Genomic DNA, 56762 nt, shown 5'->3' with positions numbered 1-56762 from the left:
TTGGCCAGGCGCTGCATCAGCGGGATGACCTCGTCCGTCGAGATGCGGGTCATCCGGCCCTCCGGGCCGCTGATCGAGATCGCCGCGCCCGCCGGGGCTCCCGGCACCGCCACCGCGTAGCAGCGGACGCCGACCTCCTGCTCGCCGTCGTCCAGCGCGTAGCCCTGCTGGCGGACGCGGGCCAGCTCCTCGAGCATCGACTCGACGGTGACGATGGTGCGCTCCGTCTGCGGGTGCATCGTGGTGCGCGACAGCAGCTGGGTCACGGTGTCCGGCGGCATGGTGGCCATCACCGCCTTGCCGACCGCCGTGGCGTGCGCGTCAACGCGGCGACCGACCTCGGTGAACATCCGCATCGAATGCTGCGAGGGCACCTGCGCGACGTAGACGATCTGCTCGCCGTCGAGCACCGCCATGTTCGAGGTCTCGCCGGTCGCCTCGGTGAGCTCGGCGAGGTAGGGGCGGGCCCAGGAGCCGAGCGCGCGGCTGGCGGTCTCGCCGAGGCGGATCAGCCGGGGGCCGAGCGCGTAGCGGCGGGACGGCTGCTGCCGGGCGTAGCCGTTGCTCACCAGGGTGCGGATGATGCGGTGGATGGTCGGTAGCGGCAGGCCGGACTTCTCGGCGAGCTCGGACAGGGCCACCTCACCACCGGCGTCGGCCATGAGTTCCAGCAGCTCGAAGGTGCGTTCGACCGACTGCACCCCTCCGCCCTGGCTTGCCCGCTGCGGGCCAGTGGTCATCGCAGAACTCCCTCTTCACACCTCGGCCTGCGCCGAAGTCTAGTCCGTGATGGGTGCTACAGCTCATGTTGCTTCGAACGCTATACGGAAACTAACATCCACGATGCAGAAAAACATTACGGGCGTACCGCAAGCGGAACGGCCGTCGCGCAGCCTCGGGTGCGCGTCAGTCCGCCACGCGGCAAGGTGAGCCATCAGCCACCGTCTGGAACCCGGCAGCAGGAAGAGGTGGACTTCTCATGTCCGAAACGGCAGCAGGAGTGCAGGTCATCGGCGGCGCCGTCGAGCGCGGGGACGAGATCCTGACCAAGGAAGCGCTCGAGTTCGTGGCCGGTCTGCAGCGCGCCTTCGGCGCTCGTCGCGACGAGCTGCTCGAGCGCCGCAAGCAGCGCCGCGCGGAGGCCAGCGCCAAGGGGCGGCTGGACTTCCTGGAGGAGACCCGGCACATCCGCGAGGGCGACTGGCAGGTGGCCGCACCGCCCGCCGACATCGCCGACCGCCGCGTCGAGATCACCGGCCCGACCGACCGCAAGATGGCGATCAACGCGCTGAACTCCGGCGCCAAGGTCTGGCTGGCCGACCTCGAGGACGCCAACACGCCGCACTGGCGCAACGTCGTCTCCGGCCAGGTCAACCTCTACGACCTGGTGCGCAAGCAGATCGAGCTGGTCACCGAGAAGAAGACCTACAAGCTGCGCGACGACGTCCAGCACGCGGTGCCGCTGGTGCGCCCGCGCGGCTGGCACTTCGACGAGAAGCACGTCCTGGTCGACGGCAAGCCCGCGGTCGCCGCGCTGGTCGACTTCGGCCTGCACTTCTTCCACAACGCCAAGGAACTCCTCAGCCGCGGCAGCGGGCCGTACTTCTACCTGCCGAAGATGGAGAGCCACCTCGAAGCGCGGCTGTGGAACGACGTGTTCACCCACGCCCAGCAGGAGCTCGGCATCCCGCACGGTTCGGTGCGCGCCACCGTGCTGATCGAGACCTACCCGGCCGCGTTCGAGATGGAGGAGATCCTCTACGAGCTGCGCGACCACTCCGCGGGCCTCAACGCCGGTCGCTGGGACTACCTGTTCAGCGTCATCAAGACCTTCCGCGACTCCGACAAGTACATCCTGCCGGACCGCAACGCGGTGACCATGACCGCGCCGTTCATGCGCGCCTACACCGAGCTGCTGGTGCGCACCTGCCACAAGCGCGGCGCGTTCGCGATCGGCGGCATGGCCGCGTTCATCCCGACCAAGGACGACTCCAACGCCGCCGCGATGGAGAAGGTGCACGCGGACAAGAAGCGCGAGGCCGGTGACGGCTTCGACGGCTCCTGGGTCGCGCACCCGGGCCTGGTGCCGATCTGCTACGAGGAGTTCGACGCGGTGCTGGGCGAGAAGCCCAACCAGATCGACCGCACCCGCGACGAGGTCCAGGTGACCGCCGACCAGCTGCTCGCGGTGGCCGAGACGCCCGGTGAGAAGACCATCGAGGGCCTGCGCGCCGCGGTCGACGTGGGTGTCCGCTACATCGTGTCCTGGCTGGGCGGCAACGGTGCGGCCGCGATCCACAACCTGATGGAGGACGCGGCGACCGCGGAGATCTCGCGGTCGCAGATCTGGCAGTGGCTGCACAACGACGTGGTGCTGGCCGGCGGCGAGCGGGTCACCTCCGACCTGGTGCGCGAGACGCTGGCCGACACCGAGAAGCAGCTGCGCGCCGAGGAGGGCTTCCCGGTCGAGAACCTGGGCCGGGCGGTCGAGCTGTTCGAGCAGGTGGCGGTGGCCGACGAGTTCGTCGACTTCCTGACGCTGCCCGCCTACGAAGAGATCGACTGATCGAACTGCGGTGACTGCCGTGCGCGTTTTGGGGCGCTGTAGCACCCCAAAACGCGCACGGTTCTGTAACCGCAGCCGAGCTGGGCAGCCGGGGACGCCTCCCGGTTGCCGGACCGAAGGGAGCGCAAGTGGCCAGAACCTCGCTGGAAACCGCCGAGGTCAACCGCCGGCTCGCCCGGCTTTCCGCCGTGGACGAGCACATCGCCGCCACCTATCCGGGTGCGCGCGCGGCCCGGCAGCCGGTGCACACCTGCTACGTGCCGGCGAACAAGGTCGACGCCGACACGGTTCGGCTGTGGGAGCGGGAGGCGCTGGCCGCGCTCGACCGGGACGCGGCCCGGCCGGAGGACCTGGTCGACATCCTCGGCATGGACCCGGAGATCGCGCGCGCCGTGCACCCGCGGCTGCGCGCCAAGCTGCAGAACTCCCCGCTGGAGGACCTGCGCATCGACTTCGAGGACGGCTACGGCAATCCCGGTGACGAGGCCGAGGACGCCGAGGCCGAGCGCACCGCCGGAGTGGTCGCCGACTGGCTGCGCGAGGGCGCGGCACCGGCGAACTTCGGGCTGCGGGTCAAGTCCTTCGACACCCCGCAGCTGCGCGCCCGGTCGGTGCGCACGCTGGACGTCTTCCTCACCGCGCTGCTGCAGCAGCACGGCAGCCTGCCCGAAGGGTTCGTGCTGACCTTCCCGAAGGTGGTCGACGTCGCGCAGGTGGAGGTGTTCGTCGAGTTCCTCGGCCTCTTCGAGCAGCAGCTCGGCCTGCCGGCGCGCTCGCTGGGCTTCGAGATCCAGGTGGAGACCACCCAGTCCATCGTGGACTCCGAGGGTCGTCTCGCGCTGCCGCGCTTCCTGCGCGCGGGCGACGGCCGGGTCACCGGCCTGCACTTCGGCACCTACGACTACACCGCGGGCTGCGGCCTGACCGCCGCGCACCAGCACCTCGCGCACCGCGCCTGCGACTTCGCGCGCCACGTGATGCAGGTGTCGGCCGCGGGCACCGGCGTGTTCCTCTCCGACGGCTCGACGAACGTCCTGCCGGTCGGCGACCAGGTCCGCCACGGCTGGCGCACGCACTACGACCTCACCCGCCGCTCCCTGGAGCACGGCTTCTACCAGGGCTGGGACCTGCACCCGGCGCAGCTGGTGACCCGCTACGCGGCGGTGTTCGCGGCGTTCCGCGACTCGGCGCCCGCCGAGGCGGCCCGCCTGTCGGCGTACACCTCGGCCAGCGGCGGAGCGGTCCTGGACGAGCCGGCGACGGCCCGCGCGCTGGCGGCGTCCTTCGTCCGCGCCCTGGACAACGGCGGCATCGACGCGACCGAGGTCAAGGACCTGACCGGTCTCTCGGAACCGGAGATCCGCAAGCTCGGCCGACTCTGATCGACCGGTGAAGGGCGCCTCCGACCCCCGGGCTCGGAGGCGCCCTTCAACCCTTCAGGGCCTGGTCAGCCCTGGTAGGTGGCGGCGAAGGGCTGCCGCAACCCGTCGGCCCGCTCCGCCGAGCCGGTCACCAGCAGCTGCCCGTCGTCCAGCACTGCCGCGCCGTTCAGCCACGGGACGGTTCCCGTCGGCCCCGTGGGGACGGGCACCGGCCGCCAGGTCGTACCGTCGTTCTGCAGAACGCACGCCGAGTTCGCGGTGAAACCGACGGCGAACAGGGAACCCGCTCCCGATGCGATGTCGTCGAGCCTGCACTGCTCGTTCGGCATCTCCGCGGTGGACCACTCCGCGCCGTCCCAGTGCGCGGCGAGCGGGTACTCCTCGTTCTCCGACCAACGACTGCCGACCGCCCAGACGTCATCGGGTGCGACCGCGTGCACGTCGTAGAACTCCACGTTCCAGCCCGGCACGACCAGCGGCGGGTGCTCCTGCCACCGCTGGCCGTCCCAGTGCACCAGAGCGCCCGCGTTCCAGCTCTCCTCCGGCGTCCCGCCGCCTTTCGTGCCGACCACCCAGAGGTCGTTCGCCGCGATGCCGCCGATGCCCTGCACCATGCCGCCGATCGCCGGGAACGGAACCTCCGCCCACGACTCGCCGTTCCAGCGCTGGACCGTGTTCCGCCCGTCGGTCCAGTCCTTCCTCGGCATGATCCCGGCGGCCCAGACCTCGTCGGCACCGAACGAGACCACGCCGAACAGCTGGGGGTCGTACTCCGCTGGCGCGACCATCGGGATCGCCTGCCACTCGTGGCCGTCCCAGTGCATGGACTTGCCGTCGCCGACCACCCACGCGTCGTCGCGGTCGACCACGGTCGCCGCGCTCGTCCGGCCGATGTCGGGCGTCGGCACCTGCTCCCAGCCCTGCGCGCCGCGGCGGAACGCCAGACTCTGCAGGTCCGGCTTCTGCGGGTCGTTCAGGACGGCGAACGCCCACGTCGCACCGCCGCCCGATGCGGTGCTCTGCATCATGGCCGCGTGCGGTTGAGCGGGAAGTGGTTCCTCGGTCCAAACTCCGGCGGCCGACGCGGGCTGCGCCAGCAGCAGGGTCGCAGCCGCGGCGGTGCCCGCGATCTTCAGGTGTTTCACCGATGCCTCCTCGGTCGATCTCCACCCCGCTATTCGCGCCGAGACCGAAAACAGTTCACGGTGCTCGAAAAGATCGCTGCCGCAGCTCGATCAGTCGCCGTGGGTGGCGGCGTAGGGCCGGGCGCTCGTCGGGTCGTCGACGTCGGCTTCGACACCGACGATGAGCAGTCGGCCGTCCAGGACGGCCCCGGCGTAGGTGTACAGGTGCTTGCCCTCCGACGGCGCCGGGGCCGGTATCTTCTGCCAGCTCGTTCCGTCGTACCGCAGGACGTAGGGGCTCTTCTCCACCGAGTAGCCGACGGCCCGGAGCTCGTCCCCGATCTGGACCACGTCGTTGAGCTGGCCCAGTTCGTCGGGCACCGGCGCGAGCGACCACCGCGTCCCGTCCCAGTGCGCCGCGACCGGGCGTCGGGCGATGTTGCCAGGGTGCTGGTAGCCGACCGCCCAGACGTCGTCGGGTGCGAGCGCGTGCACGTCCTGCAGCTGAACGTGCATGCCCGGGATCTCGACCAGCGGTTGTTCCTCCCAGCGCTCGCCGTCCCAGTGCAGGAGCAGGCCGCCGAACTTGCCGTCCGGCCCGAGATCGGTCGGTTTGGCCCCAGCCGCCCACACGTCGTTCGGCGAGGTGCCGCCGATCCCGATCAGTTCCGAGCGGATGCCCAGATCCGGCAGCGCGATCTCGTGCCACGCCCGGCCGTCCCACCGCTGGACCGAGGATCTGGTCTGCCTGTTGTCGCTGCGCCAGCCGAATCCCGCGCTCCACACCTCATCGGGCGCGAAAGCGGTCACGTCGGACAGCGAGGTGCTGTGCTCCGGCTGGGAGACGATCGGAACTTCCCGCCACTCCGCGCCGTTCCAGTGCATCGAGGTGCCGTCGCCGACCGCCCAGACGTCGTCGCGGCTGACCACCGCGGCGGCGTTGATCCGCCCGATGTCGGGCGTCGGGACCTGCTCCCAGCCCTGCTGGCCTCGGCGGAACACCAGCGAGTGGTGCTGGTGGTCGGCGTCGTTGGTGATCCCGAACGCCCACGCGGCGCCGTCGCCGACCGCAGCGGTGTGCAGGACGCCGTCGTCCTGGAGCTGCGGGAAGTGTTCTTCCTGCCAGCTGTCGGCGGCCGACGCGGGATGTGCCAGCAGGAGGGCGGTGGTCGCGATCGCTCCCGCCATGGTCATGTGCTTCAACGAGTTCCTCCTCCAGAGGGTTTCACCGAGTTATTGGCGCGAGAGCGGAAAAGGGTTCAGCGCCGGCAATTCCCGCTGCCGACTCGAGGCGGATCATCGACCGCATGACCGTCATTCGAGTGGGGACGAACTGCGGGTGGGCGATGGCCGGACCGGCTAACGTCGAGGCAGCGGACTCGTGGGTGGAGGATGTTCATGGCCGACAACGACATCGTCGCCGCGCTCGCCGATCGGCTGGGCAAGAACCAGGTCTTCGGCGAGCCCGTGCAGCAGGGCGACACCACGCTGCTGCCGGTGGCGAGCATCGGTATCGGAGGCGGGCGCGGCGTGGTGGTGCGCCCGGCCGGGGCCTTCGCCGTCTCGGCGGACGGTTCGGTCGCCTGGCACCCTGCGGTGAGCGTGAACCGGATCGTCTGGGGCGGTCAGCTAGCGCTGGCCGCGGTGCTGGTCGCCGTCGCCATCGCCTTCCGCCGCAAGCGCTGAGCGCGCACGAACCGGGACGGCAGTCGAGGTGGCCGATCAGTCGCCGTAGGTCGCGGCGAAGGGCGTGGAGCGGGTTCCGCCTGCTTGGCCGGTGAAACCGCCCATCAGCAGTCGTCCGTCGTCCAGCATCGCGCCGCCGGTCAACGCGACCTGCTTCCCGCCCAGGCGGCTCGGGAGCGGTACCGGCTGCCAAGCATCGCCGTCGTACCGGAGAACGCAGTAGCTGCCGATCGCGAAGAGGCCGTCCACGGTCTGCACGAGGTCGGTGAGGTCGCAGTTCTCCTCCGGCGTCGGGACCGCAGACCACCCGGTGCCGTCCCAGTGCGCGGCGAAGGGCTTCTTGATGCGGTTCGCGGGTGATTCGCGGTAGCCGACGGCCCACACGTCGTCGGGGGCCACCGCCCGCACCCCGCGCAGCTGGACGTGCTGGTCGGGGAGCGTCAGCGGCGGGGCTTCGCGCCACTGCCGGCCGTCCCAGCGCACCGCGATGCCGACATCGGTGGAGTGCTGCTCGTCGCCGATGGTCTTGGTGCCGACGACCCAGACGTCGTCCGCCGACGTGCCGTCGATGCCGAAGGTCATGCCGGTCCGCGGCGCCGGAGCTTGCGCCCACGCCTCGCCGTTCCAGCGCTGGACCGTGTTGTGGCCCTCAGCCTCGCCCAGACCGGGCATGATCCCGACCGCCCACACGTCGTCCGGGCCGAACGAGGTCACGCCCAGCAGCTGGGTGTCGAGGTCCGGCGGTGCGACGATGGGGATCTGCCGCCACTCCGCGCCGTTCCAGTGCATGGAGGTGCCATCGCCGACGACCCAGGCGTCGTCCCGGCTGATCACCGCGGCGGCGTTGGTGCGGCCGATCGCGGGAGCCGGTACCTGCTCCCAACCCTGCTCGTCGCGCCGGAAGGCCAGGGTCTGGAGCCCGGGTTCCTGCGGAACGTCGGAGATCCCGAACGCCCATGCGGCGCCTTCGCCCGCGACGACGGTCTGCAAGACCGCGTCGTGCGGTTGGGCGGGCAACGGCACTTCCGCCCAGCGCTCCGCGGACAGCGCGGGTTGTCCCACCAGCAGTGCGGCCATCACCGCGGCCCACGTGATCCCCAGGTGCTGCAACTGGACGCCTCCTGTAGCCGGACGGTCATCCGGCTATACGCACCGGGGTCGAAAACGGTTGCCGGAGTTGACATCCGGCGGGGCTCCCGCGACGGAGGCGGTCGCACCGAGACCGGGATCAGCTGTCGATCGTCGCCGGGTTCATGCCGGACCAGGCGATCAGGGCTGTTGCCACTTCTTCCACCGATGGGCGGGATTCCGGCTTCGGAGCGAGGCAGGCGTCGATGGTGCGGGTCAGCGCCGCGGGCAGGCGGCGGTGGGTGCGCAGCGGCGCCGCGGTCCGGTCGCGCTGCGGGTAGTAGCGGGTGCCGTTCTCGCTGTGCTCGCGGTGCGAGACCTCCGCCCACGGCGTGGTTCCGGACAGCGCCTCGTAGAGCGTGATGCCCAGGCCCCACGTGTCGGCCGCCGGAGTCATCCGCTCGCCGGCGGCCTGCTCCGGCGAGAGGTAGTCGAACGTGCCCGCCGAGCTGCGCTCGCCGATGCGGCAGCTCAGGCTCAGGTCGAGCAGCACCGCCCGGCCGCCCACCGCCACGATGTTGGACGGCTTGACGTCCAGGTGCACCCAGCCCCGGCCGTGCAGGTAGGTCAGCACCGAGCACAGCTGGATGCCCAGCACCGCGGCGTCGATCGGCCGCAGCCTGCCGTGCTCGTCGATCAGGTAGGCCAGCGTGTGGCCGGGCAGGGTCTCGGTGATCACCGCAGGCCGCGCCGGCTCCTCGGTCTGCACGATCTCGTAGCCGCGCACCAGGTGCGGGTGCGTGAACTGGGTCAGCAGCACGCCCTCGTTGCGCAGCCAGCCCACCGCGCGCTGGTCCTCGGCGCGTTCCGGGCGGACCGTCTTGGCGACGCAGCGGCAGGAGCGCTCCTCGCTCCACACGTCGTAGACGTCGAGGCGGCTGCCCCGGCGCAGGTGGTCGACGACCCGGTACCCGGGCGCGAGGAGATCACCCGGTGCCAGCGGGGCCTCCGGGCTTCCCCACTCCTGGTCCGGTTCGCCGTAGTAGTACGAGCTCAATGAGTCGATCAACACCGCGCTGATCAGCTGTGGCTGCGACGCCGGTAGTGACCGCGGCTGCTGTCGTAACGGCGGCGGCGGTGGTCGTCGCTGCTGTCCCGGCGCCGGTAGTCGTCACTGCTGTCCCGGCGGCGACGCCGGTGATCGCTGCTGTCGTAACGGCGGCGGTGATCGTCGCTGGAGTCCCGGCGCCGGTGGCCGCTGCTGGAGTGGCTGCGGCTGTGGTGCTTGGCCGGGGACACCATCTTGAACAGCTTGGAGAGGTCCATCGGTCCCACGCTCCCGGATCGCTCTGCGGCCGCGCACCGATGCCCGGCCCTGTGATCATTGTTCCGGGATTCCGGCCCGCGGTCGAGGAATTTCGGCCGTTTCGTGGGTACGACCGGCTGAAGATCGCCAGTGGTAATAGCCAGTGCTGCGAACGGCCCGTTCTCGCCGGAGAACGGGCCGTTCGCCGGTCACATCGGCTGCTGGACGGCGGCCTGCGCGTCGACGATGCCGTAGCCGTAGAGCGGGGTGAACAATCCGCGAGCACCGACCAGCGGCGTGCGGGCCGAGCGCATCAGCGCCTGCTCGATGCCGTCGGCGTCCCGGCCCTGCGCGCCGAGCAGCGCCGCGACGCCCGCGACCTGCGGGGCGGCCATGGAGGTTCCGGCGAGCGAGTCGTAGTCGCTCTGCCCGCAGTCCGGCGAGCCCGCGCCGCGCGGAACCGGCGCCCAGACGTCGCCGTCGCAGCCCTGCAGCGAGGAACCACCGGGCGCGGCAACGGCTTTGGTGTCCAGCTTCAGGCCGAGGTTGGAGTACACCGAGTGCAGCTCGGCCGGGTCGGTGGCGGTGACGCACAACGCGCCCGCCTCCCACGCCGGGGTGCCGCACAGCGGCGCGGTCTCGTTGCCCGCGGAAGCCACCACGACCACGCCCTTCTCCCGCGCGTAGGCGATGGCGTCCTTGGTCTCGGGAGTCAGCCCGATCAGCGTCAGCAGCTGCGCGCCGGGTATGGCGCCGAGGCTCAGGTTGATGACGTTCGCGCCGTTGTCGGCCGCCCAGCGGACGCCCGCGCCGATCTCCGCGAAGCTGCCGGAACCGTCCTCCAGCGCCTTGACCGGCATGATCCGCGCATCCGGCGCGACCCCGGCGATGCCGACCCCGTTGCCCGTCGCCGCCGCCGCGATGCCCGCGACGTGCGTTCCGTGGACGTCGGCGGGCTGCCCGACGCCGTCCACGCCGAGCCAGTCGCCGTTGCCGCACGGCGCCGGGCGCTCACCGCAGCCCGCGAAGGTCGCGCCCGGCACGAGCTTGCCCGCCAGCTCGGGGTGCCCGAGGTCGACGCCGGTGTCCACCACGGCGATGACCTGGCCCGCGCCGGTGCTGGTCGCCCACGCCTCCGGCGCCCGCAGCTGCGCCAGCCCCCACTGCTTCTCGCTGAGCGGATCACCGGCCTGCTGCGCGGTGGCGGTCGTTTGGGCGGCCAGGACCGACAGTCCGACCAGCCCCGCGGTCAGCAGTGCCCGAATCCGCATCGCGTCTCCCAACTTCAGCGCATCATTCGCCGGATCAACGATCCCGACGCTTCCTCGATGCGCCCGAACTGGAAGAACGGCCGTTCGCCGCAACGGTTTCGGACGACCGGAGCACGCGGAGGGCGCCTCCCGCCGATTCGGCGAAAGGCGCCCTCCACTTCCGCACCGGTTCAGGGCGGGGTCAGTGCACGGACTCCGAGGAAGAGCCCTTGGGGGAGTTGCGGGGTTCCGGGACGGCGGTTTCGCCCGGGGTGGTGGCGATCACCGCGACCGTGTCGCCGCCGACCGTCTCCTCGGTGCTCGCCGACTTCTTGCGCCAGGCGTTGAACAGCATGTTCAGCAGCAGGGCCGCGATGCAGCCGGTGCTGATGCCCGAGTCGAGCACGGTGCGCAGCGCGGACGGGAAGTGCTCGTAGAAGTGCGGCGAGACGACCGGGATCAGACCGATGCCCAGCGCACCGGCCACGATCAGCGAGTTGAACGGGTCGCCCAGGTCGGACTTGCCCAGCGTGCGGATGCCGCTGGTGGCCACCGAACCGAACAGCACCAGCGCGGCACCGCCGAGCACCGGCTGCGGCACCAGCGAGACGATCGCGCCGACGATCGGGAACAGGCCCAGCAGCACCAGCACACCACCGGCGGTGGCGACCACGTACCGGCTGCGCACCCGGGTCAGCGCCACCAGGCCGATGTTCTGCGCGAAGGCGCTGCAGGTGAAACCGCCGAACACGGCGCTGAGCGCGCTGCCCGCACCGTCGGCGCGCAGGCCGGCCGCGATGGTCTCCTCGTCGGCGGGCCGGTCCACGATCTCGCCGAGCGCGACCATGTCCGCGGTGGTCTCCATCATCGCCACCAGCATCACGATGCAGATCGAGATGGTCGCCGTCAGGTCGAACATCGGCGCGCCCAGCGCGAACGGCGTGGGCAGGTTGAACACCGGCGCCGATTCGATGGTGGTGGTGTTGATCAGACCCATCGGCCAGGCGATCAGGGTGCCCACGACCAGGCCGATGAGCAGCGCGATGCGGTTCCAGAAGCCCTTCAGGAAGCGGTTGAACAGCAGCACCAGGACGAAGGTCGCGCCGCCGAGCGCGATCTTCTCGGGCGCGGCGTAGTCGGGGGCGCTGGAATCGGTGCCGGTGATCCACTTGATGCCCACCGGCATCAGGGCCAGCCCGATCAGCGTGATCACGGTGCCGTTGACCACCGGCGGGAAGAACCGGACCATGCGCGAGAAGTAGGGGGCGATCAGGAAGGCCAGCAGGCCCGCGATCAGCACCGACCCGTAGATCACCGACAGCGAGTGCTGCTGCCCCTGCTGCGCGACGATGGCCAGCATCGGCGCGACCGAACCGAACGTGACGCCGTTGACGAACGGCAGCCGGGCACCGATCTTCCAGATGCCCAGCGACTGCAGCATGGTGGCCAGGCCCGCGGTGAACAGGCTCGCCCCGATCAACAAGGTCATCTCGATCGGCGGCAGGCCCATCGCCTCGCCGACGATCAGCGGTGGCGCCACCACACCCGCGTACATCGCGGCGATGTGCTGGACGCCGTACGCCATCATGCGTACCGGGGGCATCACTTCGTCCACCGGGTGGACGTCGGTGGGTTTTCCGTTCCTGGTGCCGCGGTTGCGACGGATCTTGAAGAGGGCCATGGTGACTCCTGGGCCGCAGGGTCAGATCAGGTCACTATCAATGCCGGGAATTTTCTTCTTGTTGCCGGGAAATCACATTTTGTTCCACAGTGGACCTGTGGGTCTTCCGGGCTGCGCGCCCGAAGTCCGGGTAGCAGCAGGGGCCACCAGGAGATACCCCCGGTGGCCCCTAACAAGGCTGAGGATCGGCGGTGATCCTTCACGACCTCCGCTGCTGAGAGGCCGACGTGGTGCTGCGCGATTTCAATTGAAATCACGTGTGCGATTTCAATTGAAATCGCGTCGATCAGAACTGGGGGAGGCTGTACCAGGCCTGCGGGGCCTCCTCCACGTCGTCGCGCTTGACGACGCCCTCGATCAGACCGTAAGGACGGTCCGCGGCGAAGAACACCTCGTTGTTGTTCTCCAGGCCGCAGTACTCCAGGTCGACCAGGAAGTGGTGCTTGTTCGGCAGCGACAGCCGGACCTCGGCCACCTCCGGGTGCTTCTCCATCGCGGCCTTGCCCATCTCGTACAGGCTCTGCTGCAGCGCGAGGCTGTGCGTGGTGGCGAAGGCCTCCAGCATGGTGGCCCGGATCGACTCGAAGCTCTTGCCCCAGTCCACGTCGGTGTGGAGGTAGCGCCAGCGGGCGGTCACCGCGGTGGCCAGGATGCGGTCGTTGGTCTCCGACAGCGTCGTGTACTTGTCCTTGGGGTAGCCCCAGAACTCCGAGCCGGTGGACTTGAGCACGATCAGGTCCTTGAGCCCGGACACCACGTGCGCCTGGTCGCCGTCGATGGTGACCGCGGTGGTGCGCTTCTCGTCGGTGGAGCGGGCGAAGGAGTGGTCGTGGCCGGTGCCGCCGACGGGGATGCGCTCCCAGCTGTACTCGTCGATGAGGATGCGCGCCCCGGTGATCCCGTCCGCGGTGCCGACGAAGTGCCGGCCCAGCCGCAGCGCGAACTCCTCGATCTCGCCGATCGGCGCTTCCTTGGCGAAGGCGTAGACCGTGTTCTTCTGCGTGTCGGTCGGCAGCACGTTGCTGTTGTCGCCGGTCAGGTGCGCGCCGTCGAGGTCACCGCGGAGCGAGGAGCTGACGTTGAGGTCCTTGATGGTGTGCCGCGGGGTGTCCCGGTTGACCGAGACGATGCGGACCTCGGCCTTGCCGTACTGGTTGGGGCCCATGACGATGCCCATGAGGTGATCAGCTCCCTCGGTAGGTGGAAAAGGCGAACGGGCTCAGCAGAATCGGAACGTGGTAGTGCTGTTCGGGGTCGGCGATCCGGAAGGTGATCTGCACCTGCGGGTAGAACGACGCGGTGCCCTGGCCCTCGAAGTACGCGCCGGTGTCGAAGGTGAGCCGGTAGTCCCCGGCGGCCAGCCGCTCCGGCCCCAGGTCCTTGATCCGGCCGTCGTCGTCGGTGCGCCCGTCGGCGACGGCCGCCCACCCGTCGCCGTCGGCGGCCTCCAGCCGGATCGCGACGCCGACGGCGGGCTTGCCCCGCGCGGCGTCGAGCACGTGCGTGGTGACGGCACTCATCCTTCGATCACCTTTGCCAATCTCAGACGTGCGATCTTGCGGAGTTCGTCCTCGACGATCCGCAGCTCGGTTTCCGGCTCGTTGTCCAGGCGGGAGTGCAGGATCTCCAGCAGCTCCGCGCCGCTGCGACCGCTGGCGCAGACCAGGTAGACGTGCCCGAAGCGGCGCTCGTAGGCCTCGTTGCCCTCGCGCAGCGCGCGGGCCAGCTCCGCGTCGTCGCCGACGCCGGCCTGCTCGTTGCGGGAGAAGTTCGCCGAGGTGCCCGTGCCCTGCGGCCGGTCGCCGATGCGGGGGTGCGCGGCCAGCGCCTGGTCGAGCTCCTCGCGGGTCAGCGCCGGGGCGGCGGCGTCGGCGGCGCGGTAGACCGCGTCGGCGTCGGCGAACGGGCGCTGGTCGGCGATGTCGGCGGCCCAGCGCGGGATGTCCAGGCAGGCGAGCAGCTGCTCGACGAGTTCCGCGCGGGGCAGGCCGTTGAGCCGGTCCGGTCGGGTGGTTGTTGACATCGCAAACTCTCACAGGATGTGGGCGGCCCCGGAAGGTTTTCCGGGGGAGAGCCAGGCGGCGGACCTGACGTCCGAGCATGCCTGGGCTGTGCTGCGGCTGCTGGTCAGAGCTTCGGTGCGGCAAAAGCTACGACTGCGCCGCGCCAAGTGTCAACACTTTGTTGAAAAATCCTGATGGAGCGTTGTGCGAACGGCACAATCCGAGCGGTCCGGGCGGGTCGAAGCGGCGTCTGATTTGCCCGTTTTGCCGCCACCTGGGGGTCGAGGTGGCGGCAAGGCGTTCGATGGTGCCGTGAGTGTTTTGGGCGCCCCTCAAAGCGCTCACGGGGCCTGGTGGGGCAGCTGCCGATTTCGCGCGAGAACGGCACTCGGCACGCGTGCGGCGCGGCGATTTCGCGCGAAATCGCCGTGCCGTGGATTCGGCCGACCGCTGAGGCGGACCGGCGGCGTCAGCTGCGGTCGGCCTGCTCGCGGTTGAGGTAGTTGTAGACCGTGAAGCGGCTGACGCCGAGCGCCTTGGCCACCGTTTCGACGGACTTCCGCATGTTGAACGCGCCGCGCTCCTCCAGCAGGCGCACCGCGCGCTGCTTGTCCGGGCGCGGCAGGTCCGGCAGGTGGCCGCCGAGCTCGGTCTCCACCGCGCGGATGATCCGGTCCAGGGCGCTGGTCAGCTCCTCGCCGGGCAGCCGCACGGCCACCGCCGGGGCGTCTTCCCAGTACAGGACGATGTCGCCGGGCCTGCGCTGGTCGGCGGGCACGGCGGTGCCGCCGATGTGCTCCAGCAGCGGGGCGATCGCGTTGGCGAGCGGATGCACGCTGACCAGCCTAAACCTGGTCGCCGTCGGCATCGTCGACGGTCACCTGCAGGGTGATCCGGTTCGCACCGGTGTCCAGCACGGTTTCCACGACGCTGGCCAGCGCGGGCAGCAGGATCTCCCGGTCGCCGGTGATCGAGGTGCCCAGCGGGCCGAAGTCGGGCTCCAGGCCGGCGGCGCGCAGGCAGTCGCGGGCGGCCACGGCGTGCGCCGGTGGCTCGCCCTCGCCCTCGAAGGGCTCGGTGGTGAACTCAGCTCGCAAGATCATGGTGCGACCTCCCTGCTCGCACCGTAGTCGGTGCCGATCTCCGCGCTGCGCCGCGTGGTTCGCGACTCGCGGGTAACTCGGCGGGGGCCGTTGACCGGCTTGACACCAGTCGCTAATCTATCGCTGTACGAAACAAGACTTCCGCATCACGAAATCTTCGATCTGATGCGAAATCTCCGCAACTTCTCCCGAGGGGGTGCCCATGGATCCGAACCGGTACGAGGTCAACCTCTCGATCCTGTTCACCGAACTGGACGTGCTGGACCGGCCCGCGGCCGCCAAGGCCGCCGGTTTCGACGCGGTGGAGTTCTGGTGGCCGTTCCCGGAAGCGGTGCCCGCCGACCGCGACGTGGACCGGTTCGTGCAGGCCGTCGAGGACGCCGGGGTCTCCCTGGTCGGCCTGAACTTCTTCGCGGGCGACATGCCCGCCGGTGACCGCGGCGTGCTCTCCAACCCGGACCGGGCGGGCGAGTTCGCGGACAACGTCGACGTCGTCGTCGGCATCGGCGAGCGCCTCGGCTGCCGGGCCTTCAACGCCCTGTACGGCAACCGGATCGACGGCGTCGACCCGGCCGCGCAGGACCAGGTCGCCACCGAGAGCCTGCTGCGCGCCTCCAAGGCGGTGTCGCGCATCGACGGCGCGGTGCTGATCGAGCCGGTCAGCGGCATGCCCGCGTACCCGCTGAAGACGGCCGCCGACGCCATCGCGGTGATCGACCGGGTGCGCGCCGCGGGCGGCGACGACAACCTCCGCCTGCTGTTCGACATCTACCACCTGGTGGTCAACGGCGACGACCCGGACGCGGCGCTCGACGCGCACGCCGCCTCCATCGGGCACGTGCAGATCGCCGACGCGCCGGGCCGCAACGAGCCGGGCACCGGGGAGATCGACTTCGACCGCTTCTTCACCAAGCTCGACGCAGCGGGCTACCGCGGACACGTCGGCCTGGAGTACAAGCCAAGCGGAGCCAGCGCCGACAGCTTCGGCTGGATCAAGCGCTGAAGTGGTCCTGATTCCGGACTCCTTCTGCGCGGTGGTGCAAGCGCCGCAGCTGGGCTGAGCGGCTGCGCCGCTCCAAGGACTGAAAACCAACGAACTGGCTCCGAGCCAACGGAGGTAACTCCATGAGCAAGGTCGGATTCATCGGGCTGGGGATCATGGGTGGCCCGATGGCGGCCAACCTGGTCAAGGCCGGCCACGAGGTCGTCGGCTACAACCGCAGCCAGGCCAAGGTCGACAAGCTGGTCGCCGACGGCGGCAAGGCCGCGGCCACCGCTGCCGAGGCCGTGCGCGACGCCGACATCATCTTCACCATGCTGCCGGACTCGCCGGACGTCGAAGCCGTCGTGCTCGGCGAGGACGGAGTGCTGGCCAACGCCAAGTCGGGCGCGCTGCTCATCGACTGCAGCACCATCCGCCCGGACGTCTCCCGGCGGGTTGCCGAAGCCGCCGCGGAGAAGGGCGTGCGCGCCCTGGACGCGCCGGTCAGCGGCGGTGAGCCGAAGGCCATCGACGGCACGCTGTCCATCATGGTCGGTGGCGACGCCGACGCCTTCGCCGCCGCGCAGGACGTGCTCGGCGCGGTCGGCACCACGATCGTCCACGTTGGACCGTCGGGCGCCGGGCAGACCGTGAAGGCCGCCAACCAGCTCATCGTGGCGGGCAACATCGGTCTGGTCGCCGAGGCGCTGGTGTTCCTGGAGGCGCACGGCGTGGACACCGAGGCCGGGCTCAAGGTGCTCGGCGGTGGCCTCGCAGGCAGCACCGTGCTCGACGCCAAGGGCGGCAAGATGCGCGGTCGGGAGTTCGCCCCCGGCTTCCGCCTCGAACTGCACCACAAGGACATGGGCATCGTGCAGGCCGCTGCTCGCGACGCGGGCCTGACGATCCCGCTCGGTTCGCTGGTGAGCCAGCTGGTCGCCGCGGCCGTCGCGCAGGGCGACGGCAAGCTCGACCACTCCGGTCTGCTCAAGCAGATCACGCAGCTCAACGGCCGCGACTGAGCCCCAAGACCGCGGTGCTGCACGGAGAATCCCTCGTCTCCTGCGGCAGATCCCCGTGCAGCACCGCCACTCACCAGGTAAACGCACGTGAGCGTTTCAGGGTGCTATAGCGCCTCAAAGCACTCACGAAGCCTGAGCAGCGAGAACGGCCGCGCAGCAGCGGTCGGCAGCAAGACGGTCACGGGTCGGCGGTCCGAGCGCCGCCAAGCAACCAGAACCACCGACCCGTTCCCAACAAGGTGCGCGCAGCACCCGAGAGGAAGTCTTACACCATGGCCAAAGTCCCTGTCATGCAGGCCGTCGTCGACGTGCTCAAGTCCGAGGGCGTGGACATCACCTTCGGCTGCCCCGGCGCCGCGATCCTCCCGCTGTACGCGGCGATGGAGGACAGCGGCATCGAGCACCTGATCGTCCGCCACGAAGAGGGCGCCACCCACATGGCCGACGGTTGGGCCCGCACCAACGGCAAGGTCGGCGTGGCCATCGGCACCTCCGGGCCGGCGGGCACCAACATGATCACCGGCCTCTACACCGCGATCGCCGACTCCATCCCGATGCTGTGCATCACCGGCCAGGCGGTCTCCAGCAAGCTGCACCAGGAGGCCTTCCAGGCGGTCGACATCGTCGACATCGCCAAGCCGGTCACCAAGTGGGCGGTGCAGGTCAAGGAGGCCGCGCAGGCGCCGTGGATCTTCCGCGAGGCCTTCCGCATCGCGCGCTCCGGCCGCCCCGGCCCGGTGCTGATCGACCTGCCGCTGGACGTGCAGAAGCAGGAGATCGAGTGGGACCCGTCGCTGGACGCCCCGCTGCCGATCGCCGCCGTCGAGCCGCACCTGCCGCGCGTCGAGCGCGCGCTGGACATGCTGCTGGAATCCGACCGGCCGCTGATCCTCGCCGGTGGCGGCGTGATCCTCGGCGACGCCCACGAGCAGGTGCGCGAACTGGCCGAGCTGCTCGGCGTCCCGGTGCAGATCACCCTGATGGGCAAGGGCTCCTTCCCGGAGGACCACGAGCTGTTCGCCGGCATGACCGGCATCCAGACCAGCCAGCGCTACGGCAACCAGTCGTTCCTGGAGGCCGACCTGGTGCTGGCGCTGGGCGCCCGCTTCGGCGACCGGCACACCGGTGCGCTGGACACCTACCGCGGTGACCGCAAGTTCATCCACGTCGACATCGAGCCCACCCAGATCGGCAAGGTCTTCGGGCCGGACCTGGGCGTCGTCTCCGACACCAGGCTGTTCCTGGAAGCGCTGATCGACGCGGCCCGCAAGCGCAACGCGAGCAAGGACTTCTCGGCGTGGGTGGCCAGGGTCGGCGTGCTCAAGCAGACCCTGACCCGCCCGGACGACTACGACACGGTGCCGATCAAGGCGCCGCGGGTGTACCGGGAGATCAACCAGATCTTCCCGCCGGAGGCGTACTTCGTCACCGCGATCGGGCTCTACCAGATCTGGGGCGGCCAGTTCCAGACCGCGCACCTGCCGCGGCACTACCAGGTGTGCGGCCAGGCGGGTCCGCTCGGCTGGGAGATCCCGGCGGCGATCGGCGTGAAGTCGGCGAAGCCGGACGCGGAGGTCGTCGCGGTGGTCGGCGACTACGGCTTCCAGTTCCTGGTCGAGGAGCTGGCGGTGGCCGCCCAGTACGACATCCCGTTCGTGATCATCATGTTGAACAACGAGTACCTGGGCCTGATCCGCCAGGCCGAGGGCGACGCGTTCGGCATGAAGACCGAGGTCGACATCCACTACGACGACCACGGCACGGACAACGTCAAGATCATGGAGGCCTACGGCTGCTCGGGCCGCCGCGTGTTCGAGCCCGCCGACCTGGCCGACACCATCGAGTGGGCCCGCAAGGAGGCGGTCGCGACGAGCCGCCCGGTCCTGGTCGAGGTGATGATCGAGCGCGAGGCGAACACGGCGCGAGGCATCCGCATCGACGCCATGATCGAACCGGAGCCGGTGCCCAACGCCTGATCGACTGTTCCTCGGTCGCCTTGCGAGGCGGTGCGGGTAGCGGAACCTCGGAGGCCTCCTGGCCGCTGGATCCCGTGTCCGATCACAGCGAACGGGCTGTCCTCGCCAGGTGACCTCTGAGAACCCGCGGCGGTGCCGCGTGGCGCAAGCGGCTCCGCCGCTTCAAACAGAAGAACGAGTTGGACTCGGGGTGCGTTGGCGCTGTTCGGCCCGATGGGAACCGGGCCGAGCGGTCCTGTCACACACTCGCGCACCCCGTGCGGGGCCACCAGGGCAGCCCCGCGAGGGGAGCGCTCGCCGGAACGCGCGGTGGTGTTCCGGCGAGCGCCTTCCCCACTTTCCCCAGACGGGGTCCTCGGGTGGAATACCCGATGACCCTCGGTGTTCCCCGCCGAGCACGTGCCGGGCGTCTCGGCGGGGGCACCACCACCTGCACAACAGGAGTTCGCCTTGCCTGGACCCGTCCTGATCGCGCCGGACAAGTTCAAGGGTTCGCTGACGGCGCCGGAGGTGGCCGCCGCGGTGGCCACCGGCCTGCGCCGGGCCCGGCCCGAAGTGGAGGTCCGGTCCGCGCCGGTGGCCGACGGCGGTGACGGCACCGTCCAGGCCGCGGTGGCCGGCGGGTACGTGCCGATCCCGGTCCGCGTCGCGGGGCCGGTCGGCGAGCCGGTGGACACCGAGATCGCGGTGTTCGACGACACGGCGGTGGTCGAGCTGGCATCGGCCTCCGGGCTGGCGCTGCTGGACCCGGACGAGCTCGCCCCGCTGGCGGCGTCCAGCGAGGGCACCGGCGAGGCGATCCTGGCGGCGCTCGACGCGGGCGCGCGAACCGTGGTGCTCGGCGTCGGTGGCAGTGCGTGCACCGACGGCGGCGCCGGAATGCTCACCGTCCTGGGGGCGCGGGTTTTGGATGCTGCGGAGCACCCGTTGCCCCCAGGCGGTGGACCACTGGCCCGCGTGGCGTCGGTGGATCTCTCCGGCCTCGACCCGCGGCTGGCGGGGACCGAGGTGATCCTCGCCTCCGATGTGGACAACCCGCTGCTCGGCGAGCGCGGCGCGGCGCACGTCTACGGCCCGCAGAAGGGCGCCGACCCCGATCAGGTGCGCTTCCTCGACGAGGCCTTGGCGAACTGGTCGCGCGCGGTGCTGGCGGCGGGCGGCCGCGACGTGGCCGAGCAGCCGGGGGCGGGCGCGGCGGGCGGTGTCGGCTACGGCGCCCTCGCGGTGCTCGGAGCCCGCATGCGCCCCGGCGTGGACGTCGTCCTGGAGCTGATCGACTTCGACCGCCAGCTGGCCGGAGCGGGCCTGGTGATCATCGGCGAGGGCTCCATCGACGAGCAGACGCTGCACGGCAAGGGCCCGGCCGGGGTGGCCGCCCGAGCCCGCGCGGCGGGCATCCCGGTGGTGGCGATCGCCGGTCGCTCGGAGCTCTCCCCGGAGCGCCTCCGCGAAGCGGGCATCGAAGCGGTCTACACCCTCACCGACATCGAACCGGACCCCCAGCGCTGCATCCGCGAAGCGGCGACCCTCCTCCCCGAACTGGCCGAACGCATCGCCGCCGACCACCTGAAGCCCTGACCGGTGCCAAGCCCCTCCTCGCTCCACCAAGGCGCCCGCAAACCCCCGGCAGGGTTCCGCAGCCCCCCGGCCGGGTGAGGAGAGTGCAATTTCAATTGAAATCGCACAGGTGATTTCAATTGAAATTGCGCCGGTCACCGCTCCAGGAGGGTGCTGACGCGCGATGCCGCGGCCTCGGCGGCTCGGATCTCGGCAGGTGCCCAGTCGCGCTCGGTGAGGCTGTGCACCGAGATCCAGCCGACCATCGCGCCGTCGATCTCGATCGGGGCGAGCAGCTGAGCCCGGACGCCGTAGGCGGCGATGAGCGCCTGCGGCGGCCGCGGGTCGGCGCGGAAGTGCGGTTGCACCAGCGTCTTGCGGTGCTCCTCCAGCCATCGGACGGTGTTCAGCGCGCGCTGGTCGAGGCTCCGGTCGTGCTGGATGGCCGCCACGCCGGGGCCGGTGTCCTCGGCCGCGGCCAGGTCGACGCCGAGCCGCTGCGAGGGCAGGTCCAGGCGCACCGTCGTCCGGTCCGAGCCGGTCGCCGCGCGGAGCAGGGCGCAGATCTCCTTCAGCGCGGCCCGCGTCGAGCCGGACAGCAGCACGCTCCCGCGATCGAGAGGACGGCCGCCGAGCAGGTCGAGCGCCTTCCACAACGTCACGGAAACGCTGTCCAGCACGGGAATTCCGAGTTCCGGTTCCAGTTCGGCTGCCGGGAAGGCACCGCGCAGGTTCGTGCACACCAGCGCCACCGCCTGCGCGCCGGGCGCGGCGGCCCCGATCATCTCGACGAGCCGCTGCTCGGGCACTTCGCCGAAGGAGAAGTTGTCGGTGATCTCCAGCCGCTCGTCGGCCACCACTTCGACGCCCTCGGCCGCGTACGTCTCCGCGATGCGCGCCGTCACGTCGCCGGTGTACGGCGTGACCAGGCCCAACCTCCGCACGCCGAAGGCGCGGAAGGCGTCGTGCAGCGCCAGCGTCGACGTCGTCGCCGGAACCCCGCACACCTGCGACAGCGCATCGCAGACCTGCCGGTCGTAGTCGAGGCCGAGCCAGGACCCGGCGGTCCCGTTCCACACCACGACGTCCACCGCGGCGTCCCGGAGCAGCTCGGCGGCGGCCGACATCCGGGCCACCGAGAACTGGCCGCTCTGCTCCTCGGCGAGCGAGATCGCGGTGACCGGCAACCGGCTGAAGTGCGCGGTCACCTCCTCCGCACCGGACAGCAGCCGGTAGGTGACGGGTTCGAGCACGGTGTTCGACGAAGGGGTCAGCATTCCGATGCGGGGCACGGCGACTCCTCTCCCGCGGGCCGGAGCCCGGTGCTCGCGCCCCGGCGGGCCTCCGGCGCGGGAGGAGCGGCGCGATCTGGGATGCGGTATACCAAACAGCGCTGCGCGGCACCTGTCAATACCTGGGCGGATGCGGCGGAAGGCTGAATCGATGCTTCGCGGGCGGGTCCTTGACGGGACACGGCTTCTGCCCGACTATTTCATGAATCGATAAGTATACTTCACAATGCGGAAGAACTTGTCGTGCTTTCCGGCCGTGGGGGGCTTGACCGGAACCGTCGAAGGTTCAACACTTTGTTGAACAGTTGAGTCCAGGAGGTACCGCGTTGTCCGAGGCAGCCACCGCGACGTTCGACGTCGTGTTCCGCGCACGTCGGCTCATCGGCCCGAACGGGGAGACGTCCGGCAGCGTCGGCGTCCGCGACGGCCGCATCGCCGCCGTCGAGCCCTTCGACGCCCAGCTCGACGCGGCCCGCACCATCGAGCTCGCCGCCGACGAGGTGCTGCTGCCGGGGCTGGTGGACACCCACGTGCACGTCAACGACCCGGGCCGCACCGAGTGGGAGGGCTTCGACACCGCCACCCGCGCCGCGGCGGCCGGCGGCGTCACCACCATCATCGACATGCCGCTGAACAGCCTCCCGCCGACCATCGACACCGGCGCGCTGGAGATCAAGCGCAAGACCGCCCGCGAGAAGGCGCACGTCGACGTCGGCTTCTGGGGCGGCGCGGTGCACGGCAACCTCGGCGAGCTGCGCGGCCTGCACGAGGCCGGGGTGTTCGGCTTCAAGTGCTTCCTGCTGCACTCCGGCGTCGACGAGTTCCCGCCGCTGAACCCGGCCGAGCTGGACGAGGCGCTGCGCGAACTGGCCCGCTACGACGCGATGATGATCGTGCACGCCGAGGACTCCGACGCCATCGAGCACGCGCCCACCGCGCACGGCGAGACCTACGGCGACTTCCTCAACTCCCGCCCGCGCGGCGCCGAGAACGTGGCGATCGCGCAGGTCATCGAGCTGGCCCGGCGGATCGGCGGCCGCGTGCACATCCTGCACCTGTCCTCCTCCGACGCGCTGCCGATGATCGCCTCCGCGCGCGCCGACGGCGTCAAGGTCACCGTCGAGACCTGCCCGCACTACCTGAGCTTCAGCGCCGAGGAGGTCCCCGACGGCGCGACCCAGTTCAAGTGCTGCCCGCCGATCCGCGAGGCGCGCAACCGGGAGCTGCTCTGGCAGGGACTGGCCGACGGGATCATCGACTGCGTGGTCAGCGACCACTCGCCGTGCACGCCGGAGCTCAAGCGCTTCGACATCGGCGACTTCGGCGTGGCCTGGGGCGGCGTCTCCAGCCTCCAGCTGGGCCTGCCCGCGGTGTGGACGCAGGCGCGGGTGCGCGGCCACAGCCTGGCCGACGTGGTGCAGTGGATGTCCCGCAAGCCCGCCGAGCTCGCCGGCGTGCACCGCAAGGGCTCCATCGCGGTCGGCCAGGACGCGGACTTCTGCGTCTTCGCCCCGGACGCGGCCTTCGTGGTGGACGTGGACAAGCTGCACCACCGCAACCCGGTCTCGCCCTACCACGGCCGCCCGCTGGCGGGCGTGGTCCGCGAGACCTGGCTCCGGGGCACGCAGATCGTCGGCCCCGACGCGGCGACCGCCCCGCAGGGCAACCTCCTCACCCGCTGACCGGTTGCAGGTGCCCGTGAGTGCTTTGGGGGGCTATAGCACCCCAAACCACTCACGGGGCCTGAATCACCGGCGTCGCTTCGCGTCCGGGTTCAGGGCGCGGACCATGTCCACGGCAGCCACCAGGGACAGGCCCGGTAGCTGCTTGCGGACCTCGCGGACCGCGTGGACCTCGCGCTCCAGCGGGTCGATCCCGGCCTTCGCCAGGACCTCGCGGGTCCAGCGGATCTTCGGGTCCTCGGCGGAAGCCGACTCGTCGAGGAGCCGCAGCGCGCGCTGCAAGCCCGGCACCTCCTCGGCGGACGCGGTCTCCAGCGCGCGCCGGACGGCCTCCCGGCCGTCGTCGAGGTCGTTGAGCACGATGACGTGCGTTTCGAGCTTCTTGCCGAACATCTGAAACCCCCGGTGGCCGGATCCGCGTCTGCGGAGATCTTGCCAACCCGCGGCCACCGGGGTGGGAAGCCCCACCTCACCAGGGCTGACGTACGCTGAGTAACCGTGCTCGTCATTGCGCTGGACACCTCGACCCCTGCGGTCACCGCCGGGCTGGTCGCGCTGGACGACGGTGGGCCCCGATCGCTCGCCGAACGCGTCACGATCAACCCGCGCGCCCACGGAGAGCTGCTGATGCCGCAGCTCCTCGACGTCATGACCGAAGCCGGACACGAGCTGGCCGACGCCGATGCGATCGTCGTCGGCGCCGGGCCCGGCCCGTTCACCGGCCTGCGCGTCGGCATGGTCACCGCTGCGGCGCTCGGCCAGGCGTGCGGCCGCCCGGTGCACCCGGTGTGCAGCCTCGACGCGATCGCCGCGCAGGCCGACGTCACCGGGCAGCTGCTGGTCGCCACCGATGCGCGCCGCAAGGAGGCCTACTGGGCCGCCTACTCCGGGCGGACCCGGATCGACGGCCCGCACGTGCAGCGGCCCGCCGACGTGCCGACCGAGGGCTGCACCGCAGCGGCCGGAGAGCTGGCCGAGGCCTTCGACCTGCCCGTCGTCGAGCCGCGCTACCCCACGCCGGTGGGGCTGGTCGCGGCGGCGCAGGACGTGCTGGGCACCGAACCGGCTCCGCTGGTGCCGCTCTACCTGCGGCGACCGGACGCGGAGCTGCCGAGCAAGCGGAAGTCCGTGCTGACCAGGGGTGCGAAGTGACCACCACTGCGCTGGAGGTGCTCAAGCTCCGCCGCGCCGACCTGAAGCGCTGCGCGGAGCTGGAGCAGGTGCTCTTCCCCGGCGACGACCCGTGGTCGTGGGAGGCGTTCGCCTCCGAGCTCGACCAGGGCCACCACTACGTCGGGGCCTACCTCGACGGGCGGCTGATCGGCTACGCCGGGCTGGCCGTGGTCGGCCGCGCGCCGCACGCCGAGGCCGAGGTGCACACCATCGGCGTCGAGCCCGGTCACCAGGGCACCGGCGTGGGCAAGGCGCTGCTGCGGGCGCTGCTGGCGCGGGCCGACGAGCAGCGGGCGACGACGTTCCTGGAAGTGCGCACCGACAACGAACCCGCGATCGCGATGTACCGCAAGCACGGCTTCGAGATCGTCGGCCTGCGCAAGCGCTACTACCAGCCGTCCGGGGCCGACGCGCACACCATGCGCCGGCCCGCGGCGGGAACGGAGACCGGGGAATGACTGCGGACCGGGTGGTGCTCGGCATCGAGAGCTCCTGCGACGAGACCGGCGTCGGCCTGGTGCGGCTGGCCACGGACGGCACCGTCGAGCTGCTGGCCGACGCGGTGGCCTCCAGCGTCGACGAGCACGCCCGCTACGGCGGCGTGGTGCCGGAGATCGCCAGCCGCGCGCACCTCGCGGCGATGGCGCCGACGATGCGCCGCGCGCTGGACGAATCCGGCCTCGAACTGTCCGATGTGGACGCCATCGCGGTGACCGCGGGGCCGGGCCTGGCGGGCGCGCTGATGGTCGGCGTCGCCGCAGCCAAGGCCTACGCCTCCGCGCTGGGCGTGCCGCTGTACGGCGTCAACCACCTCGGCGGGCACGTCGCCGTGGACACCCTGGAGCACGGCCCGCTGCCGGACCGCTGCTTGGCGATGCTGGTCTCCGGCGGGCACTCCCAGCTGCTGCTGGTGGAGGGCATCGCCGAGAAGATCACCGAGGTCGGCACCACCATCGACGACGCGGCGGGCGAGGCCTACGACAAGGTCGCCCGCATCCTCGACCTGCCCTACCCCGGCGGGCCGCCGATCGACAAGCAGGCCAAGCTCGGCAACCCGAAGGCGATCGCGTTCCCGCGCGGCCTCACCGGCCCGCGCGACGCGAAGTACGACTTCTCCTTCTCCGGCCTGAAGACGGCGGTGGCCCGCTGGGTGGAGACCGAGCAGCGCGAAGGCCGGGAGATCCCGGTCCCGGACGTGTGCGCCTCGTTCCAGGAAGCGGTGGCCGACGTGCTGACCGCGAAGGCGGTCCGCGCGGCGCGCGACCTGGACGTGGACACGCTGGTGATCTCCGGTGGTGTGGCGGCGAACTCCCGACTGTCGGAGCTCGCGGCGCAGCGCTGCGCGGAGGCGGGCATCGCGCTCCGGGTTCCGCGCCCGCGCCTGTGCACCGACAACGGGGCGATGATCGCGGCTCTGGGAGCGCACGTCCTGGCCTCGGGCGCGAAGCCCTCGCCCCTGGACATGCCCGCCAACCCGGGCTTGCCGGTCAGCACCATCGTCGTCCAGTGACCGTCCTGCACAATTTCAATGGAAATCAGACGTCCGATTTCCATTGAAATTGCGTGGATCCCGACACGCCGTCGGTGTGTCGGGTGCCCGACACGCCGACGACGCGCGCAACTTCAATTGAAATCAGCGGTTCAATTTCCATTGAAATTGCGCAGTTGCCGGGGGTGGAGGGCTGTGGCGGTGGTCAGCGGCTGTACCAGAAGGCCTTGACCGTGGCGAGGAACTCGCGGCGGACTCCGCGCGCCGCGACGCGCTCGAGGCGCCAGTCCGCCGCTGCGTGGTGGCCGACGCCGTGGGCGTCCACGCCGAGGCGGCGGCACATCGCCACCGCCCGGCGGAGGTGGAAGTCCGTGCTGATCACCGTCAGCTCGCGCAGGCCGAATTCGCCCGCCGCCCGCACGCAGGAGCGCCAAGTGTCCACACCGGACTCGTCGAGCACGATCGCATCGGCCGGAACGCCGTGCGACACGAGGTGGTGGCGCATCACCACGGGCTCGCTGAAGCCGCGCGATTCGGGGCTGCCGCTGACGATGATCCGCCGGATCTTCCCGGCGTCGTAGAGGTCCCTGGCCACGTTCAGCCGCCCCTGCAGGATCAGGCTCGGCGTGCCGTCCCAGCGCACCCCGGCGCCGAGCACCAGGCCGACCTCGGTCTCCGGCACGTCGGACGCCGAGCGGATGCGCCGCGCGCTGCGCGCGAACGCCCACGCCGAGGGCACTCCCGTCACCACACCGATGCCGACCAGTCCCGCCAGCCCAACCCACACTCCGCGCACCAGCCAAGTGTGCCATCGCGGTCGACCCCGATCACCGCGCACGAGCACCCCGTGGCGGCCGGGCGCAAGATCGCCCTTCCGCACGCGTGCGGGGCGCCGATCTCGCGCGAGATCGCCAGCAAGGGCGCCGGACCCGGCGGGACCGGCGCCCCGAGGCCTCACACCGGGTTCAGCGCCGGCTTGCCGTCCTCGACCACGAAGGACTTCGCGGTCTCGGCCGGGGCGTCCTTCTCGGACACCTTGGTCAGCACGCGGTAGTCCGCGCGCAGCTCGGCCGCGGTGAACTTGGTCCGCACGTAGCCCCGCCGGTTGGCGTAGAACTTCACGTGCGGGTTCTCCTTGAGCACGTCCTCGTTGCCGTCGTCGTTGCCATCGCCACCGCTGGTCACCGAGGTCGTCACGAACTCGGTGCCGACGGCGGGGGAGTCCGGCTCGTCGTGGGTGCGCTTGATCTCCGCGGCCCAGTGCCGGTGCACGTCGCCGGTGAGCACCACGCCGTTGCGGACGGCGCTGTCGGCCATCGCGTCGGCGATCCGGTCGCGGTTGGCGACGTAACCGTCCCAGGAGTCCATGCTGTACTTCTCCTCGTCGCCGATCCCGCGGTCGAGCCTGGAGAAGAACACCTGCTGGCCGAGCACGTCCCAGCGCGCGGTGGTGTCGCGGAACCCGTCGAGGAGCCACTTCTCCTGCTCGGCGCCGGTGATCGACCGGTCCGGGTCCTCACGGTCGGTGCAGCCGGACTGCCAGCCGTCGCCGCAGGCCTGGTCGTCGCGGTACTGGCGGGTGTCGAGCATGTGGAAGTTGACCAGCGAACCCCACCGGAGGCGCCGGTAGAGCTGGAGGTCGGTGCCCGACGGCTTGGCGGTGCTGCGCAGCGGCATGTTCTCGTAGTAGGCCTGGAACGCCACCTTGCGCCGGTCCAGGAACCCGTCGTCGGGCTTCTCCGGCACCTCGTCGGCCCAGTTGTTCTCGACCTCGTGGTCGTCCCACACCACCACCCACGGCGCGGTGGCGTGCGCCAGCTGCAGGTCGGGGTCGGTCTTGTACTGGCCGTGCCGCTGCCGGTAGTTGGCCAGGGTCCGGGTTTCCGGCCCCAGCACCTCGCGCACGTCCTCGGCCTTGGCCGGGTACTCGTACTGGTAGTCGCCGAGGTGCAGGATCAGGTGCGGGTCGTCCTCGGCCATCCGGCGGTAGGCGGTGAAGTAGCCCTCGCCGTAGTGCGCGCAGGAGGCGAAGCACATGGTCAGCTCGTCGAGCGCGTCCGGCGCCGGTGCGGTCCTGGTGCGGCCCACCGGCGAGATCTCGCCCTCGGCGCGGAAGCGGTAGAAGTACTCCGCGCCGGGCCGCAGCCCCTCCAGCTCGACGTGCACGCTGTGCCCGAGCTCCGGAGCGGCCTGCGCCTCACCGCTCTGCACGATCTTGCTGAACTGCTCGTCCTCGGCGACTTCCCACTGCACCGGCACGACCTTGTCGGGCATGCCGCCCAGGCCGTCGTCGGCGGTCGGCTTCGGCGCGAGGCGGGTCCACAGCACGACGCCGTCGGGCAGCGGATCGCCGGAGGCGATGCCGAGGGTGAACGGATCGGCGAGTCGCCGGACGCCGGCTCCGGGCATGGCCAGCGCGTTGGCCAGCGCGGATCCGCCGAGCGCGGTGGCCCCGAGCGCGGCCGCACCGCCGAGGAGAACGGCGCGTCGGCTGACCCGCCTGGATAACGGGACGGGGGATTCGGTCATCGCAAGCCCTCCAGTTCGTTCCGGTCGAACGCCGGAAACTACCGGAATGAGGGCCGATCCAGGTGAATTCCTGACGAACTCGCCACCGGTTCGGCCACCCGGCTCAACGCCGGTTGCGAGTTCTGCGCTGCCCGGTCAGCTGGTGGCAGCGCCTGCCGGGGCCGCGTGTTGGCGGGCGCACGAGTTGTGCCCAGAGCCGAAGCCCTGGGCACAGGAGTCGGGTTCGTCATCGGGGGTCTGGGTGAACGTCGTCGGTGCGGGTCGGGGCAGTGGTCCGGTTCACTTCGGGCGCCAACCGGCCCGAGTCGGCGGACCAGGCGGGCCGGGCGGGCGCGCGGGTCGGGGACGTCGTTCCCACGGCCGGTTCGCTGGCTTGGAGAGGGCTGGCATGCCAGGCAACATAGGGCACCGAACGTCACATCCGTGCACTGCCTCCGGTATTGGTGACTTATCCCGCATGCCGATCTACCTGCGAAGATCACGCAGAGCTGATCACTTGTCACAACATCCCTGGTGGGCGGCGCCGGAGGCCGCCGCGGTCGCGGTGCGAAGCTGATCGACCACGTTGCGTGCACGCTCGGCGGGCGCCTGAAACACTCCTGCGATCGGGGGATGCGGGTGGTTGTTGAGCGTTGGCACTCTCATCGGTAGAGTGCTAGCAGAACGGCGCCGCAGCGCCCCGGCACCCGCGACGGCGGGGAGCCACGGAGCCGTCTTAACCCAGACAACGCTTCGAAGGCCCCAGAAGGTGGAGGTCACACCGTGGCGAGCATCAAGCCGCTTGAGGACAAGATCGTCGTCCAGGCGAGCGAGGCCGAGACGACGACTGCGTCCGGCATCGTGATCCCGGACACCGCCAAGGAAAAGCCCCAGGAGGGCAAGGTTCTGGCCGTCGGCCCGGGTCGCGTCGACGACAAGGGGAACCGCATCCCGGTGGATGTCAAGGAGGGTGACGTCGTCATCTACTCCAAGTACGGCGGCACCGAGGTCAAGTACAACGGCGAGGAGTACCTGATCCTCTCCGCCCGCGACGTGCTGGCCGTCGTCAACTGACGCACCACGCGTGAAGCATTGCCGCCCCGGCGGTCCCGACCGCGGGACCCCGGGGCGGACCCATGTCCGGGGGTGCGAGGACTGTCGCTGGACTCGTCTCGCGCAGCGGTGCGGGGAGCGGAACCCCCACGGCTTCCTCGACTGCGGGATCCCTCCTGACGTGTGCCCAGCACGCGGCGCGCTGAGAACCCGCGGCGGTGCCGGTCGTGCGCGCGGGCTGAGCGGCTGCGCCGCTCGGAAGGCAGAACCAAGACCCCCCTTTAGATCAGATCAGGCACCTGTGAAGGGCTGTTGCAACCATGGCTAAGCAGATCACCTTCGACGAGCAGGCCCGGCGCGCGCTGGAGAGCGGCGTCAACCAGCTCGCCGACGCGGTCAAGGTCACCCTCGGACCGCGCGGCCGGCACGTCGTGCTGGACAAGCAGTTCGGCGGGCCGCAGGTCACCAACGACGGCGTGACCATCGCTCGCGAGATCGAGCTGAGCGACCCGTTCGAGAACCTCGGCGCCCAGCTCGCCAAGAACGTGGCGACCAAGACCAACGACGTCGCGGGCGACGGCACCACCACCGCCACCGTGCTGGCCCAGTCGCTGGTCCGCGAGGGCCTGCGGAACCTGGCCGCCGGCGCGAACCCGGCGGCGCTGAACAAGGGCGTGCAGGCGGCCACCGACGCCGTGGTGGAGGCCCTCAAGGCCAAGGCCACCCCGGTCAAGGGCCGCGACAACATCGCCCAGATCGCCACCGTCTCCTCCCGCGACGAGGCCATCGGCGCGCTGATCGGCGAGGCGATGGAGAAGGTCGGCGAGGACGGCGTGATCAGCATCGAGGAGTCCTCGACGCTGGCCACCGAGCTGGAGATCACCGAGGGCCTGCAGTTCGACAAGGGCTTCATCTCCCCGCACTTCGTCACCGACGCCGAGCGCCAGGAGGTCGTCCAGGAGGACGCCCAGATCCTGCTGCACCGGGAGAAGATCTCCGGCCTGCAGGACCTGCTGCCGCTGCTGGAGAAGATCGCGCAGAACGGCAAGCCGCTGCTGATCATCGCCGAGGACGTCGAGGGCGAGGCGCTGTCCACCCTGGCCGTCAACGCGATCCGCAAGACCCTCAAGGTCGTCGCGGTCAAGGCCCCGTTCTTCGGCGACCGCCGCAAGGCGTTCCTGGACGACCTGGCGGTCGCCACCGGCGCCCAGGTCATCGCGCCGGAGGTCGGGCTGAAGCTGTCCGAGGCCGGTCCGGAGGTGCTGGGCTCGGCTCGCCGGGTCACCGTGACCAAGGACACCACGACCATCGTGGACGGCCGCGGCACCGCCGAGGCCCTCAAGGAGCGCGTGGACCAGATCCGCAAGGAGATCGAGGCCACCGACTCCGACTGGGACCGCGAGAAGCTGCAGGAGCGCCTGGCCAAGCTGGGCGGCGGCGTCGCGGTGATCAAGGTCGGCGCGGCCACCGAGACCGAGCTCAAGGAGCGCAAGTCCCGCATCGAGGACGCGGTCGCCGCTGCGAAGGCCGCGGCCGAGGAGGGCAGCGTGCCCGGCGGCGGGTCGAGCCTGATCCACGCCGCCAAGGTGCTCTCCGACGACCTCGGCCTCTCCGGTGACGAGGCCACCGGTGTGCAGCTGGTGCGCCGCGCGCTGGAGGCGCCGCTGTACTGGATCGCCGCCAACGCGGGCCAGGAAGGCGCCGTCGTGGTGTCCAAGGTCCGCGACCTGGACTGGGGCTCGGGCTACAACGCCGCCACCGACGAGTTCGGCGACCTGGTCCAGGCGGGCATCGTGGACCCGCTGAAGGTGACCCGCTCCGCGGTCGCCAACGCGGCCTCCATCGCCCGCATGGTGATCACGACCGAGAGCGCGGTCGTCGAGAAGCCCGAGGAAGAGGCCGCCGAGGCCGGTCACGGCCACGGCCACGGGCACGGCCACTGAAGTTCCATCCGGCGGCTTGACCGCTGACAACTGAGCACGACGAGATCGGGGCGGTACCCAGCAGGGGTGCCGCCCCGATCTCGTTCTCGCCTGCCCGGAGCCGAATGACGCCCCTCGTGGTCATTCGACTCCGGCGACCGGGGCGCTGGGCGCCTCGATCAGCACAAGCGGGTCAGCTGGCCGCGACCGCCAGCTGCTGGCGCTTGCGCGCCTTGATGATCACTTCTCGTTCCGACTCCGACAGCCCGCCCCAGATGCCGTACGGCTCCTGCACCGCCAGCGCGTGGGCGCGGCATTGGGCGATCACCGGGCAGTGCTGGCACACCTCTTTTGCCTTCGCCTCGCGCCGAGCTCGCGCCGGACCCCGCTCGCCGTCCGGATGAAAGAAGTACGCGCTGTCCATGCCTCGACAGGAGCCTCGTATCTGCCAATCCCAGATATCGGCGTTCGGTCCTGGAAGACGTCGAGTGTCTGCCATTGCGACAACCACCTCCCACCGGTGGATCCCCTCCCCTGCTGCGACGGGCCCGCCGCAGCCTCGCATGATCCAACCGTAGAACCGCGCCAAAACTTGTTCAACCCTTATCGCGCCAAAACTTGTTCATCATTGGAGTGATCTTTTCGGGAGACGTGATCGTTTGCGTGACCGGCTTGCTCTGCGCGGGCGGGAACCGGAATATGTCCCGCGTGACGACGCGGCCGGAACCTGCACCCGGGGAGGACACCCCTGTCCCGATCGACGAATCGGGGCGACCGGGCACCTCGGAAGGTGCTGAGCCGGGCGGGGACGACGAGCCGCGGCTCAGCGTCGCGGCGGTGGCCCGCCGCCTCGGTGTGGCGCCCGCGACCCTGCGCACCTGGGACCGCCGCTACGGGCTGGGCCCCAGCGACCACACCAGCGGTCGGCACCGCCGCTACGGGCCGGCCGACATCGCGCGCCTCGAGCAGATGCAGCGCGCCCTGCTGCGCGGCGCCTCGCCGATGGAGGCCGCCAGGTACGCGCGCACCGTCGCCGCGCCGCCGCCGCAGCGCTCCCCGGAGGTCGCCGAGCAGCCGGAGGAGAACGGTGACGGTCCCGTCCTGCTGTCCGGTGTGCTGGACGGCGGGGACGACATCAAGCTGGTCAGCGGCTCCAACACCGGCGGTCGCGGCCTCAAGCTCACCGGCGCGGGCCCCGAGGCGCGCGGGCTCGGGCGGGCGGCGCTGGCGCTGGACTCCTGGTCGGTGCAGCGGCTGCTGATCGAGGCGATGGACTCCGACGGCGTCGTGGCCGTGTGGCAGGGCATGCTGCAGCCCGTCCTGCGCGCGGTGAGCGAGCGCCGCCAGCGCTCCGGCTCCGGCGTCGAGGTCCTCCAGCTGCTCGTCGACTGCGCTTCGACGGCGCTGCGCTCGGTGATCGCGAACGCTCCGGCCCCGCTCAACCCGCGTCCGGTGGTGCTCGCCCCGGTGCCCGGCGAGGCGCAGGAGCTCGAACTCGTGGCGCTCGCCGCCGCGCTGGCCGCCAACCGCGTCGGGCACCGCCTGTTCGGCGCCGCGCTGCCCCGGGAGGGCCTGGCGGCCGCGGTCCGGCGCTCCGCGCCCGCCGCGGTCGTGCTGTGGGCCGACCAGCCGCACTACGCCGCCCCGCGGGTGCTGGAGGACATCCCGATCACGCGGCAGCGGGCTCGGGCCTTCGTGGCCGGTGCCGGGTGGTCGCCCGAGGCGCTGCCCGCGCACGCGGAGCTGCTCGGCTCGTTGGAGACCGCTGTGGCGCGTGTTTCGGAGACCGTCCTGGGCTGACCTGAGCCCAGTGTGACCTAACTCACAACGATCGTGTGAGGCTGCGTTGCCGGGTTCGTGCGGACGGGCGAAATCGCGGCCACAACGAGCCGCAATCGGGTGAATACTGCAGGTATGACGGGTGATGGGTGACTGCACGGGGTAGTTGCCCGCCTCCTTGCTCCGTTCCGGTGAACGGCGCTCGGATGGGGTAGCCGCGAAATTTCTTGACGGATTAAGCACCGGATCGTGTCAAGGTTTTGGCCCCTGCGTCCGATAGGGGAGGTGGAACGTCACCCGCCTGCAGGAAAGGAGTTCCCGTGACGACGGTCCTGATCTGCGATGACCGGCGTAGCGTCCGGGAAGGGCTCACTCGTGTGATGTCAGCTGTCCCCGGAGTGAGCCGGATCGATTGCGTCGCCCACGGCGACGAGCTGTTGGCCCGCTTCTCGCGGCAAGCCGTGGACGTCGTGCTGGTCGGCACCCAGCGCGCTGTCCCGAACGGCGTGGAAGCCACCAGACGGCTCGTGTCCGCCCATCCACAAGCGAACGTGATCGTCTTCGGCGCCCCCGACGACGCGGCCAGCATCGCTGCCGCCATCGCCGGTGGTGCCCGCGGTTACCTCCGCTGGGACGCCTCGCGACCGGAACTGGTCGCGGCGCTGGCGCACACCCTCGCGAGCACCTCGGTGCCCGCTCCCCGACAGCCGTCCGACCCCGGTGTGCAGCTCACGGAGCGCGAGCTCCAGGTGCTGCGGGGCATGAGCCAGGGCAAGAGCAACGGCCAGATCGGCCGCGAGCTCTACCTCTCGGAGGACACCGTCAAGACCCACGCGCGCCGGCTGTTCCGCAAGCTCGGCGTCCGCGACCGGGCGCAGGCCGTGGCGCACGGTTTCCGCCGCGGTCTCGTCGCTTGATCCGCCACCGGCGGCCGACGGGGCTGCCGACCCTGCGCGAGCTGACGTTACGAAAGTGAGTGTGGCTCGCGTCACCGCCCGGATGTCCGGAACCGCGCCCGGAAGGGCGGCGTGACGCGAGCCATAGTCTTGTCGGAAGTCGGGGGATAACGGCCGAAGCGGTATTCGGCGGCAAAACGGCGATACGCCCCGAAATGCCACCTCGGCCCCTCTCGCGATTGCTCCACGACCGGCGTCCCTTTCCGGGCAAGATCGCGATGACCAGGTGAAACGCCGCCCGGTTCGGCGTCTGGTAGATGTGGATGCGTGACTACGCCCGCCCCTGATCCCGAGTCCCTGTTCAACGAGCGCCCAACGGCCGGTACGGTGAGCGCGGCGCGGCGTGCGGTGCACGCGATGTTCGCCGGGCAAATCCGAGTCGCTTGAACGCGTAACACCAGGGCTGCTGTCTGCGATGACCAACGTGGGGGACGGGCTGGACGCTCTTGTAAGCGCCGCCGTCGACGGCGATCGTCAGTCGATCGAGCGCTTGCTGGCCGAAATCCGTCCTTTGGTGGTGCGGTACTGCCGCGCCAGAGTCGGACGAAACGAGAGGTCGTTCGCTTCGGCGGACGACGTGGCCCAAGAGGTGTGCCTCGCGGTGCTGACCGCGTTGCCCTCCTACAAGGACCAGGGTCGTCCGTTCCTGGCGTTCGTGTACGGCATCGCCGCGCACAAGGTGGCTGATGCGCACCGGGCGTTGGCCCGCAACCGCTCCGAACCCGTGGCGGACGTTCCGGATACCCCGGAGTCCGAAGCCGGTCCGGAGCAGCGGGCGATGCAAGGTGAGCTCTCGGGCAGGATGGCGCAACTACTTCGCGTCCTCCCGGCGAAGCAGCGGGAAATCCTGCTTCTCCGGGTGGTCGTCGGGTTGTCGGCGGAGGAAACCGCCGAAGCGGTCGGTTCTACGCCGGGCGCGGTACGCGTGGCACAACACCGCGCGTTGGCCCGGCTGCGAAAGACGCTGTCCGCGGAGGAGGTGGTCTGAATGGCTGAGCGGAAGGGGCCCGAGGGGGAGCGGGAAGGACGCGACCCGGTCGAGTCCGGCCAGCAGGAAGACCGTTCGACCCGGGCGGACGGGCGGGACGTGGTGCCCGCGGCGGAGCCCGCAGACGAGGGAACGGAACTGAGCGAAAACCGTCGGGATTCCGACTCGGACGAGTCCGAAAACACCCGAAGCGACGCCGATTCGGACGGCGCCGCGGTGCTCGCCTTCCGGTCGCGGCCGGAAGACCGGGACAGTGCCGACGACTCCGGCGAGCTGGTCGACCACGACGACTTGGACGAGCCGATCGACCTGGCCGCGCTGCAGGACGACGACGCGCTGCTGGACGCGCTCGGCGGCACCAACCCGGACGTGGCGGTGCCCGCGGCCGGCGAACGTCCCAGCTTGGAAGCACTGCTGGTGGCCTGGCGGCAGGACGTCGACTCCTCGCCGATCGGTGATCTGGTCGACGTCGAGACCGCGGCGGTCGCGATCTCCTCGGGAGCGCGCCCGCGCCGCTGGCTCAAGCGGCGGCACCTGGTGCCGGTCGCGACCGCGGCAGCCGTGCTGATGATCGGCTTCACCGGGGTCGGTGTCGCTGCTCGCGATGCCCAGCCCGGCGACATGCTGTGGGGCGTCGCGCAGGTGCTCTACTCCGACCACACCCGTGCGGTGCAGGCGGCGAGCTCGGCGCGCGAAGACCTCGACACGGCGGAAAGCGCGATAGAGCGCGGCAACCGCCCGGCGGCGCAGGCTGCGCTGGAGGCGGCGCAGCAGCAGATGCGCGTCATCGACGACGAGCACGGCCTGTCCGACCTGCAGGCCGCGCACGCTTCGCTGACCAGGCGGATCGACCAGGGCGACCAGCCCAGCAGCAACGAGTCGACGCCGCAGACCACCCCGCCGACCTCGACGCCGTCGCCGTCGCAGCCCTCGGAGCTGCCGGAACCGACGGACAGCTCGTCGATCCCGCCGACCTCGTCCACCCCGACGGAGACGACGACCTCGCCCAGCGAGACCAGCGGCAGCTCGGAGAACCCGTCGAGCAGCTGGGGCGGCCTGATCCCGAACAACAGCAGCGGCACCAGCCACCCCTGACCGGACGCTGAAAAAGGGGCTCCCGCGCGGGAGCCCCTTTTTCGTTCAACCCAGCCATCGCCAGGGCGGCGCCAGCCGCATGCGCACAGCCCAACCCCGCGGCGAGTTCTCAGAGGTCGCCCGGCGAGGACGGCCCTTGGTCATGCAGGAGAACGGGATCCCGCGGTCGGGCGGGTTCGGCTACTCGCACCGCCGCGCAGACCAGACACCGGAACCGCCACCGATCAGCGGGTGGTTTCGCTCTCCGTGACGCCGTCGGCGTAGCCGCGGCAGTACTCCCAGGTCACGTACTCGCTGGGGTTGGGATCGAAGGCCGGCTCGTGCGGTCGCATGCGACCGTCGTGCAGCAGCTGCTCCAGGCTGGCCCGCAGCAGCTCCCAGTCGTGGTAGTGGCACTCGCCGCAGTCGGCGCAGTCCACCACGATGCCGCGGATGCCGCGGGGTTCGAGCAACGCCTGGTAGACCGCGAGGTCGGTCAGATCGGCGAGCAGCTCGGCGCGTTCCTCGTCACCGAGTGGCGGGCCGTCGGCGTCGTCGTGATCGCCGAGTGCCATGCTCGGATCTTCCGGGTCGCCCGCGAACGGGTCTGGGGGCATCGGATCGTGCGGCACGGCCCGCACGGTACCGGCTGCGTCGACCTCGTGGGGCTCTCGGGGCGGTCTTGTCCACCGCTGTCCGGTGGCGGGGTGGCGTGGCGCACGCCTGCCAGGACGCGACAACCGGCCGCTGACCTGTGGTCTCTATCATTGGGGGAATCCCCGAAGCCGATGCCGCGTTACCAGACGTAACCGTCGACGACGCGATCGCCGGGGAACGAGCCAGCCGCATCCTCCGTGTGTGGACCGTAGCGTGAAGGAAGGCACATCCCTCGCCATGACCAGCGAACTCACCGCACCCGGCCTCCCATCGAAGTTCGCGACGCTGGGGCTGACCTTCGATGACGTGCTCCTGCTGCCGGACGAGTCCGACGTCATCCCGAGCGGCGTCGACACCTCCACGCAGCTCTCCCGCAACATCCGGCTGCGCGTTCCGCTGCTGTCGGCCGCGATGGACACCGTGACCGAGGCGCGGATGGCGATCGCGATGGCCCGCCAGGGCGGCGTCGGCATCCTGCAGCGCAACCTCTCGGTGGAGGAGCAGGCGTCCCAGGTCGAGGTGGTCAAGCGCTCCGAGGCGGGCATGGTCACCGACCCGGTGACGTGTTCGCCGGACGACACGCTCGCCGAGGTGGACGCGCTGTGCGCCCGCTTCCGCATCTCCGGTGTTCCGGTGACCGACCCGGACGGCACGCTGGTCGGCATCATCACCAACCGCGACATGCGCTTCGAGGTCGACTTCACGCGCCGCGTGCGCGAGGTGATGACGCCGGCGCCGCTGATCACCGCGCAGGTCGGCGTCACCGCGGAGGCCGCGCTCGGGCTGCTGCGCCGCAACAAGATCGAGAAGCTGCCGATCGTGGACGGCGCGGACAAGCTGCGCGGCCTGATCACCGTCAAGGACTTCGTCAAGACCGAGCAGTACCCGAGCGCCACCAAGGACCCGGACGGCCGGCTGCTGTGCGGCGCCGCGGTCGGCGTCGGCGCGGACTCGCACGAGCGCGCGATGGCGCTGGTCGACGCCGGCGTGGACGTGCTGATCGTGGACACCGCGCACGGCCACTCCCGCGCGGTGCTGGAGACCGTCGGCACGCTGAAGAAGGAACTGGGCAACTCGGTCGACGTGATCGGCGGCAACGTGGCGACCCGCGCGGGCGCGCAGGCGCTGATCGACGCCGGGGCCGACGCGGTCAAGGTCGGCGTCGGGCCGGGCTCCATCTGCACCACCCGCGTGGTCGCCGGGGTCGGCGTGCCGCAGATCAGCGCGATCTACGAGGCGAGCATGGCCTGCCGGCCCGCCGGTGTGCCGATCATCGGCGACGGCGGCATCCAGTACTCCGGGGACATCGGCAAGGCGATCGCCGCCGGTGCCAGCTCGGTGATGCTGGGCAGCCTGCTGGCGGGCACCGCCGAGGCGCCGGGTGAGCTGGTGCTGGTCAACGGCAAGCAGTTCAAGGTCTACCGGGGCATGGGCTCGCTGGGCGCGATGCAGTCGCGCGGCCAGGGCAAGTCCTACTCGAAGGACCGCTACTTCCAGGACGACGTGCTCTCCGAGGACAAGCTGGTGCCGGAGGGCATCGAGGGCCGGGTGCCGTTCCGCGGCCCGCTGTCGCAGGTCGTCGCCCAGCTGGTCGGCGGTCTCCGCTCGGGCATGGGCTACACCGGCTCGACGACGATCCCGGAGCTGCAGGACGCGAAGCTGGTGCGGATCACCGCGGCCGGCCTCAAGGAGAGCCACCCGCACGACATCACGATGACGGTCGAGGCGCCGAACTACACCGGCCGCTGACCGGCCACCGACCGGCCGCCGCGCTCCCGAGCGCGGCGGCCGCGTCGCGTCCGGGCGGTGTGCTCGGGCGATCACGGAGCGCTAGGTGCCCCCGCTGCGCGTCACTCGGGTGTCGTAGAGAGAATGTCGTGTTGGACAGCGGTGCCACGAGGAGGGACTGACCGTGCGGGATCAGGTTGAGATCGGCATGGGCCGCACGGCGATGCGCGGCTACGACTTGGACGACGTGGCGATCGTGCCGTCCCGGCGCACCCGCTCCTCCAAGGACGTGTCGCTGGCGTGGCAGATCGACGCGTACCGCTTCGACATCCCGCTGGTGACGCACCCGACCGACGCGATCGTCTCGCCCGCCACGGCGGTGCGCATCGGCGAGCTCGGCGGCCTGGGCGTGCTCAACGCCGAGGGGCTGTGGGCGCGGCACGAGAACGTCGAGCAGAAGCTGTTCGACGTGGTGCGCGCCGCGGAGGAGGACAGCGACCCGGAGGCGGCCATCCGCCTGCTGCAGGAGCTGCACTCCGCGCCGATCCGGCACGACCTGCTCGCCGCTTCGCTGAAGCAGATCAAGGACTCCGGCGTCACCGTCGCCGCGCGGGTCAGCCCGCAGCACGCCGAGGAGCTGACCCCGGACCTGCTCGCGGCCGGTGTGGAGGTGCTGGTCGTGCAGGGCACGATCATCTCCGCCGAGCACGTGGCGCGGGACGGCGAGCCGCTGAACCTCAAGCGCTTCATCGCCGAGCTCGACGTGCCGGTGATCGCCGGTGGTGTCGGTGACTACCGCACCGCGATGCACCTGATGCGCACCGGCGCGGCGGGTGTGATCGTCGGCTTCGGCCAGTCCCGCTCGACGACGACCACCCAGGTCCTGGGCATCGGCGTGCCGATGGCGACGGCGATCGCCGACGCGGCCGCGGCGCGGCGCGACTACCTGGACGAGACCGGCGGCCGGTACGTGCACGTGATCGCCGACGGCGCGCTGGGCTACTCCGGCGACATCGCGAAGGCGATCGCCTGCGGTGCGGACGCGGTGATGCTGGGCGAGGCGCTGACCGAGGCCACGGAGTCCCCGGCGCAGGGCTACTACTGGACCGCGGCCGCTGCGCACCCGAGCCTGCCGCGCAGCGAGATCACCGGCTTCGCCGGTTCGGACGCGGACCTGGAGAAGCTGCTGTTCGGCCCGAGCAGCGACCCGTACGGCACGCTGAACCTCTTCGGCGGTCTCCGCCGCGCGATGGCCAAGACGGGCTACCGCGACCTGAAGGAGTTCCAGAAGGTCGGCCTCACCCTCCGCGGCTGAGCCCGCCCGCGAACTGCGCGAAACCCCGGTCCCGCTGCGGGACCGGGGTTTTCGGTTCCCAGGCGATGAGGAACGGTTTCCGCTGTTCAGGTCCCGTGAGCGTTTTGTGGTGCTATAGGCCCCCAAAGCGCTCACGGGACTTGCGCAGGCCGAGCGTCGCGGGTGTCCCGCGCAATGGGCTCCGCACCTTCGGGGGCTAGCTACTGGCGAGTAATTACGTCTAGTCTGTCGCGCATGGCTGGACGTGACGGGGCGCACCGTGATGACACCGATTTCGACGTCGTCGTGATCGGGTCCGGATTCGGCGGCAGCGTGGCCGCGCTGCGGTTGACGGAGAAGGGCTACCGGGTGGCCGTGCTGGAAGCCGGTCGCCGGTTCACCGACGACGAGCTGCCGAAGACCTCCTGGGACCTGCGGAAGTTCCTGTGGGCGCCGCAGCTCGGCTGCTACGGCGTGCAGCGGATCCACCTGCTGCAGAACGTGCTGATCCTGGCGGGCGCCGGGGTCGGCGGCGGATCGCTGAACTACGCGAACACCCTGTACCGGCCGCTCAAGCCGTTCTACAACGACCCGCAGTGGGCGCACATCACGGACTGGGAGTCCGAACTCGCGCCGTACTACGACCAGGCGACGCGGATGCTCGGCGTGGTGGACAACCCGAGCACCACGCCCTCGGACGTGGTGCTGCGGAAGGTCGCCGGGCAGATGGGCGCCGAGAGCACCTTCCACACCACGCCGGTCGGCGTGTACTTCGGCACGGCGGGAAAGACCGACTCCGACCCGTTCTTCGGCGGCGCCGGCCCCGCTCGCACCGGCTGCACCGAGTGCGGCGCGTGCATGACCGGCTGCCGCGTCGGCGCGAAGAACACGCTGGTGAAGAACTACCTGTACCTGGCCGAAGCCGGTGGCGCGAAGGTGTTCCCGCTGACCACCGTCGACCGGCTGGCGCAGGGCGCCGACGGCCGGTGGCGGATCGGCACGTCGCGCACCGGCGCGAAGTGGAACCGCCGCCCGCGCATCTTCCGGGCCGATCAGGTGGTGGTGGCCGCGGGCACCTGGGGCACGCAGAACCTCCTGCACCGCAGCAGGGAACGCGGCGACCTGCCCCGGCTGTCCGGCCGCCTCGGCCGTCTCACCCGCACCAACTCCGAGTCGATCATCGGCGCGCAGATGCCGAAGGTCGACCCGGAGCAGGACTTCTCCAGCGGCGTGGCGATCACCTCCTCGTTCCACCCGGACGAGAACACCCACATCGAGCCGTGCCGCTACACCAAGGGCGCGAACGCGATGGGCCTGCTGCAGACCCTGCCGACCAAGGGCGGCACCCCGGAACCGCGGCTGCGGCAGTGGTTCCGCTACCTGCGCGAGCACCCGCTGAACGCGCTGCGCCTGCTGTCGGTGAAGGACTGGAGCCAGCGCACCGTGATCCTGCTGGTCATGCAGAGCCTCGACAACTCGCTGACCACCAAGCTGCGCAAGCGGTTCGGGCGCACGCGGCTGACCTCCGAGCAGGGCCACGGCGCGCCCAACCCGACCTACATCCGGGCCGGGGAGCAGGCCAACGAGCTGGTCGCGGAGGAGATCGGCGGCATCGCGGGCGGCACCTGGGGCGAGCTGTTCGACATCCCGATGACCGCGCACTTCCTGGGCGGCTGCGCGATCGGGGAGGACGCCGAGCACGGTGTGATCGACCCGTACCACCGGGCGCACGGCTACCCGACGATGTCCATCGTGGACGGTTCCGCGGTGAGCGCGAACCTGGGCGTGAACCCGTCGCTGACCATCACCGCCCAGGCCGAGCGGGCGTTCGCGATGTGGCCGAACAAGGGCGAGACCGACACCCGCCCGGACCAGCGCGAGGCCTACCGCCGGGTGGCGCCGGTCGAGCCGAAGTCCCCGGCGGTCCCGGCCAGCGCCCCGGCGGCGCTGCGCCTGCCGATCGTCTGAAGGCTGCGGCGCCGGATCGCCAGCACTGCCACCAGGACGGCCATGGCCAGCCAGCCCGGCCACGCGGTCAGCCCGGTGGTGAGCGGGTGCGGCGGGTGGTCGGCGTCGGCCAGGACCCACGGCAGCTGCACGACCGCGGTGCTGACCGCGGTGTGCGCGACGACCGCCGGGATCACCGACGCCGACCTGGTGCGGAGCCAGGCGAAGATCGGCACCACCAGCACGCAGGTGACCAGGAAGGCGCCGATCGCCACCGGCCAGGACGTGCCCGGGTACTGGCCGCCCAGCAGCAACGTGGGGACGTGCCAGAGCGCGAACACGAAACCGGTGACCAGCACGGCGAAAACCGGCCCGCGCGGGCGCAGGCGCGGGAACAGGTAGCCCTGCCAGCCGAGTTCTTCGCCGAAGAACAGCGGCAGCGAGATCAGCATCTGCACCAGCAGCGAACCGGCCCACACCGCCAGCGCGGCGAGCGGAACGCCCTGCTGCCCGGTGGTGTCCGGGGCGAACTGGCGGCGGAACCCGGAGAAGTCGGCGAGATCCGGGTGGTAGGTGCCCGTGGCGGTGCCGATCCCGAGCGCCAGCAGCGTCAGCACCAGCGGGCAGGCCAGCGCCAGCAGGCAGTCGAGCGCGGTGCGCCGGTTCCAGGTCAGCCCGAGCGTCGTGCGGACGGGCGTTGCGCGTTCCCACCGGCGCAGCACGATGAACGCCGCGAGCGCGGGCGTGAGCATCGCCGCGCTGATGCAGATCTGCTCCAGGGCGCCCAAGCCGATGTCACTGCTGGTGCGCTGGAAACCGCTGATCAGCAACGGCAGCATGGCGACCCACATCCCCGCCCAAGCGAGCGCGGTGAAGGCCAGCACGGGTCGTACTGCGATCTTCGTTCTCACCCCGGTGAAGCTAGGCGGGCGCGGGCGCGGGCGGGATGGCGTCGGCACCCGGGCGAAAGGTGTCGCTGACACCACCGCGCGCGTGCGGCGACTTCGGCAAGATCGTGAGCGCGACGCCCCGAGGACGTGGGGCACCGGGAGGAGTGGCGACGATGGATTTGCGTTCTGCAGTGCGCGGGTTGGGAGTTCTGCTCCTCTCGCTGGCGACCGGGTTGCCCGCTCTCGTCGCCCTGCCGCTCGTCGTGGTGAACTGCCTGCTCGTCGTGCTGGGCGTCGGGATCTTCGTGCTGCCCGCCGCCGCGGCGGGCTTGCACCGCTGGACGGAGTGGGAGCGGCGGCGGGCCGGGCGACATCTCGGCGTCCAGGTCGACCCGATCGGCTCGGCGACCGGGTTCAAGCAGGTCCTCCGCTCGCCGGTGACCCGGCGGGACCTGCGCTGGCTGGTGGTGCACGCGCTGTTCGGCGTGGTCGTGGGACTGCTCGGGCTGGTCGCGACGATCGGCGTGCCTTCGGCGCTGGTGTCGCTCGCGCTCTGGCCGTTCATCCCCGACATCAGCTTGCTCGGGGTGCACCCGTCCGGATGGGGAAACGCGATCGTGCTGGCAGCCGGTCAGATCGTGCTGGCAGGCGCGTTGTTCGCGTGGGGCGTGCCGCCGCTGGCGCGGGCGCAGGCCCGGGTCTCGCTGCGGCTGCTGACCCCGCCCGAGTCGGAGATCGAGGCGCAGCGCCTCGCGGAGCGGGTCGACGAGCTCGCCGAGACCAGGGCCGGTGCGCTGGAGGCGCACGGTGCGGAACTGCGGCGCATCGAACGGGATCTCCACGACGGCACGCAGGCCCAGCTGGTCTCGATCGCGCTGCGGTTGGGGATCGCGGAGAAGGCCGCCGCCGAAGATCCGGAGACCGCGCTGCGGCTGGTGCGCGAGGCCCGCGGCGGCGCCGAGGAAGCCATGGCCGGGCTGCGCGACGTCGTGCGGACGCTCTACCCGCCGATCCTCGCCGACCGCGGGCTGGCCGGGGCGGTGTCCGCGCTCGGCGCGCGCTGCGCGGTGACCACCGAGGTCTCCGTCGGTGATCTCGGCGAGGTGCCCGCAGCGGTCGAGGCCGCCGCCTACTTCGTGGTCGCCGAGTCGCTCACCAACGTCGCGAAGCACTCCGGTGCTGAGCGCGCCACGGTCGTGCTGACCAGGGAGGCCGGCGAGCTGAGGGTCGAGGTCGGCGACGACGGCGCGGGTGGTGCGACGGAGGGGCGCGGCACCGGGCTGACCGGCATCCGGCAGCGGGTCGCCGCGCTGGACGGCCGCACCTCGGTGCACAGCCCGGCAGGCGGGCCGACCCGGATCGAGGTGGCCCTGCCGTGCGGGTTCTGATCGTCGAGGACAACGTCATCCTCGCCGAGGGCCTGAAGCTGCTGCTGGCCGCGGCCGAGATCGAGGTGGCCGGAGTGCACGCCGAAGCCGCGTCGTTCCTCGAAGCGGTGGTGGCGGACCCGCCGGACATCGCGGTGGTGGACGTCCGGCTGCCGCCCTCGTTCCGAGACGAGGGCGTGCGAGCCGCGCTGCGCGCCCGCGAACTGCACCCGGAGCTGCCGGTGCTGCTGTTCTCGCAGTACGTCGAGGAGACCTACGCGCGCGAGCTGCTCTCCGACGGCCGCGGCGCCGTGGGCTACCTGCTGAAGGACCGCGTGTCGCGGGTGGACGAATTCGTCGACTCGCTGCGCCGGATCGCGGCCGGGGCCACGGTGATGGATCCCGAGGTCGTCTCGCAGCTGATGACCCGCCGCCGCGACCCGCTGGCCGCGCTGACGCCCCGCGAGCGCGAGGTCCTCGCGCTGATGGCGGCTGGTTACGCCAACGGTGAGATCGCCCAGCGCCTGGTGGTCACCGAGCGCGCGGTGCTCAAGCACGTGGGCAACATCTTCGCCAAACTGGACCTGCCGGTCGGCGATTCCGGGCACCGCCGGGTGCTGGCGGTTCTGGCGCACCTGGGCAGCTGAGGGCTCATCGGGTGCTTGTGTTGCGTGAGTGGTCGCTTGGCGGAACCTGAGCGGTTCCCCGGACTGCGGGTGCTCTCCTGTGTGTGGACGGAGGGTCTGTCCTCGCCAGGAAACCACTCGGAACCCGCGGCCGGTCACCCTGCATGCGCGCTCGAAGCGGCTGCCGCCGCTGGCACAAGCGCGGACGGCTCCGCTGACAGCTCTGCCGGGGCCGATGCCGCTGTGGCATCGGTTACCTGGGACAATGGCCGCAGCTCACCGGTTCATGCTAGGAGGTCGCGGCGACGTGTCCGGTTCCGCAAGCAACAGCGCCCAGGGGCCTGTTCTCGTTGTCGACTACGGCGCTCAGTACGCGCAGCTGATCGCGCGTCGGGTGCGGGAGGCGCAGGTCTACTCCGAGGTCGTCCCGCACGACACCCCGGTCGAGGAGATCCAGCGTCGCAACCCCGCCGCCGTGGTCCTGTCCGGCGGCCCGTCCAGCGTCTACGCCGACGGTGCGCCGCAGGTCGACCCGGCGCTGTTCAGCGCGGGCGTGCCGGTCTTCGGCATCTGCTACGGCTTCCAGGCGATGACCTCGGCCCTCGGCGGCACGGTGGAGCACACCGGCACCCGCGAGTACGGCCGCACCGAGCTGGAGGTCAGCGGCGACGGCGGCACGATGCACGCCGAGATGCCCGGCCACCACCCGGTGTGGATGAGCCACGGCGACTCGGTGAGCAAGGCCCCGGAGGGCTTCACCGTCACGGCCTCCACCAAGGACACCCCGGTCGCGGCGTTCGAGAGCGTCGAGCGGCAGCTGGCCGGCGTCCAGTACCACCCCGAGGTGGTGCACTCGCCGCACGGCCAGGAGGTGCTGCGCCGCTTCCTGCACGACATCGCCAAGGTCCGCCCGCAGTGGACCACCTCCTCCATCGTCGACGACACGGTCGCGGCGATCCGCGAGCAGATCGGCGACCGCCGCGCGATCTGCGCGCTGTCCGGCGGGGTGGACTCCGCGGTGGCCGCCGCGCTGGTGCAGCGCGCCATCGGCGACCAGCTGACCTGCGTGTTCGTCGACCACGGCCTGCTGCGCTCCGGTGAGCGCGCGCAGGTCGAGCGCGACTTCGTCGCGGCGACCGGCGTCCGGCTGGTCACCATCGACGCGGTGGACCGGTTCCTCGGCGCGCTGGCCGGGGTGACCGACCCGGAGGAGAAGCGCAAGATCATCGGCCGGGAGTTCATCCGGGTCTTCGAGCAGGCCGCCCGCGACCTGCAGACCGAGGCCGGCGAGGCCGGTGAGCAGATCGACTTCCTGGTGCAGGGCACCCTCTACCCGGACGTGGTCGAGTCCGGCGGCGGCTCCGGCGCGGCGAACATCAAGAGCCACCACAACGTCGGCGGGCTGCCCGACGACCTGCAGTTCGAGCTGGTCGAGCCGCTGCGCGCGCTGTTCAAGGACGAGGTGCGCCGGGTCGGCCTGGAGCTGGGCCTGCCGGAGACGATCGTGCACCGCCAGCCGTTCCCGGGCCCGGGCCTGGGCATCCGGATCATCGGCGAGGTCACCGCGGACCGCCTGGAGACGCTGCGCGCGGCGGACGCGATCGCCCGCGAGGAGCTGACCGCGGCGGGCCTGGACCGCGACATCTGGCAGTGCCCGGTGGTCCTGCTGGCCGACGTCCGCTCGGTCGGCGTCCAGGGCGACGGCCGCACCTACGGCCACCCGGTGGTCCTGCGCCCGGTCTCCAGCGAGGACGCGATGACGGCGGACTGGACCCGCCTGCCCTACGACGTCCTGGAGCGCATCTCCACCCGCATCACCAACGAGGTGGCCGAGGTCAACCGGGTGACCCTCGACGTGACCTCCAAGCCCCCGGGCACCATCGAGTGGGAGTGATCCCCGAGCGCTGAACGACGAAGGGCACCTCCCGCCGGGCGGGCGGAGGTGCCCTTCGTCGTTCGGTCAGGGCTGCTCGACGCGGACCCAGTCGATCAGGTAGCGCACCTCGCCGGTCGCGACCCGGTCCACAGTGGACTGCGGGAGGCCGAAGTACGGTTCGGTCACGCCGTTGACGCCGTTCGGGTAGGCGCCGCCGAGGGCGAAGTTCAGGATCAGGAACTGCGGGTCGTCGTAGGCCCAGGTCCAGCCCTTGCTCTGGATCTCGTCCTTGGTGACTCGGTAGGTCTCGGTGTCGTCGACGAAGAAGGCGATCCCGTCCGGCGTCCAGTCCGCGCGGTAGACGTGCCAGTCGGCCGGGTCCTTGCCCGCGAACTCCTGGCGCTTGGTGAACGGGGTGTCGCCGTGGTACTCGGGGCCGTGCAGCGCCGAGCTCGTCCACGGCTCGCCGACGTGCTCCATCACGTCGATCTCACCGCAGTCCGGCCACGGCTTGCCGTTGTCGATGTTCGCGCCCAGCGACCACCACGCAGGCCACAGCCCGCTGGCCGTCGCGTTCTCCGGGAGCTTCAGGCGCGCGGAGTAGCTGCCGTAGGTGAACTCGACCTTGTCCTGGGTCTTGACCCGGCCGGAGACGAAGTCGTAGGTCTGCCCGTCCGGGGCCTGCGTGCCCGGCTTGTACCGGGGGTGCAGCGCGAGCGCGCCGTTCTCCGCGCCGGTCGACGGGTCCTTCTCCACGTAGATCGTCTCGGGCGAGTCGACGTAGGCCTGCTGCTCCTGGTTGACGGTGCCGAAGTTCTCGCCGGTGACCTCGACCGTCCACTTGGAGCGGTCCAGCTCGGTGCCGGAGAAGTCGTCGAAGAACACCTCGGCGCGGGGTGCCGCGCCGGCCTGCACCAGCGGCACCGCGGTCAGCACCGCGAGCGCGGCGGCGGTCGCGAGCAACGTGTTCCGGGCCATCACCGCTCCTTCGTGAGGAGAACCGCTTCTTGAGCGATCGAGTATCCCGGCGGCGCCTGGCCGTGTGGCGGATTGGCGAGTTCTGGACTAGCTGCGGGTGCGCAGGGAGACGACCAGCATGACGATGCCGACCGTCACGGCGGCCAGCGCCAGCAGCCACTGCAGCTGGCTGCCCAGGCCGATCAGCACGCTGCCCGCGATGGCGACGGTGATCAGCCCGCTCACCAGGGCGACCAGGTCCGGGCCGCCGCGCTGGCGGAGGGACGGGTTTCGCTCGTCAGCCACGGGTGACCTCCACACTTCCCATGCCGACCCGCAGGTCGAGGTTCAACCGGCCGCCACCGGGACCGTCGGCCCCCAGGTCGGTCGCCGTCTGGTCCGCGCTGCCGCCGCTGGCGATCGAGTGCAGGCACTGCACGTCGCCCAGCTCCGACTTGCACCGCGCGGTGATGTCCACGTCCTCGGGCACGTGCACGAGGATGTCGCCGACGCCGACGCTGGCCGCGGTGGTGATCTCCTCGTGGTCGGCGATCTCCATGCCGCGCAGGTCCAGCGTGATCGTCCCGGCGGACAGCTGGTAGTCGGGGGCCAGCTCACCGGCCGTTTCGGGGTGGACCTCGTGCTCGCCGATCTCACCGCTGTAGGTGTCCAGCGGCATCATCGAGGCGATCAGCGCGGCAGCCGCCAGCGGAACCGCCGCGGCGATCAGCCCCCGGCCGCCGCGCAGGAAGGAGCCGATGATCAGGCCCATCCCGATCGTGCCGAGCGCGAAGGTCAGCGAGATGTGCAGTGGCGCGCCCAGCGCGCTGGTCAGGCCACCGGCGAACGCCGCCAGCAGCAGCGTCACCCAGGTGATCCAGCGCCGCTTCGGCTGCTGCGGTTCCGGTGGTTCGGGCTCGCTCGGCTCCGGGAGGTCCCAGGCGAACGGCGCGACACCGAGCGGGTCCCACGCGGGCGGGGACTTCTGCTCGACGACCGCGGTCTGCTCGGTGCCGGGGTAGACCCAGGTGTTCTCGCCCGCCTGCGTCGCCTCGGGCACCGGCGCAGCGGTCGATGCCGCCGCCGTCGGAGCTGCGGCGGCCGGTATCGCGTTGCGGTCCCCGTAGGAGCGGTGGATCAGGTAGAACGCGCCCAAGCCCACCGCGAGCCCGATGATTCCCGGCGAGCTGGTCAGCCAGAGCACGCTGGGGAGCAGCAGCAGCACCAGGATCACCGCGAGGGTGCCCGAGGTCGGCTCCGGCCTCGGCTTGGCCATGCCGGGGACCGGTTCGCTCTCCTTCGGGAACAGCAACCAGCCCAGCAGGTAGAGCACGACGCCCGCGCCGCCGTAGATGGCCGCCAGGACGAACGCGACCCGCACCAGGATGGGATCGATGCCGTACCGGAGGCCGATCGCCGCGGAGACCCCACCGACCTTGCCGCCGGAACGCGGCCGGACCGGGCGGGTCGCCCAGAAGTCCCGCATGGTGTCCTCGAACGCCGCAGCTCCGGCGCGCTTCGTCGTGCTCATGCCCACCACTATCGGTCCTCGGCGATCCCCGGAGCATCAGGGACGCCCCTGATCCGGCCCGGAATGTCAGGGACGGTCCCTGATGCCCGCGCTCGCGCGGGCGTGTGACCATCGGTTCCGTGAGAGACCAGCTGAACCAGCAGCGCGCCGCCGAGGCCGACACCGGGCCGGGAGCTGCCACGAAGCCGATGGCGCAGCAGCGCCCGAGGAGCGTGGAGCAGCTGCGCAGGCGCCGCAGCGGGCGTCTGGTCGCCGGGGTCGCCAGCGGGGTGGCCGAGCACCTCGGGGTGCCGGTGCTGTGGGTGCGCGGCGGGTTCGCCGTGCTCGCGGTGTGCGGCGGGGCGGGCATCCTGGCCTACTCGCTGCTGTGGGTGTTCGTGCCGCAGTCCGTCGGCGCGGAGAAGCCCGTCACGACCCGGGAGCGGCAGCAGGGCTTCGGCGTGATCCTGCTCTGCCTCGGCGCGATGGTCGCGGTCGGCGGGCTGATCTCGATGCCCGCCTGGCTCGGCGCGCCGCTGGTGGTGGTGCTCATCGGTGCCGCCGTGGTGTGGCGGGAGGCCGACGAGTCGCAGCGCCGCCGCTGGCGGCAGGGCGCGCGGACCAACGTGGTCGGTGCGCTGCTGGGCGGCGGTGGCCGGAAGGCGATGATCCGCGTGCTCGCCGGCGCGGCGCTGGTCATCGCGGGCATCGTGGCGGTGCTGATGGGTTCGACCTCGATGGACGAGGTGCGCTTCGCGCTGCTCGCGGTGGGCGCGACGCTGGTCGGTGTCGCGGTGCTGACCGTGCCGTGGTGGGTGCGGCTGGTGCGCGACCTCGACATCGAGCGGGCCAGCCGGATCCGCTCCCAGGAACGCGCCGAGATCGCCGCGCACCTGCACGACTCGGTGCTGCAGACGCTGGCGCTGATCCAGAAGCAGGCGGAGTCCGAGCGCGAGGTGCGGCGGCTGGCCCGCGGGCAGGAGCGCGAGCTGCGGAACTGGCTGTACGGCCCGGACGGCTACGGCTCGCCGCGGCAGGCCGTGGACGACGCGCCCGCGGCCACGTTCTCCGCCGAGCTGACCCGGATCTGCGGCGAGGTCGAGGACAGCTTCGCGATCAAGGTCCAGCAGGTGGTGGTCGGCGACTGCGACGTGGACGAGCGGTTGACCGCGCAGCTCGCCGCCGCCCGGGAGGCGGTCGTCAACGCCGCCAAGCACGCCCGGGTCGCGGAGGTGAGCGTGTACGCGGAGGTGGAGGCCGCGCAGGTCTCGGTGTTCGTCCGCGACCGCGGCGCCGGGTTCGACCCGGCGAGCGTGCCCGCCGACCGGCACGGGCTGGCCGACTCGATCCGCGGCCGCATGCAGCGGCACGGCGGGAAGGTCAAGGTGCGCACCTCGCCGGGCGAGGGCACCGAGGTGCAGATGGAAATGCCGAGGGCGGCGTGAACTCGCGTACGCTGCGGACGAACCCAGCGATGGAGGATTTGATCGTGACCGGTGAAGACACCACCGCCCCGCACCAGGTCCGGGTGTTCCTGGTCGACGACCACGCGCTGTTCCGCACCGGGGTGCGCGCGGAGCTGGCCGCCGCCGAGCAGGTCGAGGTGATCGGCGAGGCCGGGTCGGTGGCCGAGGCGGTCGCGGGCATCGCGCACTTCAAGCCCGAGGTGGTCCTGCTCGACGTGCACATGCCCGACGGCGGCGGTGCCGAGGTGCTGCGGCAGGTGCGCGGCCAGCAGCCGGACGTGGTGTTCCTGGCGCTGTCGGTCTCCGACGCCGCCGAGGACGTGATAGCGGTGATCCGCGGCGGCGCCCGGGGCTACGTCACCAAGACCATCTCCGGGCGCGAGCTCGCCGACGCGATCGTTCGGGTGCGCGCCGGGGACGCGGTGTTCTCGCCGCGGCTGGCGGGATTCGTGCTGGACGCCTTCTCCGAAGGGCCGAACTCGGCGCCGGTCGGCGACCCCGAGCTGGACCTGCTCACGCCGCGCGAGCGCGAGGTGCTGCGACTGCTGGCGCGCGGGTACGCGTACAAGGAGATCGCCTCCGAGCTGTTCATCTCCGTCAAGACGGTGGAGACGCACGTGTCCAGCGTGCTGCGCAAGACCCAGCTGTCCAACCGGTACGAGCTGTCGCGCTGGGCCTCCGACCGCCGCCTGGTGTGAAAGCTGTTCTCACGCAGCGGTTCCGGTGGCGCAGAACCCGCAGCGGTGGGCCGAGCGGCTGCGCCGCTAAGACCAGACGCGCATCGGGACGAAGCCGGTGGCGCGGCCTGACCGGTCCAGCAGCCGACCCATGCGCTTGACCGTTCGCAGGTTCACCAGCGTGTCGTGCACGACGAGAGCGGGGAAGTTGCGCGTCGCGGCCTGCTCGAACTGCTGGATGGCGCTGATCGACGGCAGCCAGACCGTGGCGACCAGGTTGTGCTCGCCGGTGACCGCCGCGCACATCCGGACGGGTGCGAGCCCTGCCAACCCGGCCCCGACGCGGTCCACGTCGAGCGCGGCGACCCGCCCGCGCAAGGTGGCGGTGACCGGCAGCCCGACCAGCGGTGCGGCCACCTCGCAGCGCAGGGCGAGCACGCGCGAGCGCAGCATCGCGGTGATCCGGCGGCGAGCGGTCGCCTGGCTGGTACCGGCCTCGTCGGCGAGCTGCGCGTAGGAGGTGCGGCCGTCCGCCGAGAGCAGCCCGGCCAACTTCCGGTCGAGGCCGGTGAACGCGATCGACGGCGCGGGCTGCTGGCCGAAGCCGGGGTCCAGCGCGATGTGCGCCGAAGCGCCCAGTGCGTGCAGCCGCCAGTTCGCCCCCTCGCTGTAGAACCGGGTGACCAGCGCGGTCGTGGTGGCGGTCAGGCCGGCGACCTGCTCGACGTGCTGGACCAGGTAGTGGTTGAGCGCTTCGAGGTCCTGCGCGGCGACGGTGAGCAGCAGGTCCTGCGTGCCCGCGGTGATCTCCACGGAGATGCAGCAGGAGTCCTCGGCGAGCGTCGTCGCGACCTGCTCCTTGGTGCCCGGACGGCACCGGGCCGTCACCAGCGCGACGGTGCCGCCGGTGGACAGCGCGCGGAAGTACGCGGTCGTCCAGGCGTCACCGCGGGCGGTGAGCCGGTCCCAGCGCCGGGCCACCGCCTCCGCCGAGCGGACGCCCAGCGAGGTGGCCACCGCCGACCACGACGCCCGGGGCCAGACCTGCAGCGCGTTCACCAGCGCCAGGTCGGACTCGCTGAGCATGACGGTTCTCCGCGCCACAGCCGGGGATCATGACGGATTCCCCGACATTCGACAACGCTTGCGCCGCGTTCGCCGACCATGCCGCCATCCGGATGGAAGGAGGCGCTGGTGACCGCCGCACCGCAGCCCACTGGTACGGAACTCCTCGCCCGCCTGGACCGGCTCCCGGTCGGCAGACCGCATCGCAGGCTGATGCTGCAGGGCGGGCTCGGCTACCTCTTCGAGTCCTACGACGCCGTGCTGCTCGGATACGCGGCCTCGGCCGTGGTGGCCATCTGGTCGGTCGGCTCCGGGCTGGCCGGGTGGCTGCTGGCCTCGGTCTTCATCGGTTACCTGATCGGTGCGCTGGCCGCGGGCGTGCTCGCCGACCGCATCGGGCGCCGCCGCGTGCTGATGTACGCGCTGCTGGTCTACGTCGGGTTCACGCTCGTCGCGGCGACCGCGTCCAGCCCGGGGGAGCTGATCCTCTGGCGGGTGCTCAGCGGGATCGGCATCGGCGCGGAAGCGACCATGATCGTGCCCTACATCTCGGAGTTCCTGCCCGCCCGCAACCGGGGCCGCAACATCGGCAACACGATGCTGTTCCTCGGGTTCGGCTACATCCTGGCCGGACTGACCGCGGTCACCGTGATCAGCCCGAACCCGGAGCCGGGTTGGCGCATCGCGTGCATCATCTGCGTCGCTCCCGTCCTGCTGCTGCTCTGGTGGCGCCGGGATCTGCTGGAGTCGCCGCGCTTCCTGATCAGCCAGGGGCGCATCGCCGAAGCCGCCGCGATCGTCGAGCGCTTCGAGCGGGAAACCGCGGTCGGGGGCGAGCTGCCCCCGGTCCCGGCGCCCGCCGCGCCGACGGGGGAGCCCGCGCCCCGGCGGAACGTGCTGCGGCAGTTCGCCGCGCTGTGGGGGCCAGGGCTCGCGGTCCGCACCGGCGTCGTGTGCGTGGTGTGGTTCGCCATCCAGGCGACGCACTACGGCTACGGCACCTGGCTGCCCACCCTCCTGGTGCTCAAGGGCTTCACGATCACCAAGAGCTTCTCCTTCGCGCTGGCCAGCGCGGTCGCGCAGGTCCCCGGCTACTACCTCGCGGCCGCCATCAGCGAACGCATCGACCGCAAGTGGACGATCGTGGTGTTCATGGGCGGCAGCATCGCCTGCGCGGCCGGACTGGCCGTCGCAGGCGACGAGGTGGCGATCTTCTGCTTCGTCGTGGCGCTCTCGTTCTTCATGAACGGCGTCGCCGGGCCGCTCTACGCCTACACCTCGGAGATCTACCCGACGGAGACCCGGGCGACCGGGATGGGCCTGGCCAGCGCGACCGCCCGGGTCGGGGCGATCATGGCTCCGGTGGCCATCGGCTACCTGCACGACGACCTCGGGTTCGCCGGGGTTTTCGCCGTGCTGTGCGGACTCCTGCTGATCGGCGCCCTGGTGCTCGCCCTGCTGGGGCTGCGCACCGCCGGTCGGAGCTTGGAGGCGATGCACGCCGGACCGGCCGCCGCGAGAACCCGCGACGACCAGCCGGCCTGACCCCCGGAGACGGTCACTTCATCGGGTGATTGGTGGCCAGCTCGGCGTAGATCTGGGAACCGCGCATCAGGGCGAGGTGGAACCTGGCCCAGCCCTTCGGCGGCTCGATCGGTGGGAGCTCCTCGGTGCTGGTGCGCACCTCGGTGCGGTCGTCCTCGGGCATCTTCTCCTCCTCAGCAGTGGTGGTTCCGGGCGACGGCGAGCGGCGGGTCAGCAGCACGCCGACCAGCACGACCGCCATGCCCAGCAGGATTCGCAGTCCCAGCTCCTCGCCGAGCAGCAGCCAGCCGAGCAGGACCGAGACGATCGGCATCAGGTAGGCCACCGTCGAGGCGGTGGTGGCGCCCTCCTCGCTGATGATCCGGTAGTTCAGCGCGAACGCGATGCCCGTGCCGAAGACGCCCAGCACTGCGGCCGAGACCAGCGCCAGCAGGTCCCAGTGCACCGGCCGCAACCCGTCCAGCGGCAGCGCCACGACGGCGTAACCGGTGGCGGCGATCATCTGCATCGTGGCCAGCACCAGCGGCGGCAGGCCGTGCCCGCCGGTCAGGTTCCGTCCGATGTAGACGTAACCGATGCCGTAGCTGACCGCCGCGCCCAGGCAGGCGAGCACGCCCCAGCTGAGCAGGCTGGTGCCCTGCCACGGCGCGAAGATCAGCAGCACGCCGAGGAATCCCAGCAGCAGCCCGCCGATCCGGGCCGGTGGCAGCGCCTCCCGGCCGACCAGCAGCCCGAACAGCACGGTCCACAGTGGAGTAGTGGCGTTGAGGACGCCGGTCAGGCCGGAGTCGACCGTCTGCTCGCCGATGCCGAACAGCACCCAGGGCAGGGCGCTGGCGAACAGCGCGGCGACCGCGACGTGCCGCCACAGCGCGCGATCGCGGCTGACCTGCAACCCGCGGACCGCGCACAGCGCCAGCAGCACCAGCGCGCCGAGCACGATGCGCACCAGCGCGATCTGCGTGGGCGCCAGCGCCGTCAGGGCCAGCTTGATCAGCAGGAAGCTGGATCCCCACAGCAGCGCGAGCGCGCCGAGCCGGAAGTAGTTCATCGGGTTGTTCATGGCCTCTCCGGGTTCGCGGAAACCCCGCGCGCGGGGCGTCGGGTTCGCCGGGACAGTAGGTCGCGATTCCTTCGGCGATCGCCGAACCGTTCGCTCGCCCTCCACGTTCCACCCAACGGCGCGTTAGGACAAGTGAATTAAAATCAACGAACGTTTCAGATTTGCTGTAGTGTCGACGGCATGTTGGACGTACGCCGCATGCAGGTCCTGCGCGCCGTGGTCACCAGCGGCTCGGTCAGCGCCGCCGCGACCAACCTCGGCTACACCCCGTCGGCGATCAGCCAGCAGCTCGCCACGCTGGAGCGGGAAGCGGGCACCCCGCTGCTGGAGAAGGTCGGCCGCGGGCTCAAGCCGACCCCGGCCGGGGTGCTGCTGGCCGAGCGGGCCGGGCAGATCGCCGAGCTGCTCAGCAGCGCGGAAGTGGAGCTGGCCGACATCCGCGCCGGGCGCACCGGCCTGCTCCGGATGCGGTTCTTCCACACCGCGTCGGTCGGCCTGGTCCCGGCCGCGGTCGCCAAGTTCCGCGCCGAGCACCCGGAGGTGCAGCTGGACCTCCGGCTGCAGGACGCGGGCCTGATCGACGACCTGGCGGCGGGGGAGTCGGACGTGGCGATCGTGGTGGCGGGCGACCAGGAACCCGAGCGGCGCGGCGTGCGGTTCGTGCACCTCACCGACGACCCGTACCGGGTGGTGCTGCCGAAGAATCACCCGATGGCGGACCAGGAGTGCATCGACCTGGCGCAACTGGCCGCCGAACCGTGGGTCAACAGCGCGATCAACACCGGCGACATCTGCGGCCGGCTGCTCCAGGAGGCCTACGCCAGCGCCGGTTTCACGCCGAAGGTGGCGCTGGAAGCGGACGGGACCTACTCCGCGCAGGGCTTCGTCGCCGCCGAGCTCGGCGTGTCGCTCGTGCCGCGCCTGGGACTGGACGTGGTGCACCCGGGCGTCGTCATCCGCGCGGTCCGCCGCCCGGAGCCCGTCCGGCGCCTCTACGCGGCGGCTCGCGAAGCCATCGCCGACCTCCCGGCCACCAGGTCCCTGCTGGCCACCCTGCGCGAAGCCGCGAGCTGACCGTCAGATCCGGCTGTCGGTGTTGATCAGCGGCTTGCCGTCCTGCGTGGTGACCATGCCCAGCGAGTGCTGCTCGACGAGCTTCTTGCCGTCCTTGGTGAACTGCAGCGTCACGACCACGCTGGTCCCGGTCCGCACCGGCTTGCCGAGGATCTCCACGGCGTCGATGGTCTTCCAGAACGCCTCGTAGCTGTCCTTGCCCTGCGCCTGCAGCTTCGGGCCGAGCAGCTTCCACGCCTGGTCCAGCTTCTTGGGCACCATCGAGTAGTACCTGGACACCACACCGACGATCTCCTCCTCGGACGGCTGCTTCGCAGTGGTCGTCGTCGGAGCGGTGGTCGTCGTCCTGGTCGCCGACGTGGTGGGCGCGGTGGAGGTGGTCGTGGCAGCGGCAGGCG

At 71.1% G+C, this 56762-nt stretch carries 53 protein-coding genes (2 of these 53 running past the window's edge); 27 read left to right on the top strand and 26 right to left on the bottom strand.

What is annotated here, in order from left to right:
- Nucleotides 1–740: the 5' portion of an IclR family transcriptional regulator gene (locus C4T78_RS30630; RefSeq protein ID WP_093352364.1), read on the bottom strand. The gene continues 40 nt to the left of window position 1, outside the view; only the first 740 of its 780 coding nucleotides appear in the window; its start codon is at nucleotides 738–740; the stop codon falls past the left edge of the window.
- A gap of 239 nt (nucleotides 741–979) precedes the next feature.
- Here C4T78_RS30630 and aceB point away from each other — a divergent pair, with 239 nt between their 5' ends.
- Together aceB and C4T78_RS30620 are read left to right on the top strand one after the other, a co-directional pair.
- The gene (gene aceB / locus C4T78_RS30625) at nucleotides 980–2566 is read left to right on the top strand and encodes a malate synthase A (RefSeq protein ID WP_093352367.1); all 1587 of its coding nucleotides are present in this window, start codon (nucleotides 980–982) and stop codon (nucleotides 2564–2566) included.
- A gap of 128 nt (nucleotides 2567–2694) precedes the next feature.
- Nucleotides 2695–3948: a DUF6986 family protein gene (locus tag C4T78_RS30620; protein ID WP_093352370.1), complete on the top strand. Its 1254-nt coding sequence runs from the start codon at nucleotides 2695–2697 to the stop codon at nucleotides 3946–3948.
- Nucleotides 3949–4013: 65 nt separating this feature from the next.
- Here the strand turns inward: C4T78_RS30620 and C4T78_RS30615 are convergent, their stop codons facing one another.
- The gene (locus C4T78_RS30615; RefSeq protein ID WP_093352372.1) at nucleotides 4014–5093 is read right to left on the bottom strand and encodes a hypothetical protein; all 1080 of its coding nucleotides are present in this window, start codon (nucleotides 5091–5093) and stop codon (nucleotides 4014–4016) included.
- A 90-nt stretch (nucleotides 5094–5183) separates the two neighbouring features.
- A complete protein-coding gene (locus C4T78_RS30610) occupies nucleotides 5184–6275 on the bottom strand; it encodes a beta propeller repeat protein (protein ID WP_093352375.1) in 1092 nt (363 codons plus the stop codon).
- A 195-nt stretch (nucleotides 6276–6470) separates the two neighbouring features.
- On the opposite strand from C4T78_RS30610, the gene C4T78_RS30605 reads away from it, so the two are divergent.
- Entirely contained in the window at nucleotides 6471–6758 is a 288-nt protein-coding gene (locus tag C4T78_RS30605) for a hypothetical protein (protein WP_235863522.1), read from the top strand.
- 36 nt (nucleotides 6759–6794) lie between these two features.
- On the opposite strand, the gene C4T78_RS30600 is transcribed toward C4T78_RS30605, so the two are convergent.
- The 10 genes from C4T78_RS30600 to C4T78_RS30555 all read right to left on the bottom strand — a co-directional run bounded on the left by C4T78_RS30600 (nucleotide 6795) and on the right by C4T78_RS30555 (nucleotide 15169).
- Complete coding sequence (locus C4T78_RS30600; RefSeq protein WP_093352380.1) at nucleotides 6795–7868, bottom strand: hypothetical protein; 1074 nt, start codon at nucleotides 7866–7868, stop codon at nucleotides 6795–6797.
- A gap of 118 nt (nucleotides 7869–7986) precedes the next feature.
- Nucleotides 7987–8898 carry a serine/threonine-protein kinase gene (locus tag C4T78_RS30595; protein WP_093352383.1) on the bottom strand — a complete coding sequence of 304 codons (912 nt, stop codon included), beginning with the start codon at nucleotides 8896–8898 and terminating at the stop codon, nucleotides 7987–7989.
- 8 nt (nucleotides 8899–8906) lie between these two features.
- Entirely contained in the window at nucleotides 8907–9152 is a 246-nt protein-coding gene (locus C4T78_RS30590) for a hypothetical protein (protein WP_177247591.1), read from the bottom strand.
- A gap of 189 nt (nucleotides 9153–9341) precedes the next feature.
- Nucleotides 9342–10403 (bottom strand): S8 family serine peptidase, encoded by a 1062-nt coding sequence (locus C4T78_RS30585; protein ID WP_093352385.1) that lies wholly within the window; start codon nucleotides 10401–10403, stop codon nucleotides 9342–9344.
- 181 nt (nucleotides 10404–10584) lie between these two features.
- Nucleotides 10585–12063 (bottom strand): nucleobase:cation symporter-2 family protein, encoded by a 1479-nt coding sequence (locus C4T78_RS30580; RefSeq protein ID WP_177247592.1) that lies wholly within the window; start codon nucleotides 12061–12063, stop codon nucleotides 10585–10587.
- Nucleotides 12064–12349: 286 nt separating this feature from the next.
- Nucleotides 12350–13240 (bottom strand): factor-independent urate hydroxylase, encoded by an 891-nt coding sequence (gene pucL / locus C4T78_RS30575; RefSeq protein ID WP_093352388.1) that lies wholly within the window; start codon nucleotides 13238–13240, stop codon nucleotides 12350–12352.
- A 7-nt stretch (nucleotides 13241–13247) separates the two neighbouring features.
- Nucleotides 13248–13583, bottom strand: coding sequence for a hydroxyisourate hydrolase (gene uraH / locus C4T78_RS30570; RefSeq protein WP_093155110.1), 336 nt, complete (start codon nucleotides 13581–13583; stop codon nucleotides 13248–13250).
- Entirely contained in the window at nucleotides 13580–14086 is a 507-nt protein-coding gene (gene uraD / locus C4T78_RS30565; RefSeq protein WP_093352391.1) for a 2-oxo-4-hydroxy-4-carboxy-5-ureidoimidazoline decarboxylase, read from the bottom strand. The genes uraH and uraD overlap by 4 nt, the downstream gene beginning before the upstream one ends.
- Before the next feature lie 449 nt (nucleotides 14087–14535).
- The gene (locus C4T78_RS30560; RefSeq protein WP_235863523.1) at nucleotides 14536–14934 is read right to left on the bottom strand and encodes a helix-turn-helix domain-containing protein; all 399 of its coding nucleotides are present in this window, start codon (nucleotides 14932–14934) and stop codon (nucleotides 14536–14538) included.
- Nucleotides 14912–15169 carry a thiamine-binding protein gene (locus tag C4T78_RS30555; protein ID WP_093352396.1) on the bottom strand — a complete coding sequence of 86 codons (258 nt, stop codon included), beginning with the start codon at nucleotides 15167–15169 and terminating at the stop codon, nucleotides 14912–14914. Before C4T78_RS30555 ends, C4T78_RS30560 begins: the two co-directional genes overlap by 23 nt.
- A 202-nt stretch (nucleotides 15170–15371) precedes the next feature.
- Here C4T78_RS30555 and C4T78_RS30550 point away from each other — a divergent pair, with 202 nt between their 5' ends.
- From C4T78_RS30550 to C4T78_RS30535, 4 genes are all read left to right on the top strand, one after another.
- Nucleotides 15372–16172, top strand: a complete 801-nt coding sequence (locus tag C4T78_RS30550) for a hydroxypyruvate isomerase family protein (protein ID WP_093352399.1) — start codon at nucleotides 15372–15374, stop codon at nucleotides 16170–16172.
- Between the two features lie 122 nt (nucleotides 16173–16294).
- Nucleotides 16295–17173, top strand: a complete 879-nt coding sequence (locus tag C4T78_RS30545) for a 2-hydroxy-3-oxopropionate reductase (RefSeq protein ID WP_093352402.1) — start codon at nucleotides 16295–16297, stop codon at nucleotides 17171–17173.
- 272 nt (nucleotides 17174–17445) lie between these two features.
- Complete coding sequence (gene gcl, locus C4T78_RS30540; protein WP_093352404.1) at nucleotides 17446–19149, top strand: glyoxylate carboligase; 1704 nt, start codon at nucleotides 17446–17448, stop codon at nucleotides 19147–19149.
- Between the two features lie 450 nt (nucleotides 19150–19599).
- A complete protein-coding gene (locus C4T78_RS30535) occupies nucleotides 19600–20727 on the top strand; it encodes a glycerate kinase (protein WP_093352406.1) in 1128 nt (375 codons plus the stop codon).
- 134 nt (nucleotides 20728–20861) lie between these two features.
- Here the strand turns inward: C4T78_RS30535 and C4T78_RS36615 are convergent, their stop codons facing one another.
- Complete coding sequence (locus C4T78_RS36615) at nucleotides 20862–21998, bottom strand: maleate cis-trans isomerase family protein (RefSeq protein WP_093352409.1); 1137 nt, start codon at nucleotides 21996–21998, stop codon at nucleotides 20862–20864.
- A 326-nt stretch (nucleotides 21999–22324) separates the two neighbouring features.
- Here C4T78_RS36615 and allB point away from each other — a divergent pair, with 326 nt between their 5' ends.
- Nucleotides 22325–23680 carry an allantoinase AllB gene (gene allB, locus C4T78_RS30525; protein WP_093352411.1) on the top strand — a complete coding sequence of 452 codons (1356 nt, stop codon included), beginning with the start codon at nucleotides 22325–22327 and terminating at the stop codon, nucleotides 23678–23680.
- Nucleotides 23681–23746: 66 nt separating this feature from the next.
- Here the strand turns inward: allB and C4T78_RS30520 are convergent, their stop codons facing one another.
- Nucleotides 23747–24073 carry a hypothetical protein gene (locus C4T78_RS30520; RefSeq protein ID WP_093352414.1) on the bottom strand — a complete coding sequence of 109 codons (327 nt, stop codon included), beginning with the start codon at nucleotides 24071–24073 and terminating at the stop codon, nucleotides 23747–23749.
- A 105-nt stretch (nucleotides 24074–24178) separates the two neighbouring features.
- Here C4T78_RS30520 and tsaB point away from each other — a divergent pair, with 105 nt between their 5' ends.
- Genes tsaB through tsaD form a run of 3 tightly spaced genes read left to right on the top strand, consistent with a single transcriptional unit; the run spans nucleotide 24179 to nucleotide 26363 of the window.
- Nucleotides 24179–24832: a tRNA (adenosine(37)-N6)-threonylcarbamoyltransferase complex dimerization subunit type 1 TsaB gene (tsaB, locus tag C4T78_RS30515; protein ID WP_093352416.1), complete on the top strand. Its 654-nt coding sequence runs from the start codon at nucleotides 24179–24181 to the stop codon at nucleotides 24830–24832.
- Nucleotides 24833–24843: 11 nt separating this feature from the next.
- Nucleotides 24844–25311 (top strand): ribosomal protein S18-alanine N-acetyltransferase, encoded by a 468-nt coding sequence (gene rimI, locus C4T78_RS30510; protein ID WP_093352891.1) that lies wholly within the window; start codon nucleotides 24844–24846, stop codon nucleotides 25309–25311.
- Complete coding sequence (gene tsaD, locus C4T78_RS30505) at nucleotides 25308–26363, top strand: tRNA (adenosine(37)-N6)-threonylcarbamoyltransferase complex transferase subunit TsaD (RefSeq protein WP_093352419.1); 1056 nt, start codon at nucleotides 25308–25310, stop codon at nucleotides 26361–26363. Before rimI ends, tsaD begins: the two co-directional genes overlap by 4 nt.
- Before the next feature lie 184 nt (nucleotides 26364–26547).
- Here the strand turns inward: tsaD and C4T78_RS30500 are convergent, their stop codons facing one another.
- Nucleotides 26548–27138, bottom strand: a complete 591-nt coding sequence (locus C4T78_RS30500) for a SanA/YdcF family protein (protein WP_093352421.1) — start codon at nucleotides 27136–27138, stop codon at nucleotides 26548–26550.
- A gap of 158 nt (nucleotides 27139–27296) precedes the next feature.
- Nucleotides 27297–28871, bottom strand: a complete 1575-nt coding sequence (locus C4T78_RS30495) for an alkaline phosphatase D family protein (RefSeq protein ID WP_093352424.1) — start codon at nucleotides 28869–28871, stop codon at nucleotides 27297–27299.
- 762 nt (nucleotides 28872–29633) lie between these two features.
- Between C4T78_RS30495 and groES the strand changes: the two genes are divergently transcribed.
- Nucleotides 29634–29924, top strand: a complete 291-nt coding sequence (groES, locus tag C4T78_RS30490) for a co-chaperone GroES (RefSeq protein ID WP_010316109.1) — start codon at nucleotides 29634–29636, stop codon at nucleotides 29922–29924.
- A gap of 299 nt (nucleotides 29925–30223) precedes the next feature.
- Nucleotides 30224–31846, top strand: coding sequence for a chaperonin GroEL (groL, locus tag C4T78_RS30485; protein WP_093352427.1), 1623 nt, complete (start codon nucleotides 30224–30226; stop codon nucleotides 31844–31846).
- Nucleotides 31847–32018: 172 nt separating this feature from the next.
- On the opposite strand, the gene C4T78_RS30480 is transcribed toward groL, so the two are convergent.
- A complete protein-coding gene (locus tag C4T78_RS30480; protein WP_093155089.1) occupies nucleotides 32019–32324 on the bottom strand; it encodes a WhiB family transcriptional regulator in 306 nt (101 codons plus the stop codon).
- Nucleotides 32325–32533: 209 nt separating this feature from the next.
- Between C4T78_RS30480 and C4T78_RS30475 the strand changes: the two genes are divergently transcribed.
- From C4T78_RS30475 to C4T78_RS30460, 4 genes are all read left to right on the top strand, one after another.
- Nucleotides 32534–33625 (top strand): MerR family transcriptional regulator, encoded by a 1092-nt coding sequence (locus tag C4T78_RS30475; protein WP_374703914.1) that lies wholly within the window; start codon nucleotides 32534–32536, stop codon nucleotides 33623–33625.
- A 299-nt stretch (nucleotides 33626–33924) separates the two neighbouring features.
- On the top strand, nucleotides 33925–34521 hold the full coding sequence (locus C4T78_RS30470; RefSeq protein WP_029536209.1) for a response regulator transcription factor: 597 nt from the start codon (nucleotides 33925–33927) through the stop codon (nucleotides 34519–34521).
- Between the two features lie 454 nt (nucleotides 34522–34975).
- Nucleotides 34976–35548, top strand: a complete 573-nt coding sequence (locus tag C4T78_RS30465) for a sigma-70 family RNA polymerase sigma factor (RefSeq protein WP_093155087.1) — start codon at nucleotides 34976–34978, stop codon at nucleotides 35546–35548.
- A complete protein-coding gene (locus tag C4T78_RS30460; RefSeq protein ID WP_093352431.1) occupies nucleotides 35549–36643 on the top strand; it encodes an anti-sigma-D factor RsdA in 1095 nt (364 codons plus the stop codon). It abuts the gene before it with no gap.
- Nucleotides 36644–36867: 224 nt separating this feature from the next.
- Here the strand turns inward: C4T78_RS30460 and C4T78_RS30455 are convergent, their stop codons facing one another.
- Complete coding sequence (locus tag C4T78_RS30455) at nucleotides 36868–37263, bottom strand: DUF5319 domain-containing protein (RefSeq protein ID WP_170210508.1); 396 nt, start codon at nucleotides 37261–37263, stop codon at nucleotides 36868–36870.
- A 253-nt stretch (nucleotides 37264–37516) separates the two neighbouring features.
- Here C4T78_RS30455 and guaB point away from each other — a divergent pair, with 253 nt between their 5' ends.
- The 3 genes from guaB (at nucleotide 37517) to C4T78_RS30440 (ending at nucleotide 42269) form a co-directional block, all read left to right on the top strand.
- Nucleotides 37517–39028 carry an IMP dehydrogenase gene (guaB, locus tag C4T78_RS30450; protein WP_093155084.1) on the top strand — a complete coding sequence of 504 codons (1512 nt, stop codon included), beginning with the start codon at nucleotides 37517–37519 and terminating at the stop codon, nucleotides 39026–39028.
- Between the two features lie 163 nt (nucleotides 39029–39191).
- Complete coding sequence (locus C4T78_RS30445) at nucleotides 39192–40322, top strand: GuaB3 family IMP dehydrogenase-related protein (protein ID WP_093352434.1); 1131 nt, start codon at nucleotides 39192–39194, stop codon at nucleotides 40320–40322.
- 234 nt (nucleotides 40323–40556) lie between these two features.
- Nucleotides 40557–42269 carry a GMC family oxidoreductase N-terminal domain-containing protein gene (locus C4T78_RS30440; protein ID WP_093352436.1) on the top strand — a complete coding sequence of 571 codons (1713 nt, stop codon included), beginning with the start codon at nucleotides 40557–40559 and terminating at the stop codon, nucleotides 42267–42269.
- Here the strand turns inward: C4T78_RS30440 and C4T78_RS30435 are convergent.
- On the bottom strand, nucleotides 42185–43159 hold the full coding sequence (locus C4T78_RS30435) for a CPBP family intramembrane glutamic endopeptidase (protein ID WP_235863525.1): 975 nt from the start codon (nucleotides 43157–43159) through the stop codon (nucleotides 42185–42187). The genes C4T78_RS30440 and C4T78_RS30435 overlap by 85 nt on opposite strands.
- 152 nt (nucleotides 43160–43311) lie before the next feature.
- On the opposite strand from C4T78_RS30435, the gene C4T78_RS30430 reads away from it, so the two are divergent.
- The 3 genes from C4T78_RS30430 to guaA all read left to right on the top strand — a co-directional run bounded on the left by C4T78_RS30430 (nucleotide 43312) and on the right by guaA (nucleotide 47025).
- Complete coding sequence (locus tag C4T78_RS30430) at nucleotides 43312–44526, top strand: sensor histidine kinase (RefSeq protein WP_093352439.1); 1215 nt, start codon at nucleotides 43312–43314, stop codon at nucleotides 44524–44526.
- Complete coding sequence (locus C4T78_RS30425) at nucleotides 44514–45152, top strand: response regulator (RefSeq protein WP_093352441.1); 639 nt, start codon at nucleotides 44514–44516, stop codon at nucleotides 45150–45152. Before C4T78_RS30430 ends, C4T78_RS30425 begins: the two co-directional genes overlap by 13 nt.
- Nucleotides 45153–45438: 286 nt before the next feature.
- Complete coding sequence (gene guaA, locus C4T78_RS30420; protein ID WP_256258425.1) at nucleotides 45439–47025, top strand: glutamine-hydrolyzing GMP synthase; 1587 nt, start codon at nucleotides 45439–45441, stop codon at nucleotides 47023–47025.
- A 66-nt stretch (nucleotides 47026–47091) separates the two neighbouring features.
- On the opposite strand, the gene C4T78_RS30415 is transcribed toward guaA, so the two are convergent.
- The 3 genes from C4T78_RS30415 to C4T78_RS30405 all read right to left on the bottom strand — a co-directional run bounded on the left by C4T78_RS30415 (nucleotide 47092) and on the right by C4T78_RS30405 (nucleotide 49495).
- On the bottom strand, nucleotides 47092–47985 hold the full coding sequence (locus tag C4T78_RS30415; protein WP_093352443.1) for a glycoside hydrolase family 16 protein: 894 nt from the start codon (nucleotides 47983–47985) through the stop codon (nucleotides 47092–47094).
- An 87-nt stretch (nucleotides 47986–48072) separates the two neighbouring features.
- On the bottom strand, nucleotides 48073–48270 hold the full coding sequence (locus C4T78_RS30410; RefSeq protein ID WP_093352445.1) for a hypothetical protein: 198 nt from the start codon (nucleotides 48268–48270) through the stop codon (nucleotides 48073–48075).
- Nucleotides 48263–49495, bottom strand: a complete 1233-nt coding sequence (locus C4T78_RS30405; RefSeq protein WP_107916161.1) for a PspC domain-containing protein — start codon at nucleotides 49493–49495, stop codon at nucleotides 48263–48265. The genes C4T78_RS30410 and C4T78_RS30405 overlap by 8 nt, the downstream gene beginning before the upstream one ends.
- Before the next feature lie 110 nt (nucleotides 49496–49605).
- Here C4T78_RS30405 and C4T78_RS30400 point away from each other — a divergent pair, with 110 nt between their 5' ends.
- Both C4T78_RS30400 and C4T78_RS30395 read left to right on the top strand, forming a co-directional pair.
- The gene (locus C4T78_RS30400; RefSeq protein ID WP_374703917.1) at nucleotides 49606–50919 is read left to right on the top strand and encodes an ATP-binding protein; all 1314 of its coding nucleotides are present in this window, start codon (nucleotides 49606–49608) and stop codon (nucleotides 50917–50919) included.
- 29 nt (nucleotides 50920–50948) lie between these two features.
- Nucleotides 50949–51638 (top strand): response regulator, encoded by a 690-nt coding sequence (locus C4T78_RS30395; RefSeq protein WP_093352450.1) that lies wholly within the window; start codon nucleotides 50949–50951, stop codon nucleotides 51636–51638.
- A 66-nt stretch (nucleotides 51639–51704) separates the two neighbouring features.
- On the opposite strand, the gene C4T78_RS30390 is transcribed toward C4T78_RS30395, so the two are convergent.
- Complete coding sequence (locus tag C4T78_RS30390; protein ID WP_093352453.1) at nucleotides 51705–52703, bottom strand: Lrp/AsnC family transcriptional regulator; 999 nt, start codon at nucleotides 52701–52703, stop codon at nucleotides 51705–51707.
- A 108-nt stretch (nucleotides 52704–52811) separates the two neighbouring features.
- Between C4T78_RS30390 and C4T78_RS30385 the strand changes: the two genes are divergently transcribed.
- Nucleotides 52812–54227, top strand: a complete 1416-nt coding sequence (locus C4T78_RS30385) for an MFS transporter (protein WP_177247593.1) — start codon at nucleotides 52812–52814, stop codon at nucleotides 54225–54227.
- 13 nt (nucleotides 54228–54240) lie between these two features.
- Here the strand turns inward: C4T78_RS30385 and C4T78_RS30380 are convergent, their stop codons facing one another.
- Entirely contained in the window at nucleotides 54241–55290 is a 1050-nt protein-coding gene (locus C4T78_RS30380; protein WP_093352457.1) for a DMT family transporter, read from the bottom strand.
- A gap of 180 nt (nucleotides 55291–55470) precedes the next feature.
- Between C4T78_RS30380 and C4T78_RS30375 the strand changes: the two genes are divergently transcribed.
- Nucleotides 55471–56364 (top strand): LysR family transcriptional regulator, encoded by an 894-nt coding sequence (locus C4T78_RS30375; protein ID WP_177247594.1) that lies wholly within the window; start codon nucleotides 55471–55473, stop codon nucleotides 56362–56364.
- Between the two features lie 3 nt (nucleotides 56365–56367).
- On the opposite strand, the gene C4T78_RS30370 is transcribed toward C4T78_RS30375, so the two are convergent.
- On the bottom strand, nucleotides 56368–56762 hold the 3' end of the coding sequence (locus C4T78_RS30370; protein ID WP_093352460.1) for a serine/threonine-protein kinase. It continues 1123 nt past the right edge of the window; 395 of the gene's 1518 nt are visible here — the last part of the coding sequence; its start codon lies off the right edge, out of view; it ends in the stop codon at nucleotides 56368–56370.

Origin of the sequence: Saccharopolyspora kobensis (assembly GCF_900108315.1) — a bacterium.
GTDB lineage: Bacteria > Actinomycetota > Actinomycetes > Mycobacteriales > Pseudonocardiaceae > Saccharopolyspora > Saccharopolyspora kobensis.
Note: the sequence above shows the minus strand (reverse complement) of the source record. Positions and strands in the feature narration are given on the sequence as shown.

Bases quoted from the DNA above. Each gene is read 5' to 3' on its own strand.
- aceB (WP_093352367.1), top strand. From the start codon at position 980: ATGTCCGAAACGGCAGCAGGAGTGCAGGTCATCGGCGGCGCCGTCGAG.
- C4T78_RS30605 (WP_235863522.1), top strand. From the start codon at position 6,471: ATGGCCGACAACGACATCGTCGCCGCGCTCGCCGATCGGCTGGGCAAG.
- C4T78_RS30590 (WP_177247591.1), bottom strand. From the start codon at position 9,152: ATGGACCTCTCCAAGCTGTTCAAGATGGTGTCCCCGGCCAAGCACCAC.
- C4T78_RS30585 (WP_093352385.1), bottom strand. From the start codon at position 10,403: ATGCGGATTCGGGCACTGCTGACCGCGGGGCTGGTCGGACTGTCGGTC.
- C4T78_RS30580 (WP_177247592.1), bottom strand. From the start codon at position 12,063: ATGGCCCTCTTCAAGATCCGTCGCAACCGCGGCACCAGGAACGGAAAA.
- pucL (WP_093352388.1), bottom strand. From the start codon at position 13,240: ATGGGCATCGTCATGGGCCCCAACCAGTACGGCAAGGCCGAGGTCCGC.
- uraH (WP_093155110.1), bottom strand. From the start codon at position 13,583: ATGAGTGCCGTCACCACGCACGTGCTCGACGCCGCGCGGGGCAAGCCC.
- uraD (WP_093352391.1), bottom strand. From the start codon at position 14,086: ATGTCAACAACCACCCGACCGGACCGGCTCAACGGCCTGCCCCGCGCG.
- C4T78_RS30560 (WP_235863523.1), bottom strand. From the start codon at position 14,934: ATGCCGACGGCGACCAGGTTTAGGCTGGTCAGCGTGCATCCGCTCGCC.
- C4T78_RS30555 (WP_093352396.1), bottom strand. From the start codon at position 15,169: ATGATCTTGCGAGCTGAGTTCACCACCGAGCCCTTCGAGGGCGAGGGC.
- C4T78_RS30550 (WP_093352399.1), top strand. From the start codon at position 15,372: ATGGATCCGAACCGGTACGAGGTCAACCTCTCGATCCTGTTCACCGAA.
- C4T78_RS30545 (WP_093352402.1), top strand. From the start codon at position 16,295: ATGAGCAAGGTCGGATTCATCGGGCTGGGGATCATGGGTGGCCCGATG.
- gcl (WP_093352404.1), top strand. From the start codon at position 17,446: ATGGCCAAAGTCCCTGTCATGCAGGCCGTCGTCGACGTGCTCAAGTCC.
- C4T78_RS30520 (WP_093352414.1), bottom strand. From the start codon at position 24,073: ATGTTCGGCAAGAAGCTCGAAACGCACGTCATCGTGCTCAACGACCTC.
- tsaD (WP_093352419.1), top strand. From the start codon at position 25,308: ATGACTGCGGACCGGGTGGTGCTCGGCATCGAGAGCTCCTGCGACGAG.
- C4T78_RS30495 (WP_093352424.1), bottom strand. From the start codon at position 28,871: ATGACCGAATCCCCCGTCCCGTTATCCAGGCGGGTCAGCCGACGCGCC.
- groL (WP_093352427.1), top strand. From the start codon at position 30,224: ATGGCTAAGCAGATCACCTTCGACGAGCAGGCCCGGCGCGCGCTGGAG.
- C4T78_RS30480 (WP_093155089.1), bottom strand. From the start codon at position 32,324: ATGGCAGACACTCGACGTCTTCCAGGACCGAACGCCGATATCTGGGAT.
- C4T78_RS30465 (WP_093155087.1), top strand. From the start codon at position 34,976: ATGACCAACGTGGGGGACGGGCTGGACGCTCTTGTAAGCGCCGCCGTC.
- C4T78_RS30460 (WP_093352431.1), top strand. From the start codon at position 35,549: ATGGCTGAGCGGAAGGGGCCCGAGGGGGAGCGGGAAGGACGCGACCCG.
- guaB (WP_093155084.1), top strand. From the start codon at position 37,517: ATGACCAGCGAACTCACCGCACCCGGCCTCCCATCGAAGTTCGCGACG.
- C4T78_RS30440 (WP_093352436.1), top strand. From the start codon at position 40,557: ATGGCTGGACGTGACGGGGCGCACCGTGATGACACCGATTTCGACGTC.
- C4T78_RS30430 (WP_093352439.1), top strand. From the start codon at position 43,312: ATGGATTTGCGTTCTGCAGTGCGCGGGTTGGGAGTTCTGCTCCTCTCG.
- C4T78_RS30415 (WP_093352443.1), bottom strand. From the start codon at position 47,985: ATGGCCCGGAACACGTTGCTCGCGACCGCCGCCGCGCTCGCGGTGCTG.
- C4T78_RS30405 (WP_107916161.1), bottom strand. From the start codon at position 49,495: ATGAGCACGACGAAGCGCGCCGGAGCTGCGGCGTTCGAGGACACCATG.
- C4T78_RS30395 (WP_093352450.1), top strand. From the start codon at position 50,949: ATGGAGGATTTGATCGTGACCGGTGAAGACACCACCGCCCCGCACCAG.
- C4T78_RS30390 (WP_093352453.1), bottom strand. From the start codon at position 52,703: ATGCTCAGCGAGTCCGACCTGGCGCTGGTGAACGCGCTGCAGGTCTGG.
- C4T78_RS30380 (WP_093352457.1), bottom strand. From the start codon at position 55,290: ATGAACAACCCGATGAACTACTTCCGGCTCGGCGCGCTCGCGCTGCTG.
- C4T78_RS30375 (WP_177247594.1), top strand. From the start codon at position 55,471: ATGTTGGACGTACGCCGCATGCAGGTCCTGCGCGCCGTGGTCACCAGC.